The sequence below is a fragment of the Rhizobium sp. 10N414 genome, assembly GCF_056394785.1.
Genome location: NZ_JBFTIN010000044.1, coordinates 1 through 40,416 on the forward strand (window position 1 = coordinate 1; position 40,416 = coordinate 40,416).

The following is a 40,416-nucleotide window of genomic DNA, read 5'->3' on the forward strand; positions in this document are numbered from 1 at the left end:
TGAATCTGGAGGGTTCTGTGAGGTCCGAGGACGGGATCTCTCCAAACGAAAGGCCCCGACGGACCTCATTGAAGCCTGATTGAGCGAAGGCGCGGGAAGTTTGGCGCTATGGGGAAAGTAACAATCGGGCTGGCGTGAAGTGGTCGATGAATGGCCCGCAACAGGGTTGAACCATGTGGAACCGGCGCCTCGCGTGGGCCGTACTGGCTGCATCTGACGAGAAAAGCTGTGCCGCTGGGCCCTCAATGGTCTGCCCAGGCAGCCGGAACGGTGAGCAGCGCTTATGCTGCCCGCGCGCGAGTGGGCCGGTCCCGATGGAGGCCAGTCGATGATGGTGTGATGTGCCTTGAGCCCTCATGAAGTGTCATCCCAGCTTGGCCGAAGGGGTGGCGCCTGGCCATGGTACCACACGGCCAGGGTCACCATTGCTGCGCCGCAGCAGGGGCATGGGTGTTCCGGCTTCTGATCTTCATTTGATGCCTCGGCACGAAACGCAGTCTGTGGCGCCTCGGCCTGCAGCAATTGCCGGCACTGGGCGATCTGCTTGCCTCGCTGGCCATTGGCGAGAAAGCCATAGTGGCGGATCCGGTGGAAGCCATCTGGCAGGGTATGAAGGAGGAAACGGCGGATGAACTCGTCGGCGGTCAGCGTCATGAGCTTTCGCTTGCCACCCTGGCGATAATCCTTCCATTGGAAGGTGACCTTGCCGTCTTCCATGCTGACCAGACGGGAATTGGAGATCGCGACACGATGGGTGTAGCGGCCGAGATAGGCGAGAACCTGCTCGGGTCCGCCGAAGGGCTGCTTGGCATAGACGACCCAGTCGCGACGGCGGACCGTCTTGCAGAGGCGGGCAAAGGCGAGCGGGTCGGCGAGTTGCGAGATATCGCCGAAGAACGTCAACGTCTCGGTCTCGAAGGCGGCCTGCAATGCTTCGACAAACAAGCGGCGAAACAGGCGCGACAACACCTTGACCGGCAGGAAGAAGCCGGGTCTGGAGGCAATCCAGCGGCTGCCATCGGGCGATGGCCCGCCACCTGGCACGATGCAATGAAGATGGGGATGAAAGGTCAGGGTCTGGCCCCAAGTGTGCAGGATCGCAATGAGGCCGATCTCGGCACCCAGATGTCTGGGATTGGCAGCGACCCTGCGCAGGGTCTCGGCAGTCGTCCTGAAAAGGATGGCGTAGACGGCCTGCTTGTTCTGGTAGGTGATGGCCTCGAGCTCGGCCGGCAATGTGAAGACGACGTGGAAATAGGGCACCGGCAGAAGCTCGCTCTCGCGTGCGGCGATCCAGTCGCGTGCCACCTGCCCCTGGCAGCGTGGGCAATGCCTGTTGCGGCACGAATTATAGGCGACGCGGACTGTGCCGCATTCGCGGCAGCCCTCGACATGGCCACCAAGGGCTGCCGTGCGGCACAGTTCAACCGCACTCATCACACGTCGCTCGACACGACCGAGATGACCGTGATGGGCCTGTCGATAGGCTTCGCCATGGTGGCGGAAGATGTCCGCCACCTCGAGCTTCGCCGACATGGCGAGGCGACGTCAGCGCGGCGGTACGACTTCGCGGTTGAGCTGGTCGAGCGGGCTTTGGGTCTGGCGGATGAGCCTGGTAGAAACCCTGGTGTAGATCGCCGTACTCGTCAGACTGTTGTGGCCAAGCAGAACCTGGATGACACGAAGATCCGTTCCACTCTCCAGGAGATGGGTGGCAAATGAATGTCGCAGCGAATGGGGTGTCACTCGCTTGTCGATGCCGGCTTCCTCCCGGGCCAGGTGGCAGGCATCATAGAGAACCGAGTTGGAGATCGGGCGATTTCTGCCATCTCTGGGAAACAGCCAATCCTGCGGTCTTGCCCGGCGCCAATAGGCCCGCAGGATCTGCAGCAACTGTTGCGACAGCATGACATAACGATCTTTGCCGCCCTTGCCGTGCACGACGCGGATCACCATCCGGTCACTGTCGATATCGCCGACCTTAAGGTTGACGACCTCCGAGACGCGCAGGCCCGCCGCGTAGGCGATAGTCAGTGCCGCGCGCGCCTTCAGGCCCGGTACTGCCTCCAGAAAGCGCACCACTTCATTGGTCGAAAGCACCACCGGCAGCTTGCGCGGCTCGCGCGCATAGGCAATGCGCACCGGGATCTCGTCACGACCCAGCGTGATACCGTAGAGGAAGCGCAAGGCGCACACCGTCTGGTTCAGCGCCCCCCATGAAATTCCCCGCGAAACCAGGTGCACCTGGAAGGCACGGACATCCTCCAGGCCAAGCTTGTCTGGCGAGCGGCCGAAATAACGGCTGAACTTTGACACTGCATGGAGGTAACATCGCTGCGTCGCCGGCGACAGATTGCGGATGCTCATGTCCTCGATCATGCGGCGGCGCAATGGGCTGATCACTTCGCTCATCGGGTGTCTCCTGTCTGTGAGGTTTGGGCTTTAGCAACCGCAATCCTCGCAGGCAGGGCACCTTTGCGCTATCCGCGCACCCAGGTGGCGCGCTAGCGCCTTCGTTCAATCATGGTTGCAGTTGTGGCTTTCGCTGCGTCGATCCTTATGACCTTCGGGCTGGTAACGACGGTCTACGCCGAAGAAAGCCAGCAGGTGTCCGCACAGTCAGCCACATCGCAAATGGCAGCCGCGCCAACGGTAAAGGCAGTGGGGCTTGGCGCACAGAACTCCGTGTCGGTAAAGCTGCCGCAAAGGGCGACAGGCGCTGACGAACGGATCACCCGCGGCAGCCTTATGCTTCTAGCCGCACTGGTCGCGACATGCGGGCTGGCCATCTGGCGCCGGCGACTACACGGCGTCTTTGCCGGAGCCAGCCAATGACGCCCGTGAATTCGGGACCCAGAGTTCGAAACCACGAGGCGGACGAATTCGGCCCGCTTCCGACCTATATCGAGCTCGCCATGGCGACGGCGGCGGCAACCGCTTACGACGCGAATACAGCGCAGGAAAACCGTATGCGCCTGCCCCGTCTCTCCGTCATCGAGAAGGCAATTGTCGTTAGCATCGCCGCTCTTGCGCTTTACGGAACGGTGCTGATCGCCGGCGGGCTCTATATCAAGGCCAAGGCCGAACTGTCGCAAATTCTCTCGCAGCACTCCTTTGCCGCCGAACTTCGTAGCGAAGACACCAGGCCTTGACCGTGGGCGGATCTCGCCACCGAAGCAGAGGTCCCCACTCGTCTACCCGCGACCGATCGTCGCCTCGCCATCGGCAAACACAAAGCCGTTATCCCACGCGAATGAGGTTGAAGCCGGTGGACGACGCTCCACGTTGACCAGACGACAGGCATTGGGACAGACCATGACGACACTTGCACGGCTTCCATTCGGCTTCTTTCTCGCAACCGCGGCATTGGCCGCCTCCCCAAGCTTTTCTGCCGACATCGTCAAGACGAAGACGGTCGAGGTTCAAGTCGACACCATTGCAACAGGCCTCGAGCACCCCTGGGCCGTGGAGGTGCTCCCTGATGGTTCCTATCTCGTTACCGAACGACCGGGACGGCTGCGCATCGTACGCGACGGCAAGCTCTCTGCCCCCATCGCCGGCGTCCCTGAAGTCAGCGCCCGGGGGCAAGGTGGTCTGATGGACGTTGCGATCGCGCCTGATTTTGCAACAAGCCGCCAGATATTCCTCACGGCCGCGACCAGGGCCAGGGGCGGCTCCGGCACCGAGGTATTCAGCGCCACGCTGTCAAATGACGGAACAAGGCTGAACGACGTCAAATCCATCTTCACGATGAAGCGCTTCACCGGCGGCAACATCCAGTACGGCTCCCGCATAGCGTTCGGCAAGGACGGCTCGCTGTTCATCAGTGTCGGTGACCGTGGTGACAGGGATCGTGCCCAGGATTGGAAGGACGATGCCGGCTCCATCATCCACATCAACGCCGATGGCAGCATTCCCACCGACAATCCCTTCAAGGACGGCGGCAAGGCGCTTCCGGAGGTCTGGTCGAAGGGCCATCGCAATCCGCAGGGCATCGCCTTCGATGCCGCAGACGGCAAGCTCTACACGGCGGAGCACGGCGCCCGCGGCGGTGACGAAATCAACTACATCGAGCCCGGCAAAAACTACGGCTGGCCGATCATAACCTACGGACGCGACTATTCGGGCGCCGAGATCGGCGAAGGCACAGCCAAGGAAGGGCTTGAGCAACCGCTTTATTATTGGGACCCGTCGATCGCGCCGGGAGCATTGGCCATTTATCGCGGCAAGATGTTTCCCGAATGGGACGGCAACTTTCTCGTTGCTGCGCTGAAGTTCCAGCTGCTGTCGCGAATGCAGCGCGATGAAGGCGGAGCTTTCGTCGCCGAGGAGCGGATTTTCGACGGCTACTATGGCCGCATGCGTGATGTGATCGTCGCACCCGACGGCGCCCTGCTGCTCCTCACGGATGAAGACGATGGTGCCTTGCTAAGAGTGTCGCGGGCGCCGGTAAACAATGGTTGACACTAAGCCTAGAGGCCGGCGCGCAGTTCCTTTCGAAACATAAACTTCAGGGCGGACCATGTCTCATCGACAGCGCAGACTTTGACGTCAACCAGCCCCAAAGGCACGAATATCGATCGCAGAACGTCTTCGGTGACTGTGGTCGGCACCCGCGCCGCCTTCTTGGGCCAGGAAATCCAAAGCATCCCGTCGGGCTTGAGAGCGCCCGATACAGCCTGGGCAATACCTTCCAGGACTACCCGGCGGGCTTCGAAAACATGCACGTAGTCGAAGCGACGCTCAATCATTGATGGCAAAGCTTTCGTAACGGAGGAGAAATGCTCAAAGGATTGTATCTCGACGATCTCGGGTACACCGATCAGCAGCGCCGCCTGCCCTTCCCTCAGGCCGAGCTTTCGCGTGAGCGAGTTGCCGCAATACCCCGCTGGCGCATCATGGCGCTGTTGTCGCGGCGCAGCCTTTTCGTCCGCCGATGAAACCGTTTTCGTTGCCATCCGTTTGCTCTCAGGCGCTTACCCAGTGGCGACATTCTTCACCCTTGCCCAAACCAAAGGCAACTGCTAACGCTCGCCCATACTCTCCCGCACCGAGGACGACATGACGCGCATTCAGGCGAACCTCCTTCTATTGCTTGCAGCTGCCATCTGGGGCGGCGGCTTTGTCGCGCAGTCGACGGCAATGAAGGCAATCGGTCCGTTCTGGTTCATTGGCCTGCGCTTCGTGATTGCCGCAGTCGCGGTCCTGCCGTTCATGCTCTTCGAAGCCCGCAAGGCGCGGGTAAAGACCGCGCCGCGCCATCTCAAGCTCTATCTGCTGACGGGTCTTGCGCTATTCGGTGGCGCCGCCACCCAGCAGATCGGCCTGCAGACGACGACCGTGACGAATTCGAGCTTCATCACCGGCCTCTACGTTGTGATCGTCCCCCTGATCGCTGTCGTCTTCCTGCGCCGCTCCCCGCACTGGATCATCTGGCCCGGCGCGATCATGGCCGTTTCCGGCATCTACATGTTGTCCGGTGGCCAACTCTCGGCACTGACGACCGGTGATCTGCTCACGGTCGCCTGCGCGGTCTTCTGGGCCGGGCAGATCACCCTGGCCGGCATCACAGTGTCCGAAACCGGGCGCCCGCTTACCCTTTCGACCGCCCAGTTTGCGGTGACCGGGGCCTGCGCGCTCGTCGTTGCCATCGTCGCGGAACCGATCAGTTGGGCAGCGGTCTGGGCGGCAGCCCCCGAGATCCTCTACGTCGGGATATTCTCGTCCGGTGTCGCCTTCTCGCTGCAGGTCATCGGCCAGCGCTACACGACCTCGTCGCAGGCAGCGATCTTCCTGTCATCTGAAGCACTCTTCGGCGCCTCGCTCGGCGCTCTGCTGCTGGGCGAAACCATGCCGCCGCTCGGCTACGCCGGCTGCGCGCTAATGTTCACCGCCATGCTTCTGGTTGAGGTGGTGCCCGAAATTACGCGCCGTCGAGCTTCGGAGAGGTTGAAACCGAGCCCAAACTTGGGTTGAACGCCCGGAAAAGAAAAAAACTTTAGCCTTTACGTAGTCGCGTTAGCGTTGCATTTTTGGCAAAATCTGCTCCCAAACTATATTGCCAACGATATAAAGCGTTGCTCGGCGGCGGCTAACGACCAAAATTTTGCTCTGGGCGTGCAAAAATGCCTCCTATAGGTGCCTTTCAGCACAGACGCGTTAAAAAACTTTTGCTTGCCAAAATTTAATAATCGCAGCACTCTCACCGTGTTCGGGCATTTTGCGAGCATGGGAAGTCCTTGAGAATGTGCGCGCCGGAGACGCTAAAATTCCGGTCAACCAATTCCGAGAAAGCGGGCGTCAGTCCCGTGGTGAGTTTGGTTGTGCTAGAGGGGACCTTTTTCTCACATTTCAATAATTGCCTGCTAACGTCTCCGTGAGGAGGCAATATCAGTGATGCTGCCCGTGTGGATGGCGGGCAGAGATAAAAGGACCTGACGCATGGCCGAGACTGGCACAGTAAAATTCTTCAACACCGACAAAGGTTTTGGCTTTATCAAGCCGGACAAGGGCGGCGCGGACATCTTTGTACACATTTCTGCCGTTCAGGCTTCTGGCTTGGCCGGACTGACGGAGAATCAGAAGGTTAGCTTCGACACGGAGCCGGACCGCCGCGGCAAGGGCCCCAAGGCTGTCAACCTGCAGATCGCAGGCTGAGCCTCTAGCCAACGCTGTCAATTCGAGTTGAAGCCCGGCAGCGATGCCGGGTTTTGTCATTCAGCCTGCATTCAGATCGCGGCCCTTACCTTGCCATCATCAAGGTGCAGAACCGGTATCGGTTAAAACAGGGAAATACAAATGAACAGGCTTGCGAAGACGCTCCTTATGACGGCAACCGCTGCTGCCCTCGCAGTATCATCGATCGGGGTCGCGTCGGCTGGTGACTGGCACCGTCACCACCATGGCGATGATGCGCTTGTCGGTGGCGCCGTCGGCCTTGCAACGGGTCTGATTGTGGGTTCAGCCATTGCAAGCGCGCCGCGTTATGATGAGCCGCGCTACATCGACCCGCCCTACGACCCGGAATACGAAGCCGTTCCGGTCTATCGCGCTCCCCCGCCCCGCTACTATCGTCCGGTTGCCGCCGACATCGAGCCCTGGACTCCGCAGTGGGAACGCTACTGCTCCTATCGCTACCGGTCGTTTGACCCGCGCAGCGGCACATTTATCGGCAACGATGGCCGCAGCCACTTCTGCAACGCCGGCTAATCGCCTGAACGCGCAATCAAACACGAAGCGCCGCCTCTCAGCGGCGCTTTTGTTTTGGGTGCTCAGATCCCTTGCAGGAAGGGATTGCTCCGTCGCTCGTCGCCGATCCGGCTGCCCGGCCCGTGTCCGCAAATGAAGCCGACGTCATCGCCCAGCGGCAAGACCTTGTCGCGGATCGAATCGAGCAATTGCTGGTGATTGCCCCCGGGTAGATCCGTCCGACCGATCGAGCCGTTGAAAAGCACATCGCCCAGATGGGCAAAATTCTGTGCGCGATTGAAGTAGATGACATGGCCGGGCGCGTGGCCTGGTGTGTGGTACACCTCGAACTCGTGCGTGCCAAACGAGACCTTGTCGCCATCCTTCAGCCAACGATCCGGAACGACATTCTGCATGCCCGACGGGATGCCATACTTTTGCGCCTGGGTCTCGATCCGCTGCAGCAAGGGAAGATCGTCCTCGTGCGGACCGACGATATCGATGTTAAGGGCTTCCTTGAGCTCCCTAGCTCCACCTGCGTGGTCGAGATGGCCATGTGTCAGCCAGATTTCCTTGATGTCGAACCCGTTCGCCGTGATGGCCTCGAGGATCGCCGGGACATCGCCGCCGGGATCGACAACGACGCCTTCCTTGGTCTCCGGGTCGAAGAGGATCGTGCAGTTCTGCTGAAATGGTGTCACCGGAATAATGCCGGCCTGGAGCATGCCCATGAGTGCCTCGCTTGTCTTTGTCCCGGGTTCCTATAGTCCGAAATCACACCGTGCGCAGCCCGCGATTTAGTGAACACAGTCTGGCTTCAGGGTTCGATCACCAGCCACGTTCGAATTTAACACGTCGATACAATCGTTTACCGGCGAAAGCGAAGGCGGCGGAACATCGTCTGCACCCCAAACGTTACTTGCCTGTATTAAGACAAGGAGAAACGAGATGACCTTGAAGCGAAATCTGTTCCTGGCTGGCGCGATCGTCGTGGGAAGCGCCGGTCTTGCCCAGGCGGACATGGTTGCCACGGCCATCAACGATCTGAACGTTCGCGCAGGCCCCGGTCCGCAATATCCCTCAATCGGAATCGCGACGCGCGGCTCGCAGGCAATGCTGGATGGTTGCATCCAGGGAAGCCGCTGGTGCCGTGTTGACGTCAACGGCGTGCGTGGCTGGGTCTATGCTCAGTATCTGCAGGTCGAACAGGGTGGCAGCACCGTCGTCGTCGAGCAGCACCAGTCCGATCTAGGCGTTCCCGTCGTGACCTATGAGACGACGGCAAGCGTCGCTCCTGAGCCGGCACCGGGCGACGAGTTGCTTGGACCGGTTGGCTCCGTCGACGCCGTTACCCCACCTGAAACCGTCACGACCTATGTCCAGACCAATCCGGCACAGACCGTGCGCCTCGGTGGCGATGTCGTCGTGGGTGCTTCCGTGCCGGCTGATGTGACGTTCCAGGAAATTCCGGACTATCAGTATCGGTATGTTCGAATCAACGATCGACCGGTCCTTGTGGACCCCGGCACCCGCCGCATCGTTTACGTCTACAACTGATTGTAACGCACAACACGGAAAAGGCGCCCCGCGGGCGCCTTTTTTTGCGCAGACAGCGTGGAAAACTTTCACGCGTGGGTTGCTCTCCATTCCACTAAATATTCAATCATGATAAAATACTGAAATTCAGACGATATCCCCTGCTCCCGGTCGGAGGTCGGATCGCCTGTAGGGCTGGCTATCCTTTCGGATCGCGCAGCCGGCAGTGGCGTTTGAGGAAACGCGAAGGAGGGAAATCGTGGAAGCCTTATTGCCCATCATCACACAGGTAATAGCGGGTGCAGTCGGCGGCAATGTCGCAAGCGGCGCGTTGAAGCAGGTTGCAATCAATACCGTCGCCCGGACGATCGCCGGCGCGATCGGTGGCATCGGCGGTGGCATGCTGCTCAGCATGGTCGGCGGCGAAGCTGCAATGACCGGTTTGATTGCCGACGGTATCGGCGGCCTGATCGGCGGCGGCATCCTGTCGACGATCGTAGGAGCGGTAGCCGCCCGCGCACGATAGATAGCCCATCGAGAAGCGGCCGAGGCTCCCTGGGAACCCGGTCGCTGTCCTTTGCTGGAGGATAGTCGGCGGCAGCGGCCACGCGATCTATCTCTCTTACATAGTCGCTCATCAGTGTTTCGCTGATCGTCGCCGGCATAAACCGGTGTGGCCCGATTTCCGTCACAGCCCAGCCGTGTTCTCCCATGAACACCAGGTTTGCGGCGTGAAACCCATAGGTCGACACGTGGATCTTTGCGTTTTTCCACTGAACGAACGCACCGCAGCCGTTCGCTCTCCTCCGCTGCCCGTACGCCATTGTTGTTGATTGTTATCCCCGATACGTTTTATCCACTGACACAGGGGAAAATTACGCATTGTGGTGAAGTTTGCGAAGTGGGGCCAAATTTCCGGTGGAAACGGCATCCCCTTCCGGCTTCGCGACGCGTGGGGGAAGCAAGCAACGGCGCAAAGATACGTCAAATGCTGGCATATTTTTATCTGAGCTTCCCGCGAGGTGCGCAACAAGAAAGGAAATGCCAAATTGGCACGCCAGACGAGCCCAAAGGCGGGCAAGCCCGAACTGCTGAAAATGCCGATGGAAAACACAGAAACCATCGATTTTGAGATCATCGAGCTTCTGTTCTTCTCCTATCGTGACTTCGTTTCGGATCCTGACGCCATCCTGGCAGAGATCGGCTTCGGGCGCGCGCACCACCGTGTCGTTCACTTTGTTAACCGCAACCCGGGCATGACGGTTGCCGATCTGCTGGATACGTTGAAGATAACCAAGCAGAGTCTTGCAAGAGTGCTCAAACAACTCATTGATTCGGGGTATATTCGACAGATTGCGGGGCCTGAAGACAGGCGGCAGCGCAAGCTCTATCCTACCAAGATGGGGCGCGAGCTTGCTCTTGCTCTGGCGGAGCCGCAATCGCGCCGTATTGAGAGAGCATTCGACGGGGCTTCTCCGGAGGTACGGGAAGGCATAAAGGCCTTCCTCAGAGGTATGCGGAATAGACCAAACTCGAGAGCGGATTGAATGGCGACAAAGACAGTGATTTCGGACGACGCTGCGCACTTGCTTGTTGTGGATGACGACACGCGTATCCGCGCCCTGCTCAACCGCTATTTGACCGAGAACGGCTTCCGGGTGACCGTGGCCGCGGATGGCGCGGAAGCTCAACGCAAGCTTGCCGGCTTGGATTTCGACCTCATCATCATGGACGTCATGATGCCGGGTGAGTCCGGGATCGAAGTGACCAGGGGTCTGCGCACGATCAAGAACGTGCCAATCATCATGCTCACGGCGCTGGCGGAGTCAGGCAGCCGCATTGAGGGCCTCGAGGCAGGCGCCGACGATTATCTGGCCAAGCCCTTCGACCCACGCGAGCTCGTGCTGCGCGTCAACAACATCCTGCGCCGCAATGTCTCGAACGATGCGCCGAAAATCGAACAGGTGATGTTCGGACCATATACCTTCTCGCTCACACGCAAGGAGCTGAAGAAGGCGTCCGAAGTCGTCCGGCTGACGGATCGCGAGCAGGAAATCATGCTGCTGTTCGCCAAACGCGCCGGCGATACCATTCCGCGACACGAGCTTATCGGCAACGATGTCGATGTCGGTGAGCGCACCATCGATGTGCAGATCAATCGCCTGAGACGCAAGATCGAGGACGATCCCGCAAATCCGGTCTGGCTGCAGACGGTTCGTGGTATAGGATACCGATTGAGCATCGATTGACAGTCGCAACCCCAGGACCAGCGGCCAAATGGTGACATTCGACTCTCTTCGGCGCGACGACCGCTCGCCCGCCCGCGGCTGGCGGTGGATGCTGCGCAGATTTCGGCTCTATCTGCCGACGGGCCTGTACGTCCGCTCGCTGCTGATCATCATTATCCCCATGGTGCTCCTGCAGTCTGTTGTCGCCGCCGTATTCATGGAGCGCCACTGGCAGATGGTGACCCAACGCCTTTCAGCTGCCGTCACGCGCGACATAGCGGCCATCATCCAGATCATCGAGACTTATCCGCAAGATACGGACTTTAGCGAAGTCACCCGTATCGCACGCGATCAGATGAACTTGCAGATCTCGATCGAACCGGACGGCGATCTGCCATCGCCACGCACAAAGCCCTTCTTCTCCATCCTGGACGGTATCCTGAGCGACGAGATCAGCGATCAGATCAAGCGCCCCTTCTGGATCGACACGCTCGGCGACTCCAGCCTCGTCGAGATCCGCATCAAGCTCGAAGACAAGATCCTTCGCGTATTGGCACGGCGTAGCTCGACCTATGCCTCCAACACTCACATCTTCATTGTGTGGATGGTTGGCGCCTCGCTGGTCCTGATTGGCATATCGATCCTCTTCCTGCGCGGGCAGATCCGCCCGATCCTAGCGCTGGCCAACGCCGCCGAAAACTTCGGCAAGGGGCAGAAGGCCGACAACTTCCACCCGCGTGGGGCAGATGAGGTTCGTCGTGCGGGCCTTGCCTTCATTCTGATGCGCGAGCGCATCGAGCGACAGATCGAGCAACGCACGGCGATGCTGACCGGAGTGAGCCACGATCTGCGCACGATCCTGACCCGCTTCAAGCTGCAGCTGGCACTGGCCGGCGAAAATCCGGAGCTTCACGGCCTGAACGACGACGTCAACGATATGCAGTCGATGCTCGAGGCCTACATGGCGTTTGCCCGAAGCGAGGTCGAAGAGGACGTTGGCGACCTGAAGCTCAGCGAGCTCTTCGCACGAGTGGCGGCAGACTTCGAACTTCACGACGGCAAGAGGCTTACATACTCGATCGACGGAGACGACGAGATCTTGGTGCGTCCGAACGCCTTCACGCGCCTTGTGACCAACCTCGCCTCAAATGCCCGCCGCTACGCCAACACGCTCGACATCAACGCCAGGCACAGCGCCAAGTGGCTGACGATCACCTTTGACGATGACGGCCCGGGAATTCCAGAAAGGAACCGCGAGGACGTCTTCAAGCCGTTCTTCCGGCTCGACGAAGCCCGAAATCTCGATGCCTCGGGCACCGGCCTGGGCCTCGCAATCGCGCGCGACATCGCACGAAGCCACGGCGGCAACGTCACGCTTGGCGACAGCCCTCTGGGTGGCCTTCGGGCGACCGTTCGCCTGCCCGCGTGAGGAAAAGATGACGATGGACACGAGCTCAATGACATGGCTGAACCCGCCGCCTCGCTTCGAGATGCGCGGCGGGGATTTGCATGTCTGGTCGGGACCCAAGACCGATTTCTGGCAGGGGACCTATTACGGCTTCCACCGCGACGACGGACATTTCCTGCACCGGTCGCGACAAGGCGACTTCACCGCCGAGGTTTCCTTCTCGGGACGCTACCAGGAACTCTACGATCAGGCTGGCCTCATGGTACGGGCTGATGCCACGCATTGGATGAAATGCGGGATCGAATATACCGATGGCGCCATGCATTTCAGCGTCGTCGTGACCAACGGCAATTCCGATTGGTCAGCCTTTCGGCTCGACCACACATTCGAGCGCATGGGCGTGCGGGTGACACGCAATGGCGATGCGCTGTTCATTCAATACAGAACGGACCGCATGGAAGATTGGCGCATGGCACGCCTTGCGTGGATCGATCCGGCGTATGCAGAGGTTGCCGTCGGGCCGGTATTCTGCTCGCCGCAACGCGCCGGCTTCGAAGCCGTATTCCACGATTTCTCGCTGACCGATCCGCTGTCGCGCGAGATCCACTGATCACATCAGCTTCTTGCCGTTCGGTACGGGCTTGTCAGTTCTTGCAAGAACGATCGCTCCCGCCTCATCCTCGAAGCCCAAGGTCAGGACTTCCGAGCGGACCGGGCCGATCTGCCGTGGCGGAAAGTTCACCACGCCGAGAACCTGCCGACCGACAAGGCTCTCGGGCGTATAGTGAACCGTAATCTGGGCCGACGACTTCTTGAGACCGATCTCTGGCCCGAAGTCGATCAGCAGCTTGAAGGCCGGCTTTCGCGCCTCCGGAAACGGACTTGCCTCGACGATCGTACCGACACGAATGTCGACACGCTCGAAGTCGGCATATGTGATTTCGTCAGCCATACAGGTTGTCCTCAGCCGGCAAGCTCTTCGGCGCGCTTGCGCGCTGCCGCGAGGGCCTTGTCGAAAAGAGGCTGCATCGCGTCCTCGGCCATCAGGACCGAAAGCGCGGCGGCGGTCGTGCCGCCCGGCGATGTCACGTTCTGCCGCAGCCGCGAGGCGTCGTCGGGGGACTGGTGCAAAAGCTCACCAGCCCCCGCGACCGTTTCCCGTGCAAGACGCATGGCAAGGTCCGCCTGCAAGCCAAGTTTACGGCCTGCCTCTGCCATACACTCGACGAGATAAAACACATAAGCCGGTCCGCTTCCCGACAGCGCCGTAACGGCATCGATGTCGGCTTCGGTTGGAACCCATTCTACCGGACCGGATACACGCAAGAGAGAATGGACGTGCTCACGCTGCGCATCGGTGACGCGGGCATTGGCAAACGCACCCGTAACACCACGACCGACCATGGCCGGGGTGTTCGGCATAGCGCGCACCATCGCAGCCTCACCGAGATGCTTTTCAAGAAACAACAGCGTCTTTCCGGCGGCGACCGACACAACGACGGTTTCTGATCCCACCGTTCCCTTGACCGGAGGCAGCACGGCATCCATCACCTGTGGCTTGACCGCCAGAAAGAGAACGCCTGCCGTCAGCCCGGCATGAGCCGAGGTAACGTGCGTTACGCCGGCATCGTTGATTGTTTTCATCATCTGTTCGGACGGACCGGGATCGATGACGACGATGGAAGAACCGGCCACTCCGCTCTTCAGCCAGCCAGAGAGCATTGCGCCCCCCATATTGCCGGCACCGATAAGAACGATAGGACCTGAAGATGCGGATGACATTTACGCCTCGCCGACGGTTTCGAAGAGAACCGCTTCCATGGCGCGGTTCGCCTCCATGCCCGACCAGATCACGAACTGGAACGCTTGATAGTACGCCTCACAGGTATCGAGCGCACTAGCGAGCAAAACCTCGACCTGTCGATTGGTCGGCTCCGCACCGCCGGCAAGCAGCAGCGACTGACGGAAGATGATGACATCTTCCTGGCGCCAAAGATCGAAGTGTCCCATCAGGACCTGGCCGTTGATCGCGGCCAAGAGCTTGGTGACCTCGTTAACGCGCTGTTCGGGAACCTTGACGTCGAAGGCGCAGCCAAGGTGCAGCGCCTCGAACTCTTCCATCCAGGAAAAGGAAACGTGGTAGTCGGCCCACTTCCCTTCAACCGTCATCGCAATTTCGTCGTCACCCGACCGCTCGAAAGACCAGTCGTTATTGGCGGCGACGTACTCGATCATATCGACCGGGTTCGACTGACGCTCGACTTCCAATTCCATGAGGCTCATGCAGCACCTTCTTGACCGGAGTGAATGCGAACCAACTTCGTCAACGAGACACAAGGAGAACACACGCAACAGCCGGAACCACCAACCGTGATGACCGTTGAACCACTACCAGACTTAACGCAGTCAAACCTGCCTGGAGCTTACCAACCGCTTCGAATCATCATTTAAAATCAGTGTATAACGGGCTCGGCGACACGCCAGCCCCTGAAGGCCGTTTTAGGGAACGGCACTGTGGAAAGCTTTTCGGGTTTAGATTCAGAAGGAGGGTTTAAATGACTCTGCCCATTGATCTTTTTGGCAGTGTCCACAGGTGGATAACCGCACCTGGTTTTTAGGCCGCAGCCGCGGTGTGTCTCATAAAGGTCACACCACGGCCTGTCTCACAACGGGAATTACTTGCCCTTGGCCGCAAGCTTCTCTTCAAGGGCGGCGATCCGCGCAAGCAGCGCATCATTTTCATCGCGCGCCTTGATCGCCATTTCGCGTACGACCTCGAATTCCTCGCGCTTCACGATGTCGAGCGTATTGAGCCAGCGCTCCGCCTGCGCATTGAAGGCTGTCTCGATTTCCTTGCGCACACCCTGGGCAGCGCCAGCCGCATCCGTCATCAGCTTGGCGAACTCGTCCATGATGCGGTTTGCTCCAGTCGTCATGGCGATTTTCTCCCTTTGCTATAGACCAGTTAGGGCCACTTCGGCCCCTCAAGAATGAGGTAGGGCTTCGCCGCGGAGGATGCAAGCGGTTTGCTCTGGATAAGCCAGCCGGCGGCCTCTGATCGCCAACAATCGACTTGACCGCTCTTGATCGCAGCGCCATCTTCCGCCCACATCAAGCTCGGCGCGCCTTCAGAAAGTCGCAAAGGACGCCTTGAACTGAACCGCGTCAGACGCCCGATTCCATATTCCGGGCTTTGCGCCACCGAATGGGACAACCTTGCCGACAGCAGCCAATTACATGGCGATCATGCCGTTCCCCGAGATCGACCCGATCGCCTTTTCGCTCGGCCCCCTCTCAATTCACTGGTACGGACTTGCCTATGTCGCCGGCATCATGCTCGGCTGGTACTATGCGCGTCAGATCGCCGGGAACAACAAGCTGTGGCCGGGCGACGTGTCCCCGATCACCAAGGTGCAACTGGACGATTTCATCATCTGGGTCGCGCTCGGCATCGTCCTCGGCGGCCGCATCGGCTACATCCTCTTCTACGACATGCCTGCTGTCATCGAGAGCCCGATCCGGGCGATACAGATATGGAATGGCGGCATGTCCTTCCACGGCGGCCTGACGGGCACCACCATCGCGATGATCGTCTTCGCGCGGCGCAACAGCATACCGATCTGGAGCCTGTTCGATATTGTCGCAGCAGTCGTCCCGATCGGCCTGTTCTGCGGCCGCGTCGCCAACTTCATCAATGGAGAGCTTTGGGGGCGCTTGACCGATGTGCCTTGGGGCATGGTTTTCTGTAACCAATATATCGAGCGGGCCGACGGTTACTGCCCCGGCGGCGACTTTGTTCGCCACCCCAGCCAGCTCTACGAGGCAGGTCTGGAGGGCATCGTGCTCCTCCTGGTTCTCGCCATGCTGATCTACGGCTTCCGCGCACTGAAGACCCCTGGCTTCGTCACCGGCGTTTTCGTCTGCGGCTACGCGCTTTCCCGCATTTTCGTCGAATTCTTCCGCGAACCGGATGCCCAGCTGGGCTACCTGCTGGGCACCAATTGGCTCACCATGGGCATGGTGCTTTCCACGCCGATGGTATTGCTGGGAATCTGGGCCATGCTTCGCGCTCGCCGTCAGGCTGCCCTGCAGCACTGATCGCAGCCGGACAGGAGGGGCATTCATGAGCACCGCGCTCGGTGAGAAGATCAAGGCTATCATTCAGGCGAACGGCCCGATCAGCGTCACGGACTTTTTTTCGCTGTGCCTCGCCGACCCCGAACATGGCTACTACAGGACCCGCGAGCCTTTTGGCCGCACAGGTGACTTCGTGACTGCACCCGAGGTAAGCCAGCTTTTTGGCGAGATGATCGGCGTCTTCATCGTCCATGCCTGGCAGCGACACGGGACGCCCAAAGGTGTCCGTCTCGTCGAAATCGGTCCCGGTCGCGGCACGATGATGTCGGATATGCTGCGCGTCATTTCCCGTATCGCGCCGCCGCTTTTCGGAGACATGACCGTGCACCTCGTCGAGACAAGCGAGCGGCTGCGCGACATCCAGCAGGAGACGCTGGCGTCCCACGGCGACAAGGTCAGCTGGCATCAGGGCTTCGATGAAGTCCCGCCGGGATTCTCGCTCGTCGCGGCAAATGAGTTGTTCGATGCGATTCCGATCCGTCAGTTCGTGCGGACGCCGGCGGGCTTCCGCGAGCGGATGGTGGGCGTCGACGCAGCAGGCGAACTGACATTCGGCGCCGGCGTGGCCGGGATCGATTCAAGCCTCCTCCCCTGGCCGGAAGAGGACGTACTCCCGGGAACAATCTTCGAAGTCTCGCCGGCGCGCCAGTCGGTGATGCTATCGATCTGCGATCGCCTGAAAGAACATGGCGGGACGCTTGTCGCCATTGACTATGGGCACGTTGTGAGTGGCTACGGCGACACGCTACAGGCGGTGCGCATGCATGAGTATGATCCGCCGCTGGCGCATCCCGGTGAAGCGGACCTGACGAGCCACGTCGATTTCCAGGCATTGGCACAGACCGCCACTGCGGCCGGGGTCCAGGTCAACGGCATGCTTCACCAGGGCGATTTTCTCGTCGGCCTCGGCATTCTCGATCGCGCTGCCGCGCTTGGCCGGGATCGAGCACCACATACGCAGCAAATCATCCAGACCGCAGTCGACCGACTGGCCGGCGAAGGTGAAGGGCGTATGGGCGAACTCTTCAAGGTGCTGGCGGTCTCGCACCCGACGGTGGATTTGATGCCCTTCCGTTCGGTGGATTGACAGCGCGAGCGCCGCTGGGCCAACATCCGAGGCAATCGACCAGGCATTGCCATCCAGTAAGGCGCACAAGCATTCAAGCAATTTTGGAAGTTCTAATGACGCAAGCAGCATCTCCGGCACCGATCCAAAGCGCGCTGCTGAAAGAGGCAACCGGTGACGCAATTCTCCATGGCTACTTCACCCGGCAAGGCGGCGTTTCGGACGGCATTTATCGCGGCCTGAATGTCGGCCTCGGCTCGCACGATGAGCGCGAGAAGGTTCAGGAGAATCGCCGCCGCGTGGCTAGCTGGTTTGAATTGCCTGTCGAGCGTCTCGCTACTGTCCACCAGGTACACTCTCCCGATGTGGTCGTCGTCGACAGGAACTTTAACGGCTCCCGCCCCTCAGCGGATGCGTTGGTAACGGCAACTCCGGGCATAGCGCTCGGGGTGCTGGCTGCCGATTGTGGGCCAATCCTCTTCGCCGATTCGGAAAACGGTGTCATTGGCGCCGCTCATGCAGGTTGGAAGGGTGCCCTTACCGGTGTTTTGGAAAACGCGATCGACACGATGGTCCAGCTTGGCGCGAAGCGCGAAGCCATCGTTGCCTGCCTCGGCCCATCGATCAGCCAGGCGAGCTACGAGGTTGGGCCGGAATTTGTGGAACGCTTTGTCGCTCAGGATCCATCTTACGAGCGCTATTTCGTGCCATCAGGAAAGCCTGAACACGCGATGTTCGACCTCCCTGCCCTGACGATCGACCGGCTGCGCGCCGCCGGCATCCGCGCAGAAAGCCTTGGGCTCTGCACCTATCCCGATGCCGAGCGTTTCTTCTCGTACCGCCGGACCACACATAACAAAGAGCCGGACTACGGTCGGCAGATTTCTGCAATCGCAATCAGGGAGATTTGAGCGGTATGGCCTTGCACTTCGACCGACCCGAATTCGCCGTCCGCCTCGCGCGTCTGACAGACAAGATGCGCGAAGAGAAGCTGGATGCCCTGCTGCTGTTTGCCCAGGAAAGCATGTACTGGCTGACCGGCTACGACACCTTCGGCTACTGCTTCTTCCAAACGCTTGTCGTCAAGGCCGACGGGACGATGGCGCTGATCACGCGCTCTGCCGACCTGCGTCAGGCGAAACACACCTCCATTCTGGAAAACGTGCAAGTCTGGGTCGACCGCGTAAATGCCGATCCGACCGTCGACCTTCGGAACCTGCTGGTCGAGATGGATCTGCTCGGAGCCAGGATCGGCGTCGAATACGACACCCATGGCATGACGGGCCGCGTAGCCCGGATGCTCGACGCGCAGTTGACGTCGTTCGGCCAGATCGTCGACGCGTCCTATCTCGTCAGCCGCCTGAGACTGATCAAGAGCCCAGCCGAAGTCGCCTATGTTGAACGCGCTGCTGTATTGGCCGACGATGCGCTTGATGCGGCACTCGCGCTGACCAATCCCGGCGCAGACGAAGCGGATATTCTGGCCGCGATGCAGGGCGCCGTTTTTGCCGGTGGTGGCGACTATTCCGCGAACGAATTCATCATCGGCTCTGCCGAGGACGCCCTGCTTTGCCGCTACAAGGCCGGCCGCCGCAAGCTCGATACCAACGACCAGTTGACGCTCGAATGGGCAGGCGCCTACGCGCACTACCATGCGGGAATGATGCGTACCGTCGTCATCGGCGAACCGAGCTATCGCCATCGCGAACTCTTCAACGCCTGCTTCGAAACCATCCAGGCAATCGAAACGGTATTGAGGCCGGGCCACAGCTTCGGCGACGTCTTCGATATGCATGCGAAAATCATGGACGAGCGCGGCCTGTCGCGCCATCGCCTCAATGCCTGCGGCTACTCGCTGGGCGCCCGTTTCTCGCCATCCTGGATGGAGCATCAGATGTTCCATGTCGGTAATCCGCAAGCAATCGAACCGAACATGTCGCTCTTCGTGCACATGATCATCATGGATTCCGACACGGGAACTGCGATGACCCTCGGGCAGACTTATCTCACGACGGACAACACACCCCGCGCGCTTTCCCGCCACTCTCTGGATTTCATCAACGTCTGAGACAAGAATCCGGAATTGACACAGACCGGCACCGGCCTTCATAAAGTGCATGGGGCCGGCACTGGGAAGGATGTAACGAGGGATGACGCGAGTCGCGACTGCGCCAGTGCTCCTTGCCTGCTTTGCCCTAACCGCCTGCAACACCACCGACGCCTTGGTCCCGCTGGTCGACATCGGCGATTCCTCACCAAACATTCGCTCATCGCCGGTAACGCAGGGCGACGTGGAACGCATGGCAGGAACCCAGCCCCGCCAGCAGGCCTTTGCCGCCCAGCAGCGGTCGAACGGATATCATCCCGCCTACAGCCAGGCGAGCTATCGCCAAGGTTCAGGCGCACCGCCTACCACGATGGAAGCCCAGGCGATGGCCTTGGAAAGCGATATGCGCTCGCCGGCATCCTCCGTGCCAATCAAGGCGCAGACCCTGCCGGAGCCAATATCCAACGCCCAGGCCGAGGAAGAAGACATGGTGGAAGCGCCCGCTCGCGAACCGCCTAGACAGCAAACCCAGACTGCCATGCTGAATACGAGTTCGTCCTCGGCAGGTGGGACGACCGTCCGCTTCCTTCCGATCATCGGGGCACCGGTTCAGGCGGTTACACCGCTTTCGCGCCAACTCGGAGCGGAGGCCCGCTCGCACGGCCTTTCCATCAAGAGCTCGAACGACAGCTCAAGCGCCTACATTCTGAAGGGATACCTCTCCGCCTTTTCCGACAGCGGCAAGGTCACCGTGGTCTATGTCTGGGATATTCTCGATGGCAGCGGCGCGCGCCTGCACCGCATCCAGGGACAGGAAAGCGTACCCTCGGAGGCGCAGGATCCCTGGGCCGGCGTTCCCGCCTCGGTTATGCAGCAAATCGCCTCGAAAACCATCACCGACTTCTCAACGTGGCGCGATGCTCGCGGCGGTTAAGCCACAAGGTTTTTAGAAATATGAGCGCAGATGACGCCTTAGCCCTTGCATTCAGGAGCAAGCTGGCTAAAAAGCGCGGCTATCAGCAGGAAATAGGCGGACCAAGATGAAGGTTTTCGCAGGCAATTCGAACCGGCATCTCGCCGAAGCGATCTGCAGCTATCTCAATGTGCCTTTGGGCAAAGCCAGCGTCAGAAGATTTGCCGATCAGGAAATCTTCGTGGAAATTCAGGAAAACGTTCGCGGTGAAGACGTGTTCGTCGTCCAGTCCACGTCTTTTCCGACGAACGACCATCTCATGGAACTGCTCATCATGATCGATGCGATGCGCCGCTCGTCCGCGCGCCGCATAACTGCGGTTCTTCCCTATTTCGGCTATGCCCGCCAGGATCGCCGTGCCTCGGGGCGCACGCCGATCTCCGCCAAGCTCGTCGCCAACCTCATAACGGAAGCCGGCGCCGATCGCGTGCTAACCCTCGATCTGCATGCAGGCCAGATCCAGGGCTTCTTCGATATTCCGACGGACAATCTCTACGCCATCCCGGTCCTGACCCGTGATATCAAGGCCAACTACGACATCAGCAACGTCATGGTGGTTTCGCCTGATGTCGGCGGCGTTGTTCGTGCCCGCGCGCTCGCCAAACGTCTCGACTGTCTCCTGGCGATCGTGGACAAGCGCCGCGACCGCCCGGGTGAATCCGAAGTCATGAACATCATCGGCGAAGTTGAAGGCAAGGACTGCCTGCTGATCGACGACATCGTCGATTCCGGCGGCACGCTCTGCAACGCAGCCGATGCGTTGCTTGCCAAAGGGGCGGCAAGCGTCACCGCCTATATTACCCACGGCGTTCTCTCGGGGGGCGCGGTCACCCGCATCACCTCGTCGAAGCTTCGCGAGCTCGTCATCACCGACTCGATCCAGCCGACGACGGCTGTCCAGTCAGCTCACAACATCCGCGTTGTGAGCACGGCGAGCTTGATCGGTGAAGCGATCAACCGCACCAGCCAGGAAGAGTCGGTTTCCAGCCTGTTCGACTGAAGCGTTTCAAAACTTTCAACACCGCAGACGTTTGATCTTCCCCGAAAATGCAACTTGAGCTAGGATTTGAAAAGAAATCTAGCTGCAGGGGAAGAGTCATGACGCTCGCCGGTTTCCTGTTGCCTCGGAAGATCGCCCTGTTTGGGCTCATTTCGCTTCTGTCTGCCTGCACTGCCGACGTAGGACCCAATTATTGGCGCCCGCCACCTCGCGCGCCCAGTCCGCAGATATGCACTCTGGAATACAATCCCGTCTGTGGCCAACGCGGCGGACGTGTCCAGACCTTCGCCAGTGCATGCCAGGCGCGTGCCAATAACTTTACAATCATCAGCCGTGGCCAGTGCCGCCGGCCGCCTCCGATGACATCGCGTCCGACACCTCTTCCGTCGAGGCCGCAGGTGTGTACCATGGAGTACGCTCCGGTCTGCGGCCAACGCAGCGGACGTGTTCAGACCTTCTCTAACGCGTGCCAAGCTCAAGCAGCCAACTTTACGGTCATCAGCCGCGGCCAGTGCCGCCGCCAGCCCGGCATAACAGTGCGCCCTCAGCGTCCGCCACCGCCGCGGCCCGGTGGCATATGCACGCGTGAGTACCGCCCAGTCTGCGGCCAACGAGGTTCACAACTGCGCACCTTCTCGAATACCTGTGAAGCTAACAACAGCGGCTTCCGCATCATACGCCAGGGCGCATGCAGGTAATGAAGTGGCGACCCTGACAAGTCGGCTTCCGCTTATGCGGGAGCCGAACTCCGTTTTTCGAAACGAGTAAAAGCGCGACAAGCGGATCTGACTGACCGCAGTCGCTTAGGCAGCAATGTTTGACGCGGCCGACATGACCTCCTCGGGAGCAGGTACGCCGAACATACGTCGGCCATCGTCGGCCACCTCGGTAAAGCACCATCTGACGACGCCGTCGCGGTCAAGAAGGAACTCGCCGACCAGTTGGCCCTCACCCGTCGCAATCATCCGCTTGTCGTCGTCCGTGAACTCGTAACCATCGGCATTGTCGAGGTATTCAACAGCCGCCAGCGGGGCCATCGGCTCAGGCAGGTCAGGCATATCGACGCGCATCGACGTTAGCGTGTCGAGGCTAACCTTGTAGGGCCACGCTGTTTCCGATTGCGTGAACTCGATGTTGGGAAGCCCGAAGGCGCGATGCGATACCCTGTCGGGATCGGAGGCCGCCAGCAGATTGGGCAAGGGATGATACCGGAAATAGAGGCGTGCCCGATCGATAGGCGTATTGACCACCGTCAGACTTTCGATGCCCTTTTGCTGGAGGTCGCCCGCCAGGCTCGCCATCGCGGCGATTTGCCGCCTGCAGAATGGACAGTGGAGCCCGCGAAACAGGCCGACCAAAACCGGCTTCTGTCCTCGGAAGTCATCGATCGATATCTTGCCCTGACGCGTGATCGCATCGAGAATGACGTTCGGCGCGCGGTCACCGGGCTGCAGCGGTCTCTCGCTTTGATTTTCGGGCATGGCACCCTCCTTCATTTGCGCGTCGGCGAGCAAGCCGAGCAGAAGAAAAAATAGCGAAAACTCAGCACCTTACCTGCCGGCATTGATTCAATCCAGGAAGGGCAGCACGACCAGCGCGTCGGGATCCAGCCCATGCCTGACGCAAACATCCTGCGCGAGCGAAAAGTAGCGCTCCGCCTCGGCCATATCGTCCTTTTCCAGGTTCAACGTCGCAAGCCCATCATAGCATGGAAAGAGAAGCTGTGGCTCGCCGATTTCACGCGCGAGCTGAAGCGCTTCCTCGTAGTAGTTCCGAGCCAAGTCTGGTTCCCCGTGACACTGATGGATCTGTCCGAGCACGATGAGGGGCACCGCCAGGTGATCGCGCTGATCCAGCGCCCGGTCGATCTCGATCGCTCTTTCAGCCGCCGGCACTCCCTCCTTGGCACAGTTGTCGGTGAAGGTGCAGCAGGCGACCGCGAGGTTGGCGAAAAGCCGGGCTTGAAAACCGAGGTCGGAGATGCGCTTGGCAACATCGAGGCCCTGGCGACACACATCGATGGCACGCCGCGGATCGACGATCGTATAGAGAACGCCGAGATTGGAATAGGCGCGACAGGCCGCGCCGAGAAGCCCCGCCGTTTCGGCAACCTCCAGACTTCGCTCGACTTCGCGCACCGCCTCGCGGTGCCGCCCCAGCCGCGCCAGCGCCACCCCCTTTGTATTCAGCGCCTCCGCTCGCACCTGCGCAGCTTCCGAGGCCACGGAGCCTTCCCCATCCAATGTTGCAGTGTTGAGGCAGGACAGTGCATCATCGGCCCAACGCGCGGCAGCGTTCTGATCGCCCTTGCGGAAGGCCAGATGCCCACGCTCCTGAAGCAGATGGGCGAGTTCGATGGGTGCATTGCTCTCGCTCAACAGCGAGGCGGCCTGCGCATAGTCGGCGTCCGCAAGATCACTTCTGCCCGCAGCAAGATTGAGGCGGCCGAGCTTGCGCAGGATCCGCGCCGCACCCGGCTGATCACCAGCTTCCTTTAAGGTCGTCAGTGCGCGGCCATAGTGTTCGCGGGCCGTTTCCCGCTCTCCCGCCGGCCCGCAGAGATCAGCGAACCGTTCATGAAGAGCAAGCAACTCCGAACCGGCTTGCGGGTTATCCGAAATTGCCGCAAGCGCCTCGCGGTAGAGGCGCATCGCATCGTCGTTTGCGTAGGTCTTGCGGGCCAAATCGCCCGCGGCCATGAGGTATCGGACGCCCTTGCTCACCTCGTCGGCCCGGCAGTAGTGACGGCCGAGTTGTGCGATATCCTCGAGTCGAGCGGGTATGCCGTAATGTATTCTCTCGATCGCGGCCCCGATACGGGCATGCAGCTCCTTGCGGCGCTGTAGCAAGAGATTGCCATAGATGGCATCGTGCAATAGCTGCTGCGGGAAGCAATAAGAGATCGCCTTTGCCGAAGCAGCACCAGGCGTTTCCTCAACGACCTCGGCCTCGCAGAGATAATCCAGCCCACGCTCGACACGCTCTGCATCCGATGCGACGGCGCGAAGCAATGCCAGATCGAAGCGTGGACCTATAACGGCAGCTTCCTGCGCCAAACGCTTGACGTCGGGCGGCAGGCGGTCGACGCGCGCCAGCAGCATCGCCTGCAGGTTCATCGGCACCTCGGTTCCCATTTCGCCACCCGCCATGCGCCAGCATCCGTTCTCGAAATGAAGTGCCTCGGTCTCGATCAGCGCCCGTACGATCTCCTCGATAAACAGCGGATTGCCGCCCGCTCGCGCGAGAATTCGTGAGCGCGTCTTCGCAGGCACGGAACTGTCCACGCCAAAGAATTGCGTCAGCAGAGCCTCGCCATCCTTACTCGAAAGCGGCGCGAGCCGCATGACGGTGCGGTTGATCCGGCTTGACTCCAGGCCTTCGCCCTCGGCAACCGACCGCCCTGTCGTCAGCATCATCAGGCGCGTACGTTCGAGCCGGTCCAGGACGAAGCGTAGCGCCTCGATCGAAGCGGCATCCGCCCAATGGAGATCCTCTACCACCAGCAGCAGTGGGCTTAGCGACAGCCGCCGTTCAAAAATCGTACGCGTGGCGTAAAAGATCTGCCGCCGCAACTGCTCTGGCTCGACATACCGCAGCGCTCCATCCGGATCGCCGAGGCCCAAGACATGAGAAAGGAGCGGCGTCAGACCCGCGACCTCGCTCTCGCTAAAACCAAGGTCGACCAATCCCGCCGCCAGCAGTTCGGCCGTCCGGGCTGCGGTTTCCCGCTCAGCTATCCCGTAGGCGCTGCGCAGAACCGATGCTAGCGTCCCATAGGATTGCTCCCCGAGGGGTGAGCAGACGGCACGCCGTACCACCACCTGCCTGAACCGCTCGGCTTCGGCGACGTTCTGCAGAAACTCCTTGACCAATCTTGACTTGCCGATGCCAGCCTCACCGACGAGCTGGACGAGTTGCGCATTGCCGCCACTGGCGCGATCCAGGCAATTGGACATCCGCGACAGTTCCGAGTCACGCCCGATGAGTTCGGCGTGCAGGCCTAGGCTTTCCAAACCGCGCGCGGCGTGAGGCGTCTCCATCCGTCCGAGGAGACGATGTACCTGTACATTTCCCGTCTTCCCGCGAAGGGCAAGCGAACCGAGATTGTCGAACGCGAACGCGTGCCGCGTCAGACGGTAGGTTACCGGGCCTACCAGTATCTCGCCTGGACCCGCCATCGTTTGCAATCGTTGGGCCGTATTCACTGTATCGCCGGTCACCGAGTAGGATCGCGCAGCCGCCGCTCCGAAACCACCGCTGACCACCGGCCCTGTGTTGATGCCGACATGCAGCTGCAGCGGATCTCCACCGGCCAGATCCAGCCATTTGGCGCCAAGGCGGTCAGCACCCGCAATCATGTCGAGTGCTGCGCAAAGGGCACGATCGGGATCGTCCTCATGTGCTGTCGGGGCCCCGAACAGCGCAAGCAACGCGTCACCGACAAACTTGTCAACATAGCCGCCATAAGCCTCTACGGCCCGCGTCAACTCCTCGAACAGTTCGTTCTGCAGCGAGCGCATCAGTTCCGGGTCAGTTCTCTCGCTGAGCGCAGTAAAGCCGCAGAGATCGGCAAACAGAACGGTCAGCGGACGCCGGTCGGCGGCATCGTCAGGCATCGATGTAGGCGGGACTGTACGCGGCGGCGGTTCGGCAGGAACTGCACGACCTTCGGCCGGGCCAAGAGGTGTTCCACATTTTGGGCAAAACGCAAAATCGGGCTGGCATGTCTCGCCACATGAGGCGCAGACGATCGGTTGTCTTGCGCCGCACTTCGGGCAGAACGCAAAACTACTTTCGATCGCAAAACCACAGGCGGCACAATTCATCGGCCTGCCTCTCTGAGCGCACCGGCCTCACCTAGAGAGCCGACACTGGCAGCACAGCATGGACCTGCCGGGGGCGCCCCGCAAGGCCCCTCGCCTTGAGCTGCAAGGCTAACGTAGCAGGCTCAATCCGCGCCCTTGATGACCTGGCCGTTGATCGTGACGGAGCCGTTTTGCGCAACGCTGATATCCCAGCGTTGACGCCCGTCGGGATCAGTCTTCGCAAAGCCCTTGGCCATCATCAGGCCGAACGACACCTGATTGAGCTCGGCGTTGGTCTTCGCAAGCTCCTGAACGGCGGCAATCGTCTTGTCGAGATCACGCGCCAGAACCGTCGCTTCCATGGAATAATCCTTGGAAGTATCGACCCGTCCGCGGACCTTTGCGGAAATCTCGGCATCGTAAACGCTCGAGACCGCGGTGATCTTCGGGAACTCCATGACCAATTCGCCGCCCTTGAAGAGCCGCTCGACCGCCTTCTTGCCGCTGTCTTCTGACGATGCGCCGCTGAAATCGACCTTGAGAAACTCATCGCCGAACGCCGCAAAATCCATGTTGGGTATCGCCAACTGCAGCTGCAATTGCCGGGGCACGAAGTCTGAATAGGCCGCAGGAACGATCGCGCTCGCGAAACTTATTTGATCCGCCGTCACACCCACTCCAAAGCGCGTCGCGTCGGTCGCGCCGTCGAGTGCAACCTCATAATTGAGGTTCTTGGCGCCACCGTTACCCGCGGCACTCGACACTGTGAGATTGTTGAAGTCGATCGTTTCGTTGAAGCTCGTCAGCAACGGAAACGCGTCACGAAGCATTTCCTTCAACTTCTCGCCGTCCGCCACAGCAAGTTTCTTCTCGTCGGCGTGGTCGGCCACGAACATGATGATGTCGCGAACCTTGTTCACGGGCAGGCCGTTCACCGCCGCTGCGAAATCGATTGTGTCAGCGCGGATTTCGACCGGAGGCACTTCGCGACTGCTGATCTTCTCTAGGAATCCCGCGGCCGAGCCGCTGGTGGCAAAATTCGTCGTGCCGGCCGCAGCACCCTCCGACGACGTCAGTTTGTATTTCATGCTATCAAAGCCGGCGCTTACTTCCTCGGCTTCGGTCTTGGATGAGAAATTCACGGCCTTCGTAGAGAAGTCGCCCGAGCGGAGATAGCCGATCGCCGGGTCGAAAACGCCACTGAAAATGAAGGTCTCGATGATGTAGGCAAATTCCGTCTTTGGCTGTCCCGACGCCTTGAAGCTGCCAGACACATTGAGGGAATTGTTCCCCTCCACGCTCCACAGACCGGTATCCAATCGCGTTGCGAACATCGACCAGGGCGTCAAGCCGGTGACTGTAAAGCTGCCCGGATCGATGCTCTTCAGAAGCTTCGCAAAATCATAGATGATCTCGTAGCGTGTCCCAGCCGGATTGACGGTCACGAAACCGTCTTTCGCCACTCTCTTCGGCAGCAGTCTCGTCAGGCTTTCTTGAACCTGCTTGGCCCCAGCCTGGTTGATGTCAGCGGCATAGGCCGCAGATGCCAAGGCGAGCGCGATCGTACTCGTTGCCGCAATAAGATTGAGCCGCATATCCGAACTCCTCCGCCGCTTGTGTTTTGCGAGCATGTGAGGTTTCCACGCGGCGGATGTCAAGCCGTGTTGCAGTGCGGTGGTCAGGCCGCCGCATCGGCCCTCGAAGCAACGACCTGGCGATCTGTCGCGCCTGTTCCATCGCCATTGACGAGGGCCTCGATGTCTGGACGTGGCATCGGCTTTCCGAAGAGGAAGCCCTGCACCTGAAGGCAACCTTCGCGGCGAAGGAAATCGACGTGCTCTTCGCGTTCTACGCCTTCGGCGAGAACCGGAATATCAAGGCTCTGTGCAAGAATGAGCGTTGAGCGAACGATCGCTGCCGACTGCTTGTTGGTGACGACGCCATCGACAAAAGCACGGTCGATCTTGATCTTGTCGAACGGGAAGCTCTGAAGCGTGGAGAGAGACGAATAGCCGGTGCCGTAGTCGTCCATTGCCACCTTGACGCCGAGCTCCTTCAGCCGGCGGATGGCGTTCAACGCGTGCCCGTGGTCGGCAATGATGCCGGTCTCCGTAATCTCGAGTTCGAGGCGTGGCGGCACCAGACCCGTTTCGGCGAGAATCTGCTGTACAATCTGCGGCAGGCGGCTGTCTGCGAGCTGTTGGGCCGCGACATTAACCGCTATGCTCAAGGGGTTCTTCCAGCTGGCCGCTTCCACGCAGGCGTTACGCAACACCCATTCGCCGAGCTCCATGATGAAACCCGTTTTCTCGGCGATCGGGATGAATTCGACCGGCGAGATGTAGCCGCGCGTCGGGTGTTTCCAGCGCAGCAACACCTCGAAACCCAACACCGCACGTGTCATGGTATCGTTCTGCTGCTGATAAAAGAGTTCGAATTCGCCCCTCTTCAGCCCTTCGCGCATCTCGATCGCCAGCGCACTTCGTTCCCGCGCTGCTTCGTCCATCGAGGGATCGTAAAAGCAGATACTGCTCCCTGCCGTCGTCTTGGCACGATACATGGCAACGTCAGCCTGCGAAAGCAGGTCATCGACGGTGCGCGCCTTATCCGGAAAGCTGGAGATGCCGATGCTGGACCCGACGCTAAGCGACTGGCCGTTCCACTCGACCGGTCGCTCGATCTCGTCGAGCAGGCGCTGCGCAACACTTCTGGCCTCGGAGCGGCCAACGTGATCGCGCATGACGACCACAAATTCATCGCCGCCGATCCGGGCCACGAACTGTCCCTTTTGCATGACCTTCACCAGCCGCTCGCCGATCGCCCGCAGCACGGCGTCGCCAGCCGCGTGACCATGCACATCGTTGATCTCCTTGAAACGATCGAGGTCGAAGCAGAGAGCGGCGACATTCCAGCCGATTTCATGGGTCCGTTTGGTCACGGTGGCGAGATGTTCGTTCAACGCCGCGCGGTTTGCGAGGTTCGTCAGTGGATCGTGAAGCGAGAGATGACGATAGCGAGCGACGGCCGCTTCCGTCGACTGCATGTCGATAATGTAGGTGGATGCTCCGAGGAGCAGGATGATGACCATGACGGTACCGACCAAGCTGGTCATCACGCCCACCGAGAGAATTTCTCGAGGAACTGCGACCGTCACATCCGGGACGATCGTCATGCCCGCCATGCCGAGGAAATGCGTGGAAACGATCGCAAGGATCAGCGGCAAGGCCGCCCCAACCGGGCTGAAGCGCGCCGTCGGCCGTACAACCCGGCGCGCCATGAGCGCGCCAAAACCGGCCGCCGCAATCAGCGAAGTAACGACATAGGCAGTATTCCATTGGACCTCGCCGGCCACCTTGTAGCCGGCAATACCGACGTAATGCATCGCTGCGACACCAAGGCCGACGATTGCGCCCCCGGCCTCGACAAGCGCGTCCTGGCTTCGCATCGAGGCGACCGAAAAGCCGATCATGGCGGAGGCGATGCCGGTGAAAAGCGACAGCAGCGTCAGATCCGACTCATAACCGCTGAGCGTCGGCGCGCGGAAGCCAAGCATGGCGATGAAATGGGTCGTCCAAATTGTCGCGCCGCCGACGAACCCTGACAGGAACAGCCAATTGAATTTCTGGAACCCATGGGTGCGCCGAACCCGCGAAAAAAGCCTTACCGTGAGTAGCGAGCCAAGCAGGCAGATCACGGTTGCAAAGATCAGGTGCGGCCAGCTGTGTTCGGCTGCAATGCAGGTAAAGAGACGTGGCATCGGAGAGACCAGGTTGCGTTTTGGCCTTCATAACCGCGCCGACATTTTGTATTACTTAATCTCTGGGGGAAATCCGGCCGTATAGTTAAGCCTTCGCGATCCGCTTCAACTTCTGCAACCGTTGCCTGGTACCACTCGCCAAGTGCTTGTCCCGCACCATGATCCGCGCCACCAGTAAGGCACCAGCTTGCGTTTCCGTCACATCTATACTATAGCGCACGCGTCCGCGCAGACACCCTTGGAGGCAACGCGGATGAGGATGGGGTAACCCGCCTCCAGTTCCGCGGCAAGCATAGGCCTCCGCGGGGCTCTCCAAATAACCTCGGAAGGAAAAGTCATGAGCCACGAAAGCTACGAGCTCAAGGCCGAGGCGCGCGAACGGGTTGGTAAGGGGTCCGCCCGTGAACTTCGCCGCAACGGTTTGATTCCCGCTGTCATCTATGGTGACAAGCAGGCCCCCATTTCTATCGCTCTCAACACCAATGAGGTGACGAAGCGCATTCATGCCGGTGGTTTCATGACCACGATCGCGACCATCGAGGTCGACGGCAAGAAGTACAAGGTTCTGCCGAAGGACTACCAGCTGGATCCCGTCCGTGACTTCACGATGCACGTGGACTTCCTGCGCGTTTCCGGCAACACCCAGGTCACGGTTGAAATCCCGGTTCACTTCATCAACGAAGAGAAGTCCCAGGGTCTCAAGGCTGGCGGCGTCCTGAACATCGTTCGTCACGAAATCGAAGTTCACTGCCCGGCTGATGCGATCCCGGAATTCTTCAACGTTGACCTGAACGGCAAGAAGATCGGCGACAGCATCCACATTTCCGACCTTACCCTGCCGAAGGGTGTAACGCCGACCATTTCCGATCGCGACTTCACGATTGCGACGGTCATCGCCCCGGCTGGCGGCGTTGACGAAACGGTTGCAGAAGAAGGCGAAGCAGAAGCCTGATCGCTTCCATAATTTGTAAAGCATAGGGCCCGCTTTCTCTCGAAGGCGGGCCCTTTTCATTGGTTGCAAGGAGCCTGTTTCAGCAACATTTAATACATTTCATGGAAGCATGCCGGTACGTTTTTGAAAGACCCACGGGCGTCGAAAACCGTGAATGCAAAGTGCGGATGGGAGCAAAACGGAACAATGCACAATTCCGTTGAAAATCGTTTTTTGGCAATCATTTGCGGAGCTTTGCTGCTCTTCGTTGCTCCACTGTTCGTCCTTTTTCTTTTTCTTTCTTCCGAGCGCGCAGACAAGGAAATACGCGACCACATCTCGGTTCTTCTTGTCGCCAATTCTCAGGCCCTCGCCAAGCCGCTCTGGGACCTTGATGATGACAGCGTGACGCAGATCAGCGCGACGATCGTTTCGCAGGGCGCGATCGTCAAGGTCCAGGTTCGCGACCAGTCCGGCCAGCTGGACGTCACGCAGTCGACCATACCGAAGTCGTTCAACGGCAACCTCGTCCAGGTGTCGCGCGCGATCATATACAACACGATCGACGGCCCGAAGAACCTGGGCACGATCTCCGTGTTCTATCCAGCGCTCGGTCTCTTCTCCGGCCTCAAGCACGAAGAGATCGTCTTCATGTCGATCTTCATCTTCGCGGTGCTGGCCGTCTTCAGCGCCGCCTTGATCGGCAATCGAATCTTCATCATCCGGCCACTGATGCGCCTGACGGCAGCCGTCGAGGCAACCCGCCAGCTGGGCTCGCGTCATCACGTCAACTGGCAATCGAACGACGAGATGGGACGCCTCGCCAGCGGCTTCAATGAGATGCAGTCGAAGCTCGAAAGCGAGGAGCGCGAATTGAAGCTCGCGCATCGCCGTGCCGTCGACATTTACGACCTGACGCCGGCGATGCTGTTCTCGCTCGACGAGGATGACCGCATAACCGCGGTCAGCGACTATTGGCTCGTCGCGACCGGCTATGAGCGGCCGCAGGTGGTCGGCCGCAGGTTTGCAGACCTCGTTACACCAGATACGCGTGAGGCCTTCCTCGGGCGCAAGAATGACCTCGATGGCAGCGCCGCATTCGACGTGACGGTCAAGTTCATATGCGCCAGCGGCAGCATCATGGATGTGCTCATCCTCGAATCGACAGCAGCCACCGCGGGTCATGACCGGCTCTCGCTGTCGGTAATGACCGATGTCACCGAGCTGAAAGCTTCCGAGGCACGCAATCACGAGCAAGCAATCCGCGACCATCTGACCGGCCTGCTGAACCGTCAGGGTTTCGAGTCCGTGCTCGATACCAAAATTCAGCAGGCGGACGCGCTCGGTCAGGAACTTGCCTGCCTGTTCGTCGACCTCGACCGTTTCAAATGGATCAACGACAATCTCGGCCATGCCGAGGGTGACAGGGCTCTTCGGGAGTTTGTCGACCGATTGAGGATGCATCTGGCGCCATCGGACCAGGCGGCACGCCTGGGCGGCGACGAATTCGCAATCCTTCTGCCGGCAAAAGATGCCGCGCGGCGGGCGGGCGCGATGGCCGATCAGATCGCCTCCATCTTTGTCGAGCCGTTCGGTCCGGACCTGCACTTGAGCGCCAGCGTCGGCATTGCCATCTACCCGCGTCATGCCGCGAACGCTGCCGAGCTGTTGCAGAAGTCTGACATGGCCATGTACGCGAAGAAGCGCGACGGCAAGAACGGTGCGCAGCTCTTCGACAACCGCATGATGGACCACACTAGGGCTCGCGCCGAAATCGAGACCTACATCGAGGCAGGCCTCGCGGAGGATTGGTTCGACGCCTATTTGCAGCCGATTGTCAGCCTCAACGGCCGCGGAGTCGCCGGTTTTGAGGCGCTGATGCGCCTGAACCATCCGCAAAAGGGTTTGATGGCGCCGGCCGAGATCATCAATGTCGCGGAGGAGACGGGCAAGATCATTCGCGTCGGAAATGTCATTATGGAGAAGGCGATCGCCCACCTTGCAGCCATTTCCAGGCTGCCGGGCATGCAGGACAGCTATCTCGCCATCAACTTCTCTCCTTTGCAGTTCGAAGCCGCCCTGCCCGCGCGCCTTGCCGCATTGCTTGGCCGCCATGGCATCCTCCCGCAGCGCATCGTCGTCGAAATCACGGAGGCAGTGTTGATGCATAACAATCCGCTGATCCGCACTATCGTTACCGAGATGCGCCGCTTCGGCTGCCGGATTGCCCTCGACGACTTCGGCACGGGCTATTCGTCGCTGAGCTATCTCAATCGCTTCCCGGTCGACATCATCAAGATCGACCAGTCGTTCACCCGGTCAATAAACGACGCCAACGACGACGTTCGCCAGAAGAGCCGCACGCTGGTGGAGAGCATAACGACGCTGTCCCACAGGATGGGCTGCACCGTTATCGCCGAGGGTATCGAGACCGAGGACGAATGCCACACGCTGCGCGATATGGGCCTCGACTTCGGTCAGGGATACCTATTCCATCGTCCGCAGCATGCCGCCGCTCTGATCGAGCGCCTGTCAGCGTCGGGCCAGCTCATCGCACGAGCTTCGTGAACCGGGGAAGAAGAGCAACACGATGAAGAGACTGCTGCTTTCTATTCTGTTGAGCCTCGGTGCCTCGACACATGCCATTGCCGCCGGCGTCACACTCGCCACGGAGGAATACCCTCCCTTCAGCTACCGCGACGGAAAGACCGTAAAAGGCGCGTCGGTCGAGCAGGTCGAAAAAGTGATGAAGGACGCCGGGATCGACTACACGATCGAGATGATGCCTTGGGCCAGGGCCTACAATCTTGCCCAGACCACCCCTATGAGCTGCGTCTTTACGACCGCTCACAATGCGAAGCGCGACCCGATGTTCAAATGGGTCGAACCCTTGCTGGTCGATCGCAACATCCTCATCACCAGAACGGGCTCCGGCGTGGCAGCCAAGGATCTAGAGGAAGCCAAGAAGTATACGGTCGGTACCCAGCGCGAAGACTATACGGAGATGACACTGAAGGAGAGCGGCTTCACGAAGCTCGACGTCACCACTGACTTCAATTCGACGCTGCGCAAGCTGCTCAATGGCCGCATCGACATGATGCCTATCACCGAAATCTACTTCGAGAAGCTCAAGGCAGAACAACCCTTGGAGAAGGTCACGGTGCTTTCCACGCAACAAATGGGGATCGCCTGCGAAAAGGACTTCCCTGGCGACCTGCTGGCCAAGATGCAGGCGGCGCTGGACAAGCTGATTGCCGACGGCACGCAGAAGTCCATCTTCATCACGTATGGCCTGAGCCCCGCAGACTGATTTTTCAGCGTTTGCGGTCTCGCCGTCTTGACTTTGACGCCGTTTCGCGGTGGTGAACGCATAAAGCACATTGCAAGGAATGAACGAGCCATGCTTGTTATCGCGGGTCTCGGCAATCCCGGTGGCAAATACGCCGGAAACCGCCACAACATCGGCTTCATGGCCGTCGATGCCATCTACCGCCGCCATAGTTTTTCGCCCTGGTCGAAGAAGTTCAAGGCCGAGATCGCCGAAGGCGAAATTGCAGGCGAGAAGGTGCTGCTCATCAAGCCGCAGACCTATATGAACCTCTCGGGCGAAGCCGTCGGCGAGGCCATGCGCTTCTACAAGCTGCAGCCGGCCGACCTCGTCGCAATCTACGATGAACTCGACCTGCCGTCAGGCAAGGCACGCCTCAAGACGGGCGGCGGCCATGGCGGTCACAACGGCATCAAATCGCTCGACGCTCATTGTGGCAAGGAATATCGCCGCCTGCGGCTCGGCATCGGCCACCCTGGTGTCAAGGAATTGGTGCAGCATCACGTGCTCGGCGACTTCGCCAAGGCCGATCAGGCTTGGCTCGAGCCGTTGCTGGATGCACTTGCCGATAACGCCGACATGCTGGTTCGCAAGGAAGACTCCCAGCTGATGAACAAGCTGGCACTTGCACTCGGCGGCAAGGCCGAAGAAGAAACGCCGAAGCCAGAGAAAAAGCCGGTGGCGAAGTCTCATATCCGCGCGGCCCGCAACAACAACCAGCCGAAGTTGCCCACAACAGGACCAATGGCCGAAATGCTGAAGAAGATGTTCGGCAACAAGGGTGATTGAGTATGTCAATCGACGAACTCGTCATTCGTTCCGCCGAGGCCGCCGACCTTCCGAGCCTGCTTGCTCTCTACCATGACCTAAACCCTGCTGATCCGGTCATCGACCGCGAGCGTGCCGAAGAGCGGTTCGAAGCGATCCTCGCGCAACCGGGAATGACTGTCTTAGTCGGCATCGCGGGTCAGGCCGCCGCTTCGTCCGTGACGCTGATCGTCGTCCCCAACCTGACCAGGAATGGTGCATCCTATGCGCTGATCGAAAACGTCGTCACGGAGGCCCGCTACAGGCAGCGGGGCTACGGACGGGTGCTTCTCCAGCACGCCATCGAAACCGCATGGAAAGCAGGCTGTTACAAGGTGATGCTGCTAACCGGCTCGAAGGATCCTGCGACGCTGCGCTTCTACGAGAACTGCGGCTTCACGCAGGACAAGACAGGCTATCAGGTCCGGCGCGCCGACAACTACTCCTCCGGCTCCGCCGTCAACATCAGCGGAAAACCGGCCTCCTTGGCATAATCCATCGCCTCCTTGACCTTCGTCTCGGCGATATCCTTCGTGCAGACCACAACAACGCTTGATCCCATCTTGTGCGCCGTCATCATCACACGGTAGCCGGTCTCCTCACTCATGCGGAAGACGACCTTGAGGATCATCACCACGAATTCGCGCGGCGTGTAATCGTCATTGAAAAGGATCACCTTATAGAGCTTCGGCCGGTCCAGCTTCGGCTTCGACTTTGTCTTCGGTTTAAGGGCAATATCGTTGTCACTCATCGGAAACCCACCCGTTGATGACATGGAGAGGCGAGAACGTTCGCCGATGTCTATATTGCGCTGCAAGGGCGGGCGTTCAACCCCTCAGAATGCAAGAGACTTGCGCTAAAAGCTTGACCGCAAGGCGCGTTTTATCCCATAGCCAGCACCAACGAATTCAAGAACAGCAGGTTTTCAGGCCATGGGCTTCAAATGCGGTATCGTCGGTCTGCCGAATGTCGGCAAATCGACACTCTTCAACGCGCTCACCAAAACGGCAGCAGCGCAAGCGGCAAACTATCCCTTCTGCACGATCGAGCCGAACACCGGCGAAGTCGCCGTTCCAGATCCCCGCATGCAGAAGCTGGCGGCAATCGCCGGCTCCAAGGAAATCATCCCGACCCGCATCTCCTTCGTCGACATCGCCGGCTTGGTGCGCGGCGCGTCGAAGGGTGAAGGTCTCGGCAACAAGTTCCTCGCCAACATCCGGGAAGTCGATGCCGTCGTGCATGTGCTGCGCTGCTTCGAGGACGACGACATCACCCACGTCGAGGGCCGCATCAACCCGGTCGGCGATGCCGACACGATCGAGACCGAGCTGATGCTCGCCGACCTCGAAAGCCTTGAGCGCCGCGTCGAGCAGACCCGCAAGCGCGCCACCGGCAAAGACAAGGACTCGATGGCACAGCTGCCGGTCATGGAAGCCGTGATCAAGCTGCTGAACGAAGGCAAGCCCGCACGCCTGCTCTTGAAGACGCTGGCGGCCGAGGAGATCGAGATCCTCAAGGGCCTCAACCTCCTGACGTCGCATCCGGTCCTTTATGTCTGCAACGTCGCGGAAGCCGACGCTTCGACCGGCAACGAACACACAAAGGCAGTCGCCGCCATGGCCGAGAAGCAGGGCGCCGAATGCGTCATCATCTCGGCCGCGATCGAGTCCGAAGTGGCCCAGCTTCCCGAAGAAGAAGCAACCGAGTTCCTATCGGCGCTCGGCCTCGAGGAAGCCGGGCTGGACCGGCTGATCCGTGCCGGTTACCATCTGCTCGACCTGATCACCTATTTCACCGTCGGCCCCAAGGAAACCCGCGCCTGGACGATCGTTCGCGGCACCAAGGCGCCACAGGCTGCCGGCGTCATCCACACCGACTTCGAACGCGGCTTCATCCGCGCCTTCACCATCTCCTACGACGACTACATCAACTTCAAGGGTGAAGTCGGCGCCAAGGAAGCAGGCAAGGGCCGTGACGAAGGCAAGGAATATGTCGTCCAGGACGGCGACGTGATCCACTTCCGCTTCAACACCTAAAGCGGAACCGAGGCGACTGCCGCCTATGCCGGCGGCAGTTTCTCCTGGATCGCAACCGGCAGCCGGCGCATCACGAACCGCCGAAGCGGCATCCATCCGGTCCCAATGACGAGCACGATCACGCCAACGGTCAGAAGCGTGATGTAAATATAGGTATCGACGCGCGCGTCCCCCTGGCGGAAGATGCCGTAGACAGCAAAGCCCAGCGATACCAATCCCGATGTTACAAAGGCACGCCGGTCGATGACAAGCCCGATCAGCATGAGCGCGATGACGGTCGCGATGACCACCGGCGTGCGAAACGACACGGTCTGCAACGCGGCAAGCGTACCGCCGCTGAGCCCCGCAAGCGAAATGACGCTATAGAGCAAAGCCGGCGCGGCACCCAAATGAAGCCAGAAGGCAACGTCGGAATTGACTGTACGACGCAGCGGGTCCCGCGGGTCGAATGTCATGGCCAAGGCAAAAAGACCGACCGCACACGCGATCGCGATGATCGACAACACGTGCGGATGATTGACCTCGAACAGAGGATCGCCGGTCAGCCAGCCAAGCGCGCGCAGGACCAACTGCAGAAAGACCACAGCCGCCCCCATGATCGTCAGGGCAAGCGCGAGCGGTACGCGATAAAGCAGATAGAAGAGCCCCAGCACGACTGGAAAGGCAAGGGTGTACTGCAGCGCAACGTTGCCACCTATCGCAACGAAGGAAAGTGAGTCGTCCAGCCACTGCGCGGCCGAACTTGCCGTCCAGACGGCAAGTGCGATCGTTAGCGCAACGGCCGGCAACGCCAGCCTTTGACGCCGAACAAGGATCTCGGCAAGGACAACGATTGCCGGCAGCACGGCATAGATCGAAGCGATGCCCCAAAGGCCGGCCAAAGCTACGATGATGCCGATGGTTATCAGGACGTCGTGAAAGCCGCGCACGAAGCTCGGCGTTTCGGTATCCGAAAAAGGCGCCAACGGTCTGTGCAATTCGGGCGAAGGCTGATCGACCTTGACGCCGCGCGCAATCAGGAACGGCAGTAGCCGGTCAGCAGCCTGGCGCGCAATGATGCCTTCACGCTCAGCCTCATCGAGGATCAACTTCAGTTCTGGCATGTTCAAAATCTCGTGGGAATCGTTGAGTCGCGTCGAATGCTATTGTAGTCGTTCTGAAACTCCTACGAGGTGAAGAAGAATTTGTCCGATCAGAAACTCGCCTTTGAAGATTTTCAGCCGGGTCGGCGTTTTGCGCTCGGCCCGAGAGCAGTAACGGCAGAGGAGATCATCGAGTTCGCGCGCGAATTCGACCCGCAGCCGATGCATGTCGACGAGGCAGCGGGCCGCGCCAGCATTCTCGGTGGACTGGCGGCATCCGGCTGGCACACGTCCGCGCTGTTCATGCGCATGATGGCGGAGAGCTTTCTCGTCAATTCGTTCTCCCAAGGTGCGCCCGGTGTCGATTTCATGGAATGGCGAAAGCCTGTCCTTGCCGGCGATACGCTCTCCGGCCATTCGACGGTCATCGAGTCGCGCGCGCTGCGCTCGAGACCGGGCATCGGTATGGTGAAATTTCGCCACGAGGTCGAAAACCAGAAGGGCGAACTCGTCTGCCTCTCAGAGAACTCGATCATGTTCGCCCTGCGTGACATGCTGGAGAAGACCGCATGATCATGGCTGAACGCTACGCCAGTGGCGAAAAGACAGAAATCGGCAGCTACCTGTTCACGGCCGAGCGCATCGTACACTTCGCGGAGCGCTTCGACCCGCAGCGGTTCCATTTGGATGCCGAGGCAGCGAAGTCTTCGCTCTTTGGCGGCCTTTGCGCGTCGGGATGGCACACCTGCGCGGCATGGATGAAAACCTTCGTTGCCTACTGGAGCGCGGAATGCGTGCGACTGGCAAGCGAGGGTATCAAGCCGCCCAAGCTTGGCCCCTCTCCCGGCTTCACGAAACTTCAATGGCTCCGGCCGGTCTTCGCCGACGAGGAAGTGACCTATTCCGTCACGCTGCTTTCGAGCCGCCCGCTGGTGTCCCGCCCGGGGCGTCGCTTGAACACCATTTTTTGCGAGGGGGTGCTCGCTGACGGCACGCCGGTGGTCCGGTTCGAAAGCACCGTCATCGAATTTGAATAGTCGCGGGCCTCAGTGGCCCGCGAATTCCACCAGCGTGCGAACGTCCACGCCAAGCTCTTCCAGTTTTCGGCGACCGCCAAGGTCCGGCAGGTCGATGACGAAGCAGGCAGAAACAACCTCCGCCCCCATCTGCCGTAGAAGCTGCGTGGCGGCGACGGCCGTTCCTCCGGTCGCAATCAGGTCGTCGACGAGGATAACCTTCTCGCCCGGCTGAACAGCATCCAGGTGCATTTCCATCTCGTCCACGCCATATTCAAGGCTGTAAGCAACGCGCACCGTATCGCGTGGCAGTTTGCCTTTCTTCCGGATCGGCACAAACCCGGCGGAGAGCTGGTGTGCGACGGCTCCGCCCAGGATGAAGCCCCGCGCTTCGGTTCCGGCAATCTTGTCGATCTTCAGGCCCGCATAGGGTTGGACCAGTTCATCAACGGCGCGGCGGAAGGCACGCGGATTGCCGAGAAGCGTGGTAATGTCGCGAAAAATGATACCGGGCTTGGGGTAGTCCGGGATGGAGCGGATGCTGGCTGCTAGCTCCGAAATCGTATCACTCATGGAATGTCCGTATTCTGCAGGGCTTCAATTCGGCTGCACCCTATCAACTGCCAGTGCCGGAACCAACAAAAAAGGCGGCCCGAAGGCCGCCTTTCCCTAAACTCTGGGGCAAATCCCTCAGTGTTCCTTGTTTGCGTAGACGGAGCGCTTGGTCAGGTAGATCAGTCCGGAGAAGATGACCAGGAAGACCATGACCATGAAGCCGGTGCGCTTGCGCTCCTCGAGATGCGGCTCGGCGGCCCACATCAGGAAGGAAGCGACGTCCTTGGCGTACTGGTCGACCGTCGCCGGCGATCCGTCGTCATAGGTGACCTGGCCGTCGGAGAGCGGCTTTGGCATGGCGAGAGCGGCAGCACCGGCGAAGTACGGGTTGTAGTGCGTGCCCTCGGCCACCTGGAYGCCGGCCGGCGGCTGCTGGTCGTAGCCGGTCAGCAGCGAGTAGATGTAGTCCGGACCGCCTTCCTGATAGCCGCCGACGAACGGGATCATGTCGATCAG

Annotated in this window: 42 protein-coding genes and 1 pseudogene; 27 read left to right on the plus strand and 16 right to left on the minus strand. The window is 60.1% G+C overall.

Annotated features, from left to right (window positions below):
- Positions 1–354: 354 nt before the first annotated feature.
- Together AC1DE4_RS26840 and AC1DE4_RS26845 are read right to left on the minus strand one after the other, a co-directional pair.
- On the minus strand, positions 355–1,536 hold the full coding sequence (locus tag AC1DE4_RS26840; RefSeq protein ID WP_477883898.1) for an IS91 family transposase: 1,182 nt from the start codon (positions 1,534–1,536) through the stop codon (positions 355–357).
- A 12-nt stretch (positions 1,537–1,548) separates the two neighbouring features.
- On the minus strand, positions 1,549–2,412 hold the full coding sequence (locus tag AC1DE4_RS26845) for a tyrosine-type recombinase/integrase (RefSeq protein WP_477883900.1): 864 nt from the start codon (positions 2,410–2,412) through the stop codon (positions 1,549–1,551).
- Positions 2,413–2,535: 123 nt separating this feature from the next.
- Here AC1DE4_RS26845 and AC1DE4_RS26850 point away from each other — a divergent pair, with 123 nt between their 5' ends.
- The 3 genes and pseudogenes from AC1DE4_RS26850 (at position 2,536) to AC1DE4_RS26860 (ending at position 4,464) form a co-directional block, all read left to right on the plus strand.
- The gene (locus AC1DE4_RS26850; RefSeq protein ID WP_477883902.1) at positions 2,536–2,835 is read left to right on the plus strand and encodes a hypothetical protein; all 300 of its coding nucleotides are present in this window, start codon (positions 2,536–2,538) and stop codon (positions 2,833–2,835) included.
- Positions 2,832–3,149, plus strand: a pseudogene (locus AC1DE4_RS26855) (class GN sortase); the annotation flags it as partial. The gene AC1DE4_RS26850 and the pseudogene AC1DE4_RS26855, both read left to right, overlap by 4 nt.
- 166 nt (positions 3,150–3,315) lie before the next feature.
- On the plus strand, positions 3,316–4,464 hold the full coding sequence (locus tag AC1DE4_RS26860; RefSeq protein WP_477883904.1) for a PQQ-dependent sugar dehydrogenase: 1,149 nt from the start codon (positions 3,316–3,318) through the stop codon (positions 4,462–4,464).
- 8 nt (positions 4,465–4,472) lie between these two features.
- Here the strand turns inward: AC1DE4_RS26860 and AC1DE4_RS26865 are convergent, their stop codons facing one another.
- Positions 4,473–4,958 (minus strand): DUF3052 domain-containing protein, encoded by a 486-nt coding sequence (locus AC1DE4_RS26865; protein WP_477883906.1) that lies wholly within the window; start codon positions 4,956–4,958, stop codon positions 4,473–4,475.
- A 103-nt stretch (positions 4,959–5,061) separates the two neighbouring features.
- Here AC1DE4_RS26865 and AC1DE4_RS26870 point away from each other — a divergent pair, with 103 nt between their 5' ends.
- The 3 genes from AC1DE4_RS26870 (at position 5,062) to AC1DE4_RS26880 (ending at position 7,209) form a co-directional block, all read left to right on the plus strand.
- The gene (locus tag AC1DE4_RS26870) at positions 5,062–5,976 is read left to right on the plus strand and encodes a DMT family transporter (protein WP_477883908.1); all 915 of its coding nucleotides are present in this window, start codon (positions 5,062–5,064) and stop codon (positions 5,974–5,976) included.
- A 465-nt stretch (positions 5,977–6,441) separates the two neighbouring features.
- On the plus strand, positions 6,442–6,657 hold the full coding sequence (locus AC1DE4_RS26875) for a cold-shock protein (protein ID WP_007534130.1): 216 nt from the start codon (positions 6,442–6,444) through the stop codon (positions 6,655–6,657).
- Positions 6,658–6,798: 141 nt separating this feature from the next.
- On the plus strand, positions 6,799–7,209 hold the full coding sequence (locus AC1DE4_RS26880; RefSeq protein WP_018857211.1) for a BA14K family protein: 411 nt from the start codon (positions 6,799–6,801) through the stop codon (positions 7,207–7,209).
- A gap of 62 nt (positions 7,210–7,271) precedes the next feature.
- On the opposite strand, the gene AC1DE4_RS26885 is transcribed toward AC1DE4_RS26880, so the two are convergent.
- On the minus strand, positions 7,272–7,919 hold the full coding sequence (locus tag AC1DE4_RS26885; protein ID WP_018857212.1) for an MBL fold metallo-hydrolase: 648 nt from the start codon (positions 7,917–7,919) through the stop codon (positions 7,272–7,274).
- Positions 7,920–8,136: 217 nt separating this feature from the next.
- Here AC1DE4_RS26885 and AC1DE4_RS26890 point away from each other — a divergent pair, with 217 nt between their 5' ends.
- The 6 genes from AC1DE4_RS26890 to AC1DE4_RS26915 all read left to right on the plus strand — a co-directional run bounded on the left by AC1DE4_RS26890 (position 8,137) and on the right by AC1DE4_RS26915 (position 12,970).
- A complete protein-coding gene (locus AC1DE4_RS26890) occupies positions 8,137–8,745 on the plus strand; it encodes a DUF1236 domain-containing protein (RefSeq protein WP_192306642.1) in 609 nt (202 codons plus the stop codon).
- A gap of 238 nt (positions 8,746–8,983) precedes the next feature.
- Positions 8,984–9,250 carry a hypothetical protein gene (locus tag AC1DE4_RS26895; RefSeq protein ID WP_018857214.1) on the plus strand — a complete coding sequence of 89 codons (267 nt, stop codon included), beginning with the start codon at positions 8,984–8,986 and terminating at the stop codon, positions 9,248–9,250.
- Positions 9,251–9,773: 523 nt separating this feature from the next.
- Positions 9,774–10,271 (plus strand): MarR family winged helix-turn-helix transcriptional regulator, encoded by a 498-nt coding sequence (locus AC1DE4_RS26900; RefSeq protein ID WP_018857215.1) that lies wholly within the window; start codon positions 9,774–9,776, stop codon positions 10,269–10,271.
- Positions 10,272–10,973, plus strand: coding sequence for a response regulator (locus AC1DE4_RS26905; RefSeq protein ID WP_018857216.1), 702 nt, complete (start codon positions 10,272–10,274; stop codon positions 10,971–10,973).
- Between the two features lie 28 nt (positions 10,974–11,001).
- Entirely contained in the window at positions 11,002–12,381 is a 1,380-nt protein-coding gene (locus AC1DE4_RS26910; protein ID WP_025661723.1) for an ATP-binding protein, read from the plus strand.
- A 7-nt stretch (positions 12,382–12,388) separates the two neighbouring features.
- Positions 12,389–12,970, plus strand: coding sequence for a DUF1349 domain-containing protein (locus tag AC1DE4_RS26915; protein ID WP_025661722.1), 582 nt, complete (start codon positions 12,389–12,391; stop codon positions 12,968–12,970).
- Here the strand turns inward: AC1DE4_RS26915 and AC1DE4_RS26920 are convergent, their stop codons facing one another.
- From AC1DE4_RS26920 to AC1DE4_RS26935, 4 genes are all read right to left on the minus strand, one after another.
- The gene (locus AC1DE4_RS26920; protein ID WP_025661721.1) at positions 12,971–13,312 is read right to left on the minus strand and encodes a tRNA-binding protein; all 342 of its coding nucleotides are present in this window, start codon (positions 13,310–13,312) and stop codon (positions 12,971–12,973) included.
- 11 nt (positions 13,313–13,323) lie between these two features.
- The gene (proC, locus tag AC1DE4_RS26925) at positions 13,324–14,142 is read right to left on the minus strand and encodes a pyrroline-5-carboxylate reductase (protein ID WP_025661720.1); all 819 of its coding nucleotides are present in this window, start codon (positions 14,140–14,142) and stop codon (positions 13,324–13,326) included.
- The gene (locus AC1DE4_RS26930) at positions 14,143–14,643 is read right to left on the minus strand and encodes a type III secretion system chaperone family protein (RefSeq protein WP_018857221.1); all 501 of its coding nucleotides are present in this window, start codon (positions 14,641–14,643) and stop codon (positions 14,143–14,145) included.
- 392 nt (positions 14,644–15,035) lie between these two features.
- Positions 15,036–15,296: an accessory factor UbiK family protein gene (locus AC1DE4_RS26935; RefSeq protein WP_007534115.1), complete on the minus strand. Its 261-nt coding sequence runs from the start codon at positions 15,294–15,296 to the stop codon at positions 15,036–15,038.
- Between the two features lie 280 nt (positions 15,297–15,576).
- Here AC1DE4_RS26935 and lgt point away from each other — a divergent pair, with 280 nt between their 5' ends.
- From lgt to AC1DE4_RS26970, 7 genes are all read left to right on the plus strand, one after another.
- Positions 15,577–16,458, plus strand: coding sequence for a prolipoprotein diacylglyceryl transferase (gene lgt / locus AC1DE4_RS26940; RefSeq protein ID WP_025661719.1), 882 nt, complete (start codon positions 15,577–15,579; stop codon positions 16,456–16,458).
- 25 nt (positions 16,459–16,483) lie between these two features.
- Positions 16,484–17,584, plus strand: a complete 1,101-nt coding sequence (locus AC1DE4_RS26945) for a class I SAM-dependent methyltransferase (protein ID WP_025661718.1) — start codon at positions 16,484–16,486, stop codon at positions 17,582–17,584.
- Between the two features lie 95 nt (positions 17,585–17,679).
- The gene (gene pgeF, locus AC1DE4_RS26950) at positions 17,680–18,474 is read left to right on the plus strand and encodes a peptidoglycan editing factor PgeF (RefSeq protein ID WP_025661717.1); all 795 of its coding nucleotides are present in this window, start codon (positions 17,680–17,682) and stop codon (positions 18,472–18,474) included.
- Positions 18,475–18,479: 5 nt separating this feature from the next.
- Positions 18,480–19,631: a M24 family metallopeptidase gene (locus AC1DE4_RS26955; RefSeq protein ID WP_025661716.1), complete on the plus strand. Its 1,152-nt coding sequence runs from the start codon at positions 18,480–18,482 to the stop codon at positions 19,629–19,631.
- 82 nt (positions 19,632–19,713) lie between these two features.
- Positions 19,714–20,544, plus strand: a complete 831-nt coding sequence (locus tag AC1DE4_RS26960) for a hypothetical protein (RefSeq protein WP_477883912.1) — start codon at positions 19,714–19,716, stop codon at positions 20,542–20,544.
- Between the two features lie 106 nt (positions 20,545–20,650).
- Positions 20,651–21,583: a ribose-phosphate pyrophosphokinase gene (locus AC1DE4_RS26965; RefSeq protein WP_018857228.1), complete on the plus strand. Its 933-nt coding sequence runs from the start codon at positions 20,651–20,653 to the stop codon at positions 21,581–21,583.
- Positions 21,584–21,681: 98 nt separating this feature from the next.
- Positions 21,682–22,281 carry a Kazal-type serine protease inhibitor domain-containing protein gene (locus tag AC1DE4_RS26970; protein ID WP_084659813.1) on the plus strand — a complete coding sequence of 200 codons (600 nt, stop codon included), beginning with the start codon at positions 21,682–21,684 and terminating at the stop codon, positions 22,279–22,281.
- Between the two features lie 105 nt (positions 22,282–22,386).
- On the opposite strand, the gene AC1DE4_RS26975 is transcribed toward AC1DE4_RS26970, so the two are convergent.
- The 4 genes from AC1DE4_RS26975 to AC1DE4_RS26990 form a co-directional block, all read right to left on the minus strand.
- Positions 22,387–23,064, minus strand: coding sequence for a peroxiredoxin-like family protein (locus AC1DE4_RS26975; protein ID WP_018857229.1), 678 nt, complete (start codon positions 23,062–23,064; stop codon positions 22,387–22,389).
- 87 nt (positions 23,065–23,151) lie between these two features.
- Positions 23,152–26,409 (minus strand): adenylate/guanylate cyclase domain-containing protein, encoded by a 3,258-nt coding sequence (locus AC1DE4_RS26980; protein WP_025661714.1) that lies wholly within the window; start codon positions 26,407–26,409, stop codon positions 23,152–23,154.
- Between the two features lie 122 nt (positions 26,410–26,531).
- Entirely contained in the window at positions 26,532–27,983 is a 1,452-nt protein-coding gene (locus AC1DE4_RS26985) for a hypothetical protein (RefSeq protein WP_025661713.1), read from the minus strand.
- 83 nt (positions 27,984–28,066) lie between these two features.
- Positions 28,067–30,145: a putative bifunctional diguanylate cyclase/phosphodiesterase gene (locus AC1DE4_RS26990; protein WP_477883915.1), complete on the minus strand. Its 2,079-nt coding sequence runs from the start codon at positions 30,143–30,145 to the stop codon at positions 28,067–28,069.
- 337 nt (positions 30,146–30,482) lie between these two features.
- Between AC1DE4_RS26990 and AC1DE4_RS26995 the strand changes: the two genes are divergently transcribed.
- The 5 genes from AC1DE4_RS26995 (at position 30,483) to AC1DE4_RS27015 (ending at position 35,705) form a co-directional block, all read left to right on the plus strand.
- Positions 30,483–31,097 (plus strand): 50S ribosomal protein L25/general stress protein Ctc, encoded by a 615-nt coding sequence (locus tag AC1DE4_RS26995; RefSeq protein WP_018857233.1) that lies wholly within the window; start codon positions 30,483–30,485, stop codon positions 31,095–31,097.
- A 186-nt stretch (positions 31,098–31,283) separates the two neighbouring features.
- Entirely contained in the window at positions 31,284–33,644 is a 2,361-nt protein-coding gene (locus tag AC1DE4_RS27000) for an EAL domain-containing protein (RefSeq protein ID WP_025661711.1), read from the plus strand.
- Positions 33,645–33,666: 22 nt separating this feature from the next.
- Positions 33,667–34,386 (plus strand): substrate-binding periplasmic protein, encoded by a 720-nt coding sequence (locus AC1DE4_RS27005; RefSeq protein WP_018857235.1) that lies wholly within the window; start codon positions 33,667–33,669, stop codon positions 34,384–34,386.
- 90 nt (positions 34,387–34,476) lie between these two features.
- Entirely contained in the window at positions 34,477–35,193 is a 717-nt protein-coding gene (gene pth, locus AC1DE4_RS27010; protein ID WP_018857236.1) for an aminoacyl-tRNA hydrolase, read from the plus strand.
- Positions 35,194–35,195: 2 nt separating this feature from the next.
- Positions 35,196–35,705 (plus strand): GNAT family N-acetyltransferase, encoded by a 510-nt coding sequence (locus AC1DE4_RS27015; protein WP_025661710.1) that lies wholly within the window; start codon positions 35,196–35,198, stop codon positions 35,703–35,705.
- Here the strand turns inward: AC1DE4_RS27015 and clpS are convergent.
- Positions 35,651–35,962 carry an ATP-dependent Clp protease adapter ClpS gene (clpS, locus tag AC1DE4_RS27020; RefSeq protein ID WP_025661709.1) on the minus strand — a complete coding sequence of 104 codons (312 nt, stop codon included), beginning with the start codon at positions 35,960–35,962 and terminating at the stop codon, positions 35,651–35,653. The genes AC1DE4_RS27015 and clpS overlap by 55 nt on opposite strands.
- A gap of 181 nt (positions 35,963–36,143) precedes the next feature.
- Between clpS and ychF the strand changes: the two genes are divergently transcribed.
- Positions 36,144–37,247: a redox-regulated ATPase YchF gene (ychF, locus tag AC1DE4_RS27025; RefSeq protein ID WP_018857239.1), complete on the plus strand. Its 1,104-nt coding sequence runs from the start codon at positions 36,144–36,146 to the stop codon at positions 37,245–37,247.
- Between the two features lie 23 nt (positions 37,248–37,270).
- On the opposite strand, the gene AC1DE4_RS27030 is transcribed toward ychF, so the two are convergent.
- Positions 37,271–38,350, minus strand: coding sequence for a hypothetical protein (locus tag AC1DE4_RS27030; protein WP_477883917.1), 1,080 nt, complete (start codon positions 38,348–38,350; stop codon positions 37,271–37,273).
- A gap of 81 nt (positions 38,351–38,431) precedes the next feature.
- Here AC1DE4_RS27030 and AC1DE4_RS27035 point away from each other — a divergent pair, with 81 nt between their 5' ends.
- Both AC1DE4_RS27035 and AC1DE4_RS27040 read left to right on the plus strand, forming a co-directional pair.
- Positions 38,432–38,902, plus strand: a complete 471-nt coding sequence (locus AC1DE4_RS27035; RefSeq protein ID WP_025661707.1) for a MaoC family dehydratase — start codon at positions 38,432–38,434, stop codon at positions 38,900–38,902.
- On the plus strand, positions 38,899–39,366 hold the full coding sequence (locus tag AC1DE4_RS27040; protein WP_025661706.1) for a MaoC family dehydratase: 468 nt from the start codon (positions 38,899–38,901) through the stop codon (positions 39,364–39,366). The genes AC1DE4_RS27035 and AC1DE4_RS27040 overlap by 4 nt, the downstream gene beginning before the upstream one ends.
- A gap of 9 nt (positions 39,367–39,375) precedes the next feature.
- Here AC1DE4_RS27040 and AC1DE4_RS27045 read toward each other — a convergent pair whose 3' ends face one another.
- Both AC1DE4_RS27045 and AC1DE4_RS27050 read right to left on the minus strand, forming a co-directional pair.
- Positions 39,376–39,918 (minus strand): adenine phosphoribosyltransferase, encoded by a 543-nt coding sequence (locus AC1DE4_RS27045; protein WP_018857243.1) that lies wholly within the window; start codon positions 39,916–39,918, stop codon positions 39,376–39,378.
- 117 nt (positions 39,919–40,035) lie between these two features.
- The coding region (locus tag AC1DE4_RS27050; RefSeq protein WP_477883920.1) for a cytochrome c1 at positions 40,036–40,416 on the minus strand (381 nt) is incomplete at its 5' end.

Excerpts from the sequence above, each read along its gene's own strand:
- AC1DE4_RS27045 (WP_018857243.1), bottom strand. The coding sequence starts at position 39,918 with ATGAGTGATACGATTTCGGAGCTAGCAGCCAGCATCCGCTCCATCCCG.
- AC1DE4_RS26890 (WP_192306642.1), top strand. The coding sequence starts at position 8,137 with ATGACCTTGAAGCGAAATCTGTTCCTGGCTGGCGCGATCGTCGTGGGA.
- proC (WP_025661720.1), bottom strand. The coding sequence starts at position 14,142 with ATGTCATCCGCATCTTCAGGTCCTATCGTTCTTATCGGTGCCGGCAAT.
- AC1DE4_RS26945 (WP_025661718.1), top strand. The coding sequence starts at position 16,484 with ATGAGCACCGCGCTCGGTGAGAAGATCAAGGCTATCATTCAGGCGAAC.
- AC1DE4_RS26860 (WP_477883904.1), top strand. The coding sequence starts at position 3,316 with ATGACGACACTTGCACGGCTTCCATTCGGCTTCTTTCTCGCAACCGCG.
- ychF (WP_018857239.1), top strand. The coding sequence starts at position 36,144 with ATGGGCTTCAAATGCGGTATCGTCGGTCTGCCGAATGTCGGCAAATCG.
- clpS (WP_025661709.1), bottom strand. The coding sequence starts at position 35,962 with ATGAGTGACAACGATATTGCCCTTAAACCGAAGACAAAGTCGAAGCCG.
- AC1DE4_RS27005 (WP_018857235.1), top strand. The coding sequence starts at position 33,667 with ATGAAGAGACTGCTGCTTTCTATTCTGTTGAGCCTCGGTGCCTCGACA.
- AC1DE4_RS26905 (WP_018857216.1), top strand. The coding sequence starts at position 10,272 with ATGGCGACAAAGACAGTGATTTCGGACGACGCTGCGCACTTGCTTGTT.
- pth (WP_018857236.1), top strand. The coding sequence starts at position 34,477 with ATGCTTGTTATCGCGGGTCTCGGCAATCCCGGTGGCAAATACGCCGGA.
- AC1DE4_RS26865 (WP_477883906.1), bottom strand. The coding sequence starts at position 4,958 with ATGGCAACGAAAACGGTTTCATCGGCGGACGAAAAGGCTGCGCCGCGA.
- AC1DE4_RS26965 (WP_018857228.1), top strand. The coding sequence starts at position 20,651 with ATGAAGGTTTTCGCAGGCAATTCGAACCGGCATCTCGCCGAAGCGATC.
- AC1DE4_RS26960 (WP_477883912.1), top strand. The coding sequence starts at position 19,714 with ATGACGCGAGTCGCGACTGCGCCAGTGCTCCTTGCCTGCTTTGCCCTA.
- AC1DE4_RS26985 (WP_025661713.1), bottom strand. The coding sequence starts at position 27,983 with ATGCGGCTCAATCTTATTGCGGCAACGAGTACGATCGCGCTCGCCTTG.
- AC1DE4_RS26885 (WP_018857212.1), bottom strand. The coding sequence starts at position 7,919 with ATGGGCATGCTCCAGGCCGGCATTATTCCGGTGACACCATTTCAGCAG.
- AC1DE4_RS26915 (WP_025661722.1), top strand. The coding sequence starts at position 12,389 with ATGACGATGGACACGAGCTCAATGACATGGCTGAACCCGCCGCCTCGC.
- pgeF (WP_025661717.1), top strand. The coding sequence starts at position 17,680 with ATGACGCAAGCAGCATCTCCGGCACCGATCCAAAGCGCGCTGCTGAAA.
- AC1DE4_RS27015 (WP_025661710.1), top strand. The coding sequence starts at position 35,196 with ATGTCAATCGACGAACTCGTCATTCGTTCCGCCGAGGCCGCCGACCTT.
- AC1DE4_RS26930 (WP_018857221.1), bottom strand. The coding sequence starts at position 14,643 with ATGAGCCTCATGGAATTGGAAGTCGAGCGTCAGTCGAACCCGGTCGAT.
- AC1DE4_RS26990 (WP_477883915.1), bottom strand. The coding sequence starts at position 30,145 with ATGCCACGTCTCTTTACCTGCATTGCAGCCGAACACAGCTGGCCGCAC.
- AC1DE4_RS26845 (WP_477883900.1), bottom strand. The coding sequence starts at position 2,412 with ATGAGCGAAGTGATCAGCCCATTGCGCCGCCGCATGATCGAGGACATG.
- AC1DE4_RS26980 (WP_025661714.1), bottom strand. The coding sequence starts at position 26,409 with ATGAATTGTGCCGCCTGTGGTTTTGCGATCGAAAGTAGTTTTGCGTTC.
- AC1DE4_RS27000 (WP_025661711.1), top strand. The coding sequence starts at position 31,284 with ATGCACAATTCCGTTGAAAATCGTTTTTTGGCAATCATTTGCGGAGCT.
- AC1DE4_RS26880 (WP_018857211.1), top strand. The coding sequence starts at position 6,799 with ATGAACAGGCTTGCGAAGACGCTCCTTATGACGGCAACCGCTGCTGCC.
- AC1DE4_RS26870 (WP_477883908.1), top strand. The coding sequence starts at position 5,062 with ATGACGCGCATTCAGGCGAACCTCCTTCTATTGCTTGCAGCTGCCATC.
- AC1DE4_RS27040 (WP_025661706.1), top strand. The coding sequence starts at position 38,899 with ATGATCATGGCTGAACGCTACGCCAGTGGCGAAAAGACAGAAATCGGC.
- AC1DE4_RS26910 (WP_025661723.1), top strand. The coding sequence starts at position 11,002 with ATGGTGACATTCGACTCTCTTCGGCGCGACGACCGCTCGCCCGCCCGC.
- AC1DE4_RS26955 (WP_025661716.1), top strand. The coding sequence starts at position 18,480 with ATGGCCTTGCACTTCGACCGACCCGAATTCGCCGTCCGCCTCGCGCGT.
- AC1DE4_RS26920 (WP_025661721.1), bottom strand. The coding sequence starts at position 13,312 with ATGGCTGACGAAATCACATATGCCGACTTCGAGCGTGTCGACATTCGT.
- AC1DE4_RS27030 (WP_477883917.1), bottom strand. The coding sequence starts at position 38,350 with ATGCCAGAACTGAAGTTGATCCTCGATGAGGCTGAGCGTGAAGGCATC.
- AC1DE4_RS26970 (WP_084659813.1), top strand. The coding sequence starts at position 21,682 with ATGACGCTCGCCGGTTTCCTGTTGCCTCGGAAGATCGCCCTGTTTGGG.
- AC1DE4_RS26995 (WP_018857233.1), top strand. The coding sequence starts at position 30,483 with ATGAGCCACGAAAGCTACGAGCTCAAGGCCGAGGCGCGCGAACGGGTT.
- AC1DE4_RS26840 (WP_477883898.1), bottom strand. The coding sequence starts at position 1,536 with ATGTCGGCGAAGCTCGAGGTGGCGGACATCTTCCGCCACCATGGCGAA.
- AC1DE4_RS26935 (WP_007534115.1), bottom strand. The coding sequence starts at position 15,296 with ATGACGACTGGAGCAAACCGCATCATGGACGAGTTCGCCAAGCTGATG.
- AC1DE4_RS26875 (WP_007534130.1), top strand. The coding sequence starts at position 6,442 with ATGGCCGAGACTGGCACAGTAAAATTCTTCAACACCGACAAAGGTTTT.
- AC1DE4_RS26975 (WP_018857229.1), bottom strand. The coding sequence starts at position 23,064 with ATGCCCGAAAATCAAAGCGAGAGACCGCTGCAGCCCGGTGACCGCGCG.